General features: G+C 64.4%; 50 protein-coding genes (1 of these 50 cut by a window edge). 24 read left to right on the top strand and 26 right to left on the bottom strand.

Annotated elements, in window-relative coordinates; translation table 11 throughout:
* On the bottom strand, positions 1-270 hold the start of the coding sequence (atzD, locus tag UB31_RS00250; RefSeq protein ID WP_045003535.1) for a cyanuric acid amidohydrolase. Its footprint begins 840 nt before the window's first position; 270 of the gene's 1,110 nt are visible here — the first part of the coding sequence; it begins with the start codon at positions 268-270; its stop codon lies off the left edge, out of view.
* Positions 271-678: 408 nt separating this feature from the next.
* On the opposite strand from atzD, the gene UB31_RS00245 reads away from it, so the two are divergent.
* From UB31_RS00245 to UB31_RS00225, 4 genes are all read left to right on the top strand, one after another.
* On the top strand, positions 679-3,015 hold the full coding sequence (locus tag UB31_RS00245) for a Tex family protein (protein WP_045009376.1): 2,337 nt from the start codon (positions 679-681) through the stop codon (positions 3,013-3,015).
* A gap of 330 nt (positions 3,016-3,345) precedes the next feature.
* On the top strand, positions 3,346-3,882 hold the full coding sequence (locus UB31_RS40130) for a hypothetical protein (protein ID WP_082078359.1): 537 nt from the start codon (positions 3,346-3,348) through the stop codon (positions 3,880-3,882).
* 97 nt (positions 3,883-3,979) lie between these two features.
* Entirely contained in the window at positions 3,980-4,672 is a 693-nt protein-coding gene (locus UB31_RS00230; protein WP_045003530.1) for a response regulator transcription factor, read from the top strand.
* The gene (locus UB31_RS00225; protein WP_045009374.1) at positions 4,659-5,729 is read left to right on the top strand and encodes a sensor histidine kinase; all 1,071 of its coding nucleotides are present in this window, start codon (positions 4,659-4,661) and stop codon (positions 5,727-5,729) included. The genes UB31_RS00230 and UB31_RS00225 overlap by 14 nt, the downstream gene beginning before the upstream one ends.
* Here the strand turns inward: UB31_RS00225 and UB31_RS00220 are convergent.
* Both UB31_RS00220 and UB31_RS00215 read right to left on the bottom strand, forming a co-directional pair.
* Entirely contained in the window at positions 5,724-6,095 is a 372-nt protein-coding gene (locus tag UB31_RS00220) for a response regulator transcription factor (RefSeq protein ID WP_045003526.1), read from the bottom strand. The two genes, UB31_RS00225 and UB31_RS00220, sit on opposite strands and share 6 nt — an antisense overlap.
* Positions 6,092-6,958 (bottom strand): S1C family serine protease, encoded by an 867-nt coding sequence (locus tag UB31_RS00215; RefSeq protein ID WP_045009373.1) that lies wholly within the window; start codon positions 6,956-6,958, stop codon positions 6,092-6,094. Before UB31_RS00215 ends, UB31_RS00220 begins: the two co-directional genes overlap by 4 nt.
* Positions 6,959-7,158: 200 nt before the next feature.
* Here UB31_RS00215 and UB31_RS00210 point away from each other — a divergent pair, with 200 nt between their 5' ends.
* From UB31_RS00210 to UB31_RS00200, 3 genes are all read left to right on the top strand, one after another.
* Positions 7,159-8,124 carry a VOC family protein gene (locus UB31_RS00210; RefSeq protein WP_045003523.1) on the top strand — a complete coding sequence of 322 codons (966 nt, stop codon included), beginning with the start codon at positions 7,159-7,161 and terminating at the stop codon, positions 8,122-8,124.
* Between the two features lie 136 nt (positions 8,125-8,260).
* Complete coding sequence (locus UB31_RS00205; protein ID WP_045003522.1) at positions 8,261-9,136, top strand: dihydrodipicolinate synthase family protein; 876 nt, start codon at positions 8,261-8,263, stop codon at positions 9,134-9,136.
* Positions 9,137-9,384: 248 nt separating this feature from the next.
* Complete coding sequence (locus tag UB31_RS00200; protein ID WP_045003521.1) at positions 9,385-11,709, top strand: xanthine dehydrogenase family protein molybdopterin-binding subunit; 2,325 nt, start codon at positions 9,385-9,387, stop codon at positions 11,707-11,709.
* A gap of 179 nt (positions 11,710-11,888) precedes the next feature.
* Here UB31_RS00200 and UB31_RS00195 read toward each other — a convergent pair whose 3' ends face one another.
* Genes UB31_RS00195 through UB31_RS00185 form a run of 3 tightly spaced genes read right to left on the bottom strand, consistent with a single transcriptional unit; the run spans position 11,889 to position 15,106 of the window.
* Entirely contained in the window at positions 11,889-13,085 is a 1,197-nt protein-coding gene (locus UB31_RS00195; protein ID WP_045009372.1) for an acyl-CoA dehydrogenase family protein, read from the bottom strand.
* 12 nt (positions 13,086-13,097) lie between these two features.
* Positions 13,098-14,246, bottom strand: coding sequence for an acyl-CoA dehydrogenase family protein (locus UB31_RS00190; protein ID WP_045003517.1), 1,149 nt, complete (start codon positions 14,244-14,246; stop codon positions 13,098-13,100).
* 5 nt (positions 14,247-14,251) lie between these two features.
* Positions 14,252-15,106, bottom strand: coding sequence for an enoyl-CoA hydratase (locus UB31_RS00185; RefSeq protein ID WP_045003515.1), 855 nt, complete (start codon positions 15,104-15,106; stop codon positions 14,252-14,254).
* 178 nt (positions 15,107-15,284) lie between these two features.
* On the opposite strand from UB31_RS00185, the gene UB31_RS00180 reads away from it, so the two are divergent.
* The 3 genes from UB31_RS00180 to UB31_RS00170 all read left to right on the top strand — a co-directional run bounded on the left by UB31_RS00180 (position 15,285) and on the right by UB31_RS00170 (position 17,414).
* On the top strand, positions 15,285-15,893 hold the full coding sequence (locus UB31_RS00180) for a LemA family protein (protein ID WP_045003513.1): 609 nt from the start codon (positions 15,285-15,287) through the stop codon (positions 15,891-15,893).
* A 138-nt stretch (positions 15,894-16,031) separates the two neighbouring features.
* Positions 16,032-16,913 (top strand): TPM domain-containing protein, encoded by an 882-nt coding sequence (locus UB31_RS00175; protein WP_045009371.1) that lies wholly within the window; start codon positions 16,032-16,034, stop codon positions 16,911-16,913.
* Positions 16,914-16,916: 3 nt separating this feature from the next.
* On the top strand, positions 16,917-17,414 hold the full coding sequence (locus UB31_RS00170; RefSeq protein ID WP_045003509.1) for a TPM domain-containing protein: 498 nt from the start codon (positions 16,917-16,919) through the stop codon (positions 17,412-17,414).
* A gap of 190 nt (positions 17,415-17,604) precedes the next feature.
* On the opposite strand, the gene UB31_RS00165 is transcribed toward UB31_RS00170, so the two are convergent.
* Together UB31_RS00165 and UB31_RS00160 are read right to left on the bottom strand one after the other, a co-directional pair.
* On the bottom strand, positions 17,605-18,417 hold the full coding sequence (locus UB31_RS00165) for an MBL fold metallo-hydrolase (protein WP_045003507.1): 813 nt from the start codon (positions 18,415-18,417) through the stop codon (positions 17,605-17,607).
* A complete protein-coding gene (locus tag UB31_RS00160) occupies positions 18,414-18,785 on the bottom strand; it encodes a Crp/Fnr family transcriptional regulator (protein WP_045003505.1) in 372 nt (123 codons plus the stop codon). The genes UB31_RS00165 and UB31_RS00160 overlap by 4 nt, the downstream gene beginning before the upstream one ends.
* A gap of 280 nt (positions 18,786-19,065) precedes the next feature.
* Here UB31_RS00160 and UB31_RS00155 point away from each other — a divergent pair, with 280 nt between their 5' ends.
* The 3 genes from UB31_RS00155 to UB31_RS41970 all read left to right on the top strand — a co-directional run bounded on the left by UB31_RS00155 (position 19,066) and on the right by UB31_RS41970 (position 21,915).
* Complete coding sequence (locus UB31_RS00155) at positions 19,066-20,037, top strand: hypothetical protein (protein WP_045003503.1); 972 nt, start codon at positions 19,066-19,068, stop codon at positions 20,035-20,037.
* A gap of 93 nt (positions 20,038-20,130) precedes the next feature.
* The gene (locus UB31_RS00150) at positions 20,131-21,669 is read left to right on the top strand and encodes a hypothetical protein (RefSeq protein ID WP_045009370.1); all 1,539 of its coding nucleotides are present in this window, start codon (positions 20,131-20,133) and stop codon (positions 21,667-21,669) included.
* 81 nt (positions 21,670-21,750) lie between these two features.
* Positions 21,751-21,915 carry a hypothetical protein gene (locus UB31_RS41970; protein WP_197087259.1) on the top strand — a complete coding sequence of 55 codons (165 nt, stop codon included), beginning with the start codon at positions 21,751-21,753 and terminating at the stop codon, positions 21,913-21,915.
* A gap of 9 nt (positions 21,916-21,924) precedes the next feature.
* Here the strand turns inward: UB31_RS41970 and UB31_RS00145 are convergent, their stop codons facing one another.
* Positions 21,925-22,572 carry a glutathione S-transferase family protein gene (locus UB31_RS00145; RefSeq protein WP_045003500.1) on the bottom strand — a complete coding sequence of 216 codons (648 nt, stop codon included), beginning with the start codon at positions 22,570-22,572 and terminating at the stop codon, positions 21,925-21,927.
* Between the two features lie 258 nt (positions 22,573-22,830).
* Positions 22,831-24,036: a CaiB/BaiF CoA transferase family protein gene (locus UB31_RS00140; RefSeq protein WP_045003498.1), complete on the bottom strand. Its 1,206-nt coding sequence runs from the start codon at positions 24,034-24,036 to the stop codon at positions 22,831-22,833.
* 230 nt (positions 24,037-24,266) lie between these two features.
* Between UB31_RS00140 and UB31_RS00135 the strand changes: the two genes are divergently transcribed.
* Positions 24,267-26,360 (top strand): tetratricopeptide repeat protein, encoded by a 2,094-nt coding sequence (locus UB31_RS00135; protein WP_197090752.1) that lies wholly within the window; start codon positions 24,267-24,269, stop codon positions 26,358-26,360.
* A gap of 36 nt (positions 26,361-26,396) precedes the next feature.
* On the opposite strand, the gene UB31_RS00130 is transcribed toward UB31_RS00135, so the two are convergent.
* Positions 26,397-26,759, bottom strand: a complete 363-nt coding sequence (locus UB31_RS00130; RefSeq protein ID WP_045003496.1) for a winged helix-turn-helix transcriptional regulator — start codon at positions 26,757-26,759, stop codon at positions 26,397-26,399.
* Positions 26,760-26,931: 172 nt separating this feature from the next.
* Here UB31_RS00130 and UB31_RS00125 point away from each other — a divergent pair, with 172 nt between their 5' ends.
* A complete protein-coding gene (locus UB31_RS00125; protein ID WP_063775617.1) occupies positions 26,932-28,059 on the top strand; it encodes an L-dopachrome tautomerase-related protein in 1,128 nt (375 codons plus the stop codon).
* An 8-nt stretch (positions 28,060-28,067) separates the two neighbouring features.
* Here UB31_RS00125 and putA read toward each other — a convergent pair whose 3' ends face one another.
* On the bottom strand, positions 28,068-31,067 hold the full coding sequence (putA, locus tag UB31_RS00120) for a bifunctional proline dehydrogenase/L-glutamate gamma-semialdehyde dehydrogenase PutA (RefSeq protein WP_045009369.1): 3,000 nt from the start codon (positions 31,065-31,067) through the stop codon (positions 28,068-28,070).
* A 114-nt stretch (positions 31,068-31,181) separates the two neighbouring features.
* On the opposite strand from putA, the gene UB31_RS00115 reads away from it, so the two are divergent.
* Positions 31,182-31,643: an Lrp/AsnC ligand binding domain-containing protein gene (locus tag UB31_RS00115; RefSeq protein WP_045003493.1), complete on the top strand. Its 462-nt coding sequence runs from the start codon at positions 31,182-31,184 to the stop codon at positions 31,641-31,643.
* 169 nt (positions 31,644-31,812) lie between these two features.
* Here the strand turns inward: UB31_RS00115 and UB31_RS00110 are convergent, their stop codons facing one another.
* The 4 genes from UB31_RS00110 to UB31_RS00095 form a co-directional block, all read right to left on the bottom strand.
* On the bottom strand, positions 31,813-32,013 hold the full coding sequence (locus UB31_RS00110; protein WP_008134691.1) for a cold-shock protein: 201 nt from the start codon (positions 32,011-32,013) through the stop codon (positions 31,813-31,815).
* A 208-nt stretch (positions 32,014-32,221) separates the two neighbouring features.
* On the bottom strand, positions 32,222-32,530 hold the full coding sequence (gene sorB, locus UB31_RS00105; RefSeq protein ID WP_045003491.1) for a SorB family sulfite dehydrogenase c-type cytochrome subunit: 309 nt from the start codon (positions 32,528-32,530) through the stop codon (positions 32,222-32,224).
* An 11-nt stretch (positions 32,531-32,541) separates the two neighbouring features.
* Entirely contained in the window at positions 32,542-33,741 is a 1,200-nt protein-coding gene (sorA, locus tag UB31_RS00100) for a SorA family sulfite dehydrogenase catalytic subunit (RefSeq protein WP_045009368.1), read from the bottom strand.
* Between the two features lie 135 nt (positions 33,742-33,876).
* Positions 33,877-35,610 (bottom strand): adenylate/guanylate cyclase domain-containing protein, encoded by a 1,734-nt coding sequence (locus tag UB31_RS00095; protein ID WP_045009367.1) that lies wholly within the window; start codon positions 35,608-35,610, stop codon positions 33,877-33,879.
* 321 nt (positions 35,611-35,931) lie between these two features.
* Between UB31_RS00095 and UB31_RS00090 the strand changes: the two genes are divergently transcribed.
* Entirely contained in the window at positions 35,932-37,464 is a 1,533-nt protein-coding gene (locus tag UB31_RS00090) for a glycosyltransferase family 39 protein (protein WP_045009491.1), read from the top strand.
* A 183-nt stretch (positions 37,465-37,647) separates the two neighbouring features.
* On the opposite strand, the gene UB31_RS00085 is transcribed toward UB31_RS00090, so the two are convergent.
* The gene (locus UB31_RS00085) at positions 37,648-38,676 is read right to left on the bottom strand and encodes a YcjF family protein (protein ID WP_045009366.1); all 1,029 of its coding nucleotides are present in this window, start codon (positions 38,674-38,676) and stop codon (positions 37,648-37,650) included.
* Entirely contained in the window at positions 38,673-40,142 is a 1,470-nt protein-coding gene (locus UB31_RS00080; RefSeq protein WP_045003484.1) for a YcjX family GTP-binding protein, read from the bottom strand. Before UB31_RS00080 ends, UB31_RS00085 begins: the two co-directional genes overlap by 4 nt.
* Positions 40,143-40,329: 187 nt before the next feature.
* On the opposite strand from UB31_RS00080, the gene trhA reads away from it, so the two are divergent.
* On the top strand, positions 40,330-41,025 hold the full coding sequence (gene trhA / locus UB31_RS00075; RefSeq protein ID WP_045004187.1) for a PAQR family membrane homeostasis protein TrhA: 696 nt from the start codon (positions 40,330-40,332) through the stop codon (positions 41,023-41,025).
* A 61-nt stretch (positions 41,026-41,086) separates the two neighbouring features.
* Positions 41,087-41,881: an SDR family oxidoreductase gene (locus tag UB31_RS00070; RefSeq protein ID WP_045003482.1), complete on the top strand. Its 795-nt coding sequence runs from the start codon at positions 41,087-41,089 to the stop codon at positions 41,879-41,881.
* A gap of 99 nt (positions 41,882-41,980) precedes the next feature.
* Here UB31_RS00070 and UB31_RS00065 read toward each other — a convergent pair whose 3' ends face one another.
* The gene (locus tag UB31_RS00065) at positions 41,981-42,442 is read right to left on the bottom strand and encodes a MarR family winged helix-turn-helix transcriptional regulator (RefSeq protein ID WP_045009490.1); all 462 of its coding nucleotides are present in this window, start codon (positions 42,440-42,442) and stop codon (positions 41,981-41,983) included.
* A 75-nt stretch (positions 42,443-42,517) separates the two neighbouring features.
* Between UB31_RS00065 and UB31_RS00060 the strand changes: the two genes are divergently transcribed.
* Positions 42,518-43,294: an SDR family NAD(P)-dependent oxidoreductase gene (locus tag UB31_RS00060; RefSeq protein WP_045009365.1), complete on the top strand. Its 777-nt coding sequence runs from the start codon at positions 42,518-42,520 to the stop codon at positions 43,292-43,294.
* A 159-nt stretch (positions 43,295-43,453) separates the two neighbouring features.
* Here UB31_RS00060 and mdlC read toward each other — a convergent pair whose 3' ends face one another.
* The 4 genes from mdlC to UB31_RS00040 form a co-directional block, all read right to left on the bottom strand.
* Positions 43,454-45,076: a benzoylformate decarboxylase gene (gene mdlC / locus UB31_RS00055; RefSeq protein ID WP_045003478.1), complete on the bottom strand. Its 1,623-nt coding sequence runs from the start codon at positions 45,074-45,076 to the stop codon at positions 43,454-43,456.
* A gap of 125 nt (positions 45,077-45,201) precedes the next feature.
* Positions 45,202-46,053 (bottom strand): HTD2 family dehydratase, encoded by an 852-nt coding sequence (locus tag UB31_RS00050; RefSeq protein ID WP_045003477.1) that lies wholly within the window; start codon positions 46,051-46,053, stop codon positions 45,202-45,204.
* A gap of 14 nt (positions 46,054-46,067) precedes the next feature.
* Positions 46,068-47,171 carry a CaiB/BaiF CoA transferase family protein gene (locus tag UB31_RS00045; protein ID WP_045009364.1) on the bottom strand — a complete coding sequence of 368 codons (1,104 nt, stop codon included), beginning with the start codon at positions 47,169-47,171 and terminating at the stop codon, positions 46,068-46,070.
* A gap of 9 nt (positions 47,172-47,180) precedes the next feature.
* Entirely contained in the window at positions 47,181-48,350 is a 1,170-nt protein-coding gene (locus UB31_RS00040) for an acyl-CoA dehydrogenase family protein (RefSeq protein WP_045003475.1), read from the bottom strand.
* Positions 48,351-48,474: 124 nt separating this feature from the next.
* On the opposite strand from UB31_RS00040, the gene UB31_RS00035 reads away from it, so the two are divergent.
* Positions 48,475-49,395 carry a LysR family transcriptional regulator gene (locus UB31_RS00035; protein ID WP_045003473.1) on the top strand — a complete coding sequence of 307 codons (921 nt, stop codon included), beginning with the start codon at positions 48,475-48,477 and terminating at the stop codon, positions 49,393-49,395.
* Positions 49,396-49,625: 230 nt separating this feature from the next.
* Here UB31_RS00035 and UB31_RS00030 read toward each other — a convergent pair whose 3' ends face one another.
* Positions 49,626-50,900, bottom strand: coding sequence for a cytochrome P450 (locus UB31_RS00030; protein ID WP_045009363.1), 1,275 nt, complete (start codon positions 50,898-50,900; stop codon positions 49,626-49,628).
* Between the two features lie 62 nt (positions 50,901-50,962).
* Positions 50,963-52,228, bottom strand: coding sequence for a cytochrome P450 (locus UB31_RS00025; protein WP_045003469.1), 1,266 nt, complete (start codon positions 52,226-52,228; stop codon positions 50,963-50,965).
* A gap of 359 nt (positions 52,229-52,587) precedes the next feature.
* Between UB31_RS00025 and UB31_RS00020 the strand changes: the two genes are divergently transcribed.
* Both UB31_RS00020 and UB31_RS00015 read left to right on the top strand, forming a co-directional pair.
* On the top strand, positions 52,588-53,742 hold the full coding sequence (locus UB31_RS00020; RefSeq protein ID WP_045004184.1) for a YjgN family protein: 1,155 nt from the start codon (positions 52,588-52,590) through the stop codon (positions 53,740-53,742).
* Between the two features lie 3 nt (positions 53,743-53,745).
* A complete protein-coding gene (locus UB31_RS00015; protein WP_045003467.1) occupies positions 53,746-54,855 on the top strand; it encodes a M48 family metallopeptidase in 1,110 nt (369 codons plus the stop codon).
* 73 nt (positions 54,856-54,928) lie between these two features.
* Here the strand turns inward: UB31_RS00015 and upp are convergent, their stop codons facing one another.
* Positions 54,929-55,558 carry a uracil phosphoribosyltransferase gene (gene upp / locus UB31_RS00010; protein WP_045003465.1) on the bottom strand — a complete coding sequence of 210 codons (630 nt, stop codon included), beginning with the start codon at positions 55,556-55,558 and terminating at the stop codon, positions 54,929-54,931.
* Positions 55,559-55,775: 217 nt separating this feature from the next.
* On the opposite strand from upp, the gene UB31_RS00005 reads away from it, so the two are divergent.
* Positions 55,776-56,335, top strand: a 560-nt coding sequence (locus UB31_RS00005; protein ID WP_045009489.1) for an IS5/IS1182 family transposase, incomplete at its 3' end; no start/stop codon positions are given.

Below are 56,335 nucleotides of genomic sequence, written 5' to 3'. Positions count from 1 at the left end.
GCCCTCGGTGCCGCCGGACATCACGAAGGCGATGCGCTGCTCGACCTCCTCCGGAGACAGGCCGAGCCTCGGCGCCAGCGCCGTGCACAGCGCGGCGACGGCATATTCCCGGGTGAAGTCGTTGACGCCGCCATTGCCCTCGGTCTTGCCGAGGACGGCGAGGATGGATTTCGGGTCGATCACGCCGGAGCCGATCAAGTCCATGAGGCCGGAGACGTCGCCGGGGCCCTTGGTGGCGATCCTGATGACGCCGACCGATGTCGTCCGCATTCTAGTCCTCGTGTGGGCTTTAGGGGCCCGGCACGTAAACCAGCCGTGGAACCGGGGTGCATGTCAAGCCACAAGCCGTGCTCTCACACCGTCACCCTGAGGTGCGCGCTCTTGCGCGTCTCGAAGGGCGACGGCCCGGCTCTTGGCCGTTCATCCTTCGAGGCTCACCATGTGGCGCGTTGCGCCCCATGGCTCGCACCTCAGGATGACGGGCTAATATCTTGATCGACGCAACACAGCGCTGGGCCGCCGCCCCCACGATTGTGGCGAGATCGCATCGGGTCAACAAAAAAATCCTCTGTCGACGGTTGCGCGCCGCACCTTGATGAATCAACCTTGGTTGGTCCATAAGCGGCGTCCCGCGGCCGGTTTCGGTTCGCGTTGCGTGCTTGGAAGAGGGATTCTCGCGTGGCGAATATCAACCAGAAAATTGCGCAGGAGCTTGGGGTTCGCCCCGAGCAGGTCGAGGCGACGGTGACGTTGCTTGACGGCGGCGCCACGGTCCCTTTCATCGCCCGTTACCGGAAGGAAGCGACCGGTGCGCTCGACGACGCGCAATTACGCACCCTGGAGGAGCGCCTGGTCTACCTGCGTGAGCTCGAAGATCGCCGCAAGTCAATCCTCGAGTCGGTCCGCGAGCAGGGCAAGCTCGATGCCGCGTTAGAGGCCAGTATTCTCGCCGCCGACAGCAAGGCGCGCCTCGAAGACATCTATCTGCCGTTCAAGCCCAAGCGCCGCACCAAGGCCGAGGTCGCCAAGGAAGCCGGCCTCGAGCCGCTCGCCAATCAGCTGATGGCGGAGCCCACGAACGATCCCAAGCTGGTTGCGGAGACCTTCGTCAACGCCGAGAAGGGCGTTGCGGACGCTGCCGCAGCACTCGACGGTGCCCGCGCCATTCTGGTCGAACGTTTTGACGAGGACGCCGACCTGATCGGCGCGCTGCGCGAGGACGTCTGGACCAATGCGCGCATGGCCTCCAAGGTGCGCGACGGCAAGAAGACCGAGGGCGAAAAGTTCGCCGACTATTTCGAGTTCTCCGAGCCGCTGACAAAGCTGCCCTCGCACCGCATCCTCGCGATGTTCCGCGGCGAAAAGGAAGAGATCCTCGATCTTCAGATCCAGGCCGAGCCCGAAGCGCCGCCGGCAGGCGCGCCGGGAATCTACGAGCTGAAGATCATGAAGCGGTTCGGCATCGCCGATCTCAAGCGCGCCGGCGACCGCTGGATGATCGACACCGTGCGCTGGGCCTGGCGCACCAAGATCCAGGTGCATCTCAATATCGACCTGCGCATGCGGCTGTGGAATGCGGCCGAGACCGAGGCCGTGCGCGTGTTCGCCTCCAATTTGCGCGACCTGTTGCTGGCCGCGCCCGCCGGCACCCGCGTCACCTTGGGACTCGATCCCGGCTACCGCACCGGCGTCAAGGTCGCCGTCACCGACGCGACCGGCAAGGTTGTCGATACCGCTGTGATCTATCCGCACGAGCCGCAGCGGCAGTGGAACGAGTCGCTTGCCATCCTCGGCAAGCTCGCGCTGAAGCACCGCGTCGAGCTGATTGCGATCGGTAACGGCACCGCCTCGCGCGAAACCGACAAGCTTGCAGCCGACCTCGTCAAGGGCCTGGCCGAACTGAAGATGACCAAGATCGTGGTGTCGGAAGCCGGCGCGTCGGTCTATTCGGCGTCTGCCTTCGCGTCGCAGGAATTGCCCGAGCTGGACGTCACCCTGCGCGGCGCGGTTTCGATCGCGCGTCGGCTCCAGGATCCGCTCGCCGAGCTGGTCAAGATCGAGCCCAAGGCGATCGGCGTCGGCCAGTATCAGCACGACCTCGGTCAGGCCAAGCTCGCCAAGTCGCTCGATGCCGTGGTCGAAGATTGCGTGAACGCCGTCGGCGTCGATGTCAACACGGCGTCCGCGCCGCTGCTCGCCCGCGTGTCGGGCGTCGGCTCGGGCCTGGCGCAAAGCATCGTGCAGCACCGCGATGCTAACGGCCCCTTCAAGTCGCGCAAGGCGCTGAAGGAGGTACCGCGGCTCGGGCCCAAGGCGTTCGAGCAGTGCGCGGGCTTCCTGCGCATCCTCGGCGGCGAAGACCCGCTCGATGCCTCCGGCGTGCATCCGGAAGCCTATCCGGTGGTGCGGCGTATCCTTTCCGCCACCAAGAGCGACATCAAGGCACTGATCGGCAGCAGCGAGATCGTGCGCACGCTGAAGCCGAAGGATTTCGTCGACGAGACCTTCGGTCTGCCGACCGTCACCGACATCCTGCGCGAACTTGAAAAGCCCGGCCGCGATCCGCGTCCGGCATTCAAGGCCGCGGTGTTCATGGAGGGCGTCGAGGAGATCAAGCATCTCAAGAAGGGCATGATCCTCGAGGGCACCGTGACCAATGTCGCCGCCTTCGGCGCCTTCGTCGACATTGGCGTGCACCAGGACGGCCTCGTGCACATCTCGGCGATGTCAAAAACCTTCATCAAGGATCCGCGCGAGGTGGTGAAGCCCGGCGACATCGTCAAGGTGAAGGTGCTGGACTTCGAGGTCGCGCGCAAACGCATCTCGCTGACCTTGCGGCTCGACGACGAGGTCGGTGACAAGAAGGATGCGCCCGGCATGCAGCGCGACAACAGCTCGCGCAATGCCGCCCGCATGACCTCGTCGGCGCCGCGCAAGCAGGAATCCTCCGGCGGTGGCGCGCTCGCGGAAGCATTGCGACGTGCGGCCGAGAAGAACGGTGGCAAACGAGCGTAGCGCCGCGTCTCTCTTAACCGCTCCCCGCCCTGCTGCGGGGAGAGGTCGGATCGCGCCAGCGATCCGGGTGAGGGGCAGGGCACTGCGTCGCCGAGATGTAGGTCCATCCGACTCGTTGAGTGAGTGTCGTGAATCAGCTCGCATCACACTCGCGGAAATAGCCCCTCACCTCACCCTCTCCCCGTAAGAACGGGGCGAGGGTGAGAGAGCTTGCCTCCCTAACTTCCGCGTCAGAATCTGGCGCATTTGTAAGTTGAAGGTGAGGGCGCATTCTCCTCATCTGGTCCTCTGGAGCGGCGAGACTGTCGCCGTGACAAGGAGGATCTTCTGATGAACAACAGGCTTCTCACCGGCATCGTCGCGGCGGCCATGGCTGCGACATTGGCGGTCGCTTCGCCCGTTCTTGCCCGAGGTGGAGGCGGCGGCGGTGGCCATGGTGGTGGTGGTTTTGGCGGCGGAGGGCATGGTGGTGGCGGCTTCGGCGGCGGCGGGCATTTCGGCGGTGGAGGGATGCACGTCGGCGGCATGGGCGGCGGCATGCACTTCGGCGGCATGGGCCGTGCTCACTTCGGCGGCGCCCGCTTTGCCGGCTCGCCGATGGCCGCCCGTGCTGCCTTTGGGCCACGCTTTGCCGGTGCGCCACTGGCGACCCGCGCTGCCTTCGGGCCGCGCTTCGCCGGTGCCGGCTTGCACGGCCGGCCTTTCATCGGCCGCCATGCCTTCTTCTTTCACCACCATCATTTCCGCCGTTTCGCCGTCTTCGGCGCGCCCTACTACGCCAACTATTACGACGATGGCTGTTGGCGCAGGAGCTTGACGCCCTATGGATGGCAATGGGTCAATGTGTGCGGGGATAATTGGTATTAGCACCGCCGTACCGCACCATTGTCGCGATCGCCACCGGGCAGTTCCGCTCAGCCCCGGAACGGGATAGTCTGGTGGCGATCGTCGCGCGGAGTTTGTCATGACCGGAGGCCACCGTCGCATCCTGGTCGTCGAGGACGATCCGGAAACCGCAGGCCAGCTCGTCGAGGAGCTGACGACCTCCGGTTACGATGTCGATCTCGCCGCCACGGGGCGCGAAGCCCTGAGCCACGGCGCCGCGCGCGACTATGCTGTGATCACCATCGACCGCATGCTGCCCGACATCGACGGCATCACCGTGATGCGGCAAATGCGCGATGATGGCGTTGCTGCTCCCTTCCTGATCATCTCCGCGCTCGGCGAGGTCGACGACCGCGTGCGCGGCTTGCGCGCCGGCGGCGATGACTATCTCGTCAAGCCATTTTCCTTTGTCGAACTGCTCGCCCGCCTGGAAGCGCTCGGCCGCCGCAGTGAGACCATCGCCAAGGAAACCATTTTGCGGGTCGGCGATCTCGCCATCGACCTGATTGCACGCAATGCCAGTCGCCGCGGCCGCAAAATTCCGCTGCTGCCGCGCGAGTTTCAGTTGCTCGAATATCTCGTCCGCAATGAGGGCCGCGTCGTCTCCCGCGCGATGCTGCTCCAGCATGTCTGGGATCTGCATTTCGATCCCTCCACCAACATCATCGACGTCTATGTCGGGCGCGTCCGCCGCAAGGTCGACGATGCCCAGGCCTATCCGCTGATCCATACCATCCGCGGCATCGGATATTGCATCCGTGCTCCTGGTTAAAACGCTTCTTTCGTCAACCTTCCGGCTGGCGCTGATCGCGATCGCCGCATTCGGGCTGATCGTCGCGGCGATCATGGCTTATGTCTATTACGGCACGCTCGCCTATGTGGAGAGCCGGGTCGGCGACGCTGGCGATCACAGCGGCTTCACCGCGATGATCGAGCTTGCGATGATCGCGGTCGCGGTGCTGCTTGCAGTGCTGGCCGGCCTTGCGGCCGTGCTGGTGACACGGCGCACGGTGGGACGGATCGAAGAGATCAATGCCACCAGCCGCGCCATCATGCTTGCCGGTCTCGACCAGCGCATCCCCTTGCGCGGCAGCCACGACGAATGGGACCGCGTCGCCGAAAACCTCAACCAGATGCTCGACCGCATCGAGACGCTGGTGGGCGAGGTCAAGCAAGTCAGCGACAACGTCGCCCACGATTTGCGCACGCCGCTGACCCGCATGCGCGGCCGGCTGGAAAAGGCCTATCACGCCCCGCGCGACGGTGAGTCCGATGCGGCTCTGATCGGCGACACCATCGCCGACCTCGACGCCGTGCTCGGCATGTTCGCCTCGATCACGCGGATCTCGGAAATCGAGACCCGCGCGCGCAGGAGTGCATTTCGCGCGCTCGATCTTGCCGAGATCGCGGGCGAGGTGGTCGAGCTCTACGACGCTGCTGCCGAACAGGTTGTCACCCGTCTCAGCCTCGGCGGCGACCGCGAGGTGCCAGTGACCGGCGACCGCGATCTGCTGTTCGATGCGATCGCCAATCTCGTCGATAACGCGATCAAGCACGGCCGTGCGGGCGGACAGGTGACTGTGACCTGCCGCAGCGCCGGCGACGGCGCGATGATCGCAATCGCCGATGATGGTCCGGGCATTCCCACTGAGGCGCGTGATCACGTGTTCAAGCGCTTCTACCGTCTCGAGCAGAGCCGCTACACCCCGGGCAACGGACTGGGCTTGAGCCTGGTCGCCGCCGTTGCCGGCCTCCATGGCGCAGAGGTCGCACTACATGACAATGCGCCGGGCCTGACGGTTCAGCTCAGCTTCCCGGTGGCGCTATAGCTCGATCACGCCGCGGCGCGCCGCATGCGCCACTGCATCGGTGCGGCCGGTGGCATCCAGCTTGTCGAGCAGCGAGCCGACATGAAACTTCACGGTATGCACGGAGATGTTGAGCTGACGCGCGATCATCTTGTTGGAGGAACCTTCAGCCATCAGCGCCAGCACGTCGAGCTCGCGCTGCGTCAATGCGATGTCTTCGGGCATGCTACGGGGATCGCGGGCGACCACCGTTGCCGCAGCGTGCTCGCCGGGCGCGGCAAGGCGAAGCCCCGCGACGCCGCTGAGCAGCGCCGCCAGGCGATCGGCGAGGGCGGGATCGTCGATCTCGAGCGACAGCACGATCTCCGGCGTTTTGTCCTCGCTCACGCCTCTGGCCTCTCGCCGATCGTGACCTTGAAGCTGGCCGGCTCGTCGCCGCGGCGCACCGCGACATCGACCACCGAACCGACGCTCGCGGGTCCCAGCGTTCGTAACAGTGCGCGCACACCGGAGAGTTTTTGGCCGTCGACGGCCACGATCACGTCGCCCTGGCGGATGCCGGCGGCGGCCGAGGGGCCAGTCTTGTCGACATTCATCACCATCGCGCCGACACCGTCGTCGAGCCGCACCGGCTGGAGCCCGAGCCCGAGATATCCGCGAGCAATGCGGCCGCGCGTATCGAGCTGCGTCGCGACACGCTCGATCGTGGCCGTCGGAATCACCAGCACGCGCCGAGGCCCAAGCACGGCCATACCGAAGGCCTCGCCCGAGGCATCGAGCGCAAGGCCTCCCTCCTGGCTGGGACGCAGGCGAACGTCGAGCTCAATCCGCGCATCGATGTCGCCGCCGCGCAAGGAGCGCCAGCTCTTGCCGGACAGCGACACCATCCCCAGCGCCGCACTCGGTGCGTCGCGGTTGGTCGCGACGACGACCGCCAACGTGCCGAGGGCTGGGACGATGGCGGCCATCTTGACAGGGGCGATGCCGGTGTCAGCGCGCAATAGCGCGATATCGGTCGTATGGTCGCGGCCCGCGATCGTGGCGGCGACCGTGCTGCCGTCGGAGAGGCCGATCTCGACCTTACCCTCCTCGGCCAGCGCCTCATCAGCGGTGACGATCAGGCCGGGCTTCCAGACGAAGCCGGTCGCGCGGGAGCGATGCGAGTGCACGGAGACGATGGACGGCGCGGCGCGCGCCACGACATCCGCGAGCGCGGACGATAGCGAGGACAGAGGGGTGGAGGCGGTCATGGCGGGCTCCTGTAAGCTGTCCTCAATCTGGGATGTTGCGGGCGATTGCGAAACTGGCCGGGTGGCCAGGACAGGCCAAAGGGATCGGACTCCGTAGGACCACGGCCGACGAACATGTGATTGGGAGCCGCTCACGGGAACGTGTAGCAATCGCAAAATTGCGCCGCCCGGCTTTGAACGTTTTCAGCGAGCCCTGACTGATGACCATCGATCTCACCCGCCGCACCCTGCTTCATCTCGCCGGCGCCACCTCGCTTGCGGCCGCCGCCGCGGCCGCGGCGCGGGCCGAGGGCACGCCGCAAGGTAGCGGGCCGACCTACGCCAGCCGAACGCCGATGCGGGTCGGCATGGTGACGCTCCGGGTGAAGAATCTCGACACGGTTGCCGACTACTACCGCGACGTGATCGGGCTCACCGTGATGGAGCGCTCAGGCACTGCCGCAAAGCTCGGCACCGCCGGGATCGCACTGCTTGCGCTCGAAGCCCGTCCCGACGCCGCGATCGAGCCGCGCAACGCCGCCGGACTGTACCACACCGCCTTCCTGATGCCGACGCGCAAGGATCTGGCGCGCTGGCTGGTGCATGCCGCCTCGCATCGCGTGTCGCTGTCGGGTTTCGCCGATCATCTGGTCAGCGAGTCCGTCTATCTCGACGATCCCGAAGGCAACGGCATCGAGGTCTATGCTGATCGCGATCCCTCGCAATGGCAGTGGAGCGAGGGCAGCGTGAAGATGGCCGCCGACGAGCTCAACATCCCCGACCTGTTGTCGCTGACCAATACGCGCGTTGCCGACTATGCCAGGGCGCCGGATGGTCTGCGCGTCGGCCACATGCATCTGCGTGTCGGCGATCTCGCAGAGGCCGAGCGCTTCTATCACGGCACAGTCGGCCTCGATCTGACCCGCAAGCGCAACGGCGCCGCGTTCCTGTCGTCGGGCCGCTATCACCATCACCTCGGCATGAATGTCTGGCAGAGCCAGAGCGCAGGCCAACGCGACGATGCCACGACGGGGCTTGCCTGGTTTTCGCTGGTGACGGAGAAGCCGGAGCTGCTCGCCGCGCAGGAAGAGCGTTTGCGTAAGGGCGGCGCGCAGGTCACGGCGTTGCCGAACGGCGTGGAGGCGGTCGATCCCTGGGGCACGCGGGTGCGGCTGCTCAAGGTGTGAGCGAGCGCTCAGAGACGCGCTTAACGTGACCCGTCGGTTCATCCCGAGGCTTGCTTGCCGGCCAATTGGAGCCATGTTAGCACCGAACAGGTGGCGTGGGCCGAGCTGCCCCCGATATACCGGATCATTCCTCGACATGTCCGATTTTCATGGCGTCTTCCCCTATCTCGTCTCGCCCGTCGATGCCGATGGCGCGGTGCGCACGAACGTCCTCGCAAAGCTCTGCGACGATCTGATTGGCGCGGGTGTGCACGGGCTGACGCCGCTCGGTTCGACCGGCGAGTTTGCCTATCTCAATGCCGCGCAGCGTATGTCGATCGTGCAGACCACGATCGAGGCTGCGAAGGGCCGCGTGCCGGTCGTGGCCGGCGTCGCCTCGACCTCGACGGCGGACGCGGTGGCGCAGGCCAAGGCGTACCAGAAGCTCGGCGCCGACGGCATCCTGGCGATCCTGGAGGCTTACTTCCCGCTCGCCGACGCCCAGGTCGAATCCTATTTCCGCGCCATTGCGGATGCCGTGGACATTCCGGTCGTCATCTACACCAATCCGCAGTTCCAGCGCTCCGATCTCACCCTCGAAATCATCGCGCGTCTCGCCGAGCATCCGCGCATCGGCTGCATCAAGGATGCCTCGACCAATACCGGCCGGCTGCTCTCGATCATGAATCGCTGCGGCGATAGCTTGCGCGTGTTCTCGGCCTCTGCCCATATCCCGGCTGCGGTGATGCTGATCGGCGGCCGCGGCTGGATGGCGGGCCCGGCCTGCATCATCCCGCGCCAGAGCGTTGCGCTCTACGAGCTCTGCAAGGCCGGCCGCTGGGACGAGGCGGTCGCGCTCCAGCGCCGGCTGTGGCGCATCAACGAGGCCTTCGCCCGCTTCAACCTCGCAGCCTGTATCAAGGCCGGCCTCGCCATCCAGGGCTACGATGTCGGCGATCCCGTCCCGCCGCAGGCCCCGCTGACGGCTGAGCAGCGCAAAGTCGTGGAAGCGGCATTGCGGGAGCTTGATTAGCGAGCCGTCGTTCCCGACACGACCGGTGCCGTAGGGTGGGCAAAGCGTAGCGTGCCCACCATCTGATCACGTCCGTCGAGCGATGGTGGGCACGGCGCAAGTGCGCCTTTGCCCACCCTACGGAATCGCAGATTTACGGGACGGCATGCCGGAATCGTGGATATCCCGCCCAAAACCGCGGCTGGTCTCGCCTGCCTCGATCCGCTAAAAGGCAGCCCGATTTCAAGAGACTTCGAGGACCCAGCGGAATGAACATTCTTCCCGGCAATCTGCGTTTCGGAGCGGGCCAGCCCGTCAAGCGTTTGGAAGACCAGCGGCTGCTCACCGGGAAGGGGCAGTTCATCGACGACAAGCCGGAGGACGGCGCGCTGTGGTTGCATGTGCTGCGTTCGCCGCATGCGCACGCGAACATCGTCTCGATCGATACCAGTGCGGCGACGGAGATGCCCGGCGTCACCGCGGTCTACACCGGCGCCGACCTGATCAAGGACGACGTCGGTACCATTCCGACCCTGAGCATCTTCAAGCGCCCCGACGGCAAGCCGATGACGGTGCCGCCGCGCCGGCTGCTCGCCCATGAGGTCGTGCGCTATACCGGCGAGGCGGTGGCCGCGGTGGTGGCTTCGTCGCGCGCAGCCGCCCAAAGCGCCGCCGAAGCGATCGTGATCGAGTATGACGTGCAGCCCGCGGTGGTCGATCCGGTCGCGGCCGTGAAGCCCGGCGCGCCGGTGGTGTGGCCGGATGCGCCCGACAACATCGTCGGCGCGATGAGCTATGGCGACGCCGCCAAGGTCGACGAAGCCTTCGCCAAGGCCGCGCACACCGTCGAGCTCGATCTCGTCAGTCAGCGCCTGGTGCCCTCCGCCATGGAGCCGCGGTCGACGATTGCCGAGATCGACAAGACGTCCGGCCGGCTCCTGCTTCATGTGCAGTCGCAGACGCCGGCCTCGACCCGCGATGTGCTGGCGGAGGCCGTGCTGAAGCGGCCGAAGGACAGCGTGCGCGTGCTGGTCGGCGATATCGGCGGCGGTTTTGGCCAGAAGACCAATCTCTATCCCGAAGACGGCATCGTCGCCTATGTCGCGACCAAGCTGAACAGGAAAATCCGCTGGCGCGGCGACCGCACCGACGAATTCGTCGGCGGCACTCATGGCCGCGATCTCACCTCGACCGCCTCCTTTGCGCTCGACGAGAAGGGCAAGGTGCTGGCCTATCGCGTCACGTCAATCGGCTGTACCGGCGCGTATTCCTCAGGCGCGGCGAACATCATTCCGCTGGTGCTTGGTCCCTTCGTGCAGACCGGCGTCTACGATTTGCCGCTGGTGCATTTCGAGATCAAGTCGGTGATGACCCACACCGCGCCGGTCGGCGCCTATCGCGGCGCGGGCCGGCCCGAGGCCGTCTTCATCGTGGAGCGCCTGTTCGACGCCGCCGCACGGAAGATCGGCATGGATCCGCGCGCGATCCGCAAAGTGAACTACATCAAGCCGGCGCAGCTGCCTTATACGAACGCCGCAGGCCAGGTCTATGACTCCGGTGCCTTCGCGCACATGCTCGATCGCGCCGTAAAGCTCGCCGACTGGGACGGCTTTGCTGCGCGCAAGAAGGCGGCGAAGAAGAAGGGCCTGCTCTACGGCCGCGGGCTCACCTCCTATATCGAATGGACCGGCGGCCGCGCGCACACCGAAAAAGTCAGCTTGCACGCGACTTCGCAGGGCCGCGTCATCCTGCATTCGGGCACCATGGCGATGGGGCAGGGGCTTGCGACAACCTACACCCAGATGATCGCTGACACGCTCGGCGTCTCCATGGACAAGATCGATGTCGTCCAGGGCGATACCGATCTGGCGACAGGCTTCGGCAGCGTCGGCTCGCGCTCGCTGTTCGTCGGCGGTACGGCTGTGGCAGTCTCCTCCAATGATTTGATCCAGAAGGCGCGCGAGAAGGCGGCGAACGTGCTCGAGACCTCGGTCGAGGACATCGAATATCAGGGCGGCATGCTCACCGTGGTCGGTACCGACCGTCGCATCAGCCTGTTCGATCTCGCCGAGAAAGAGAACGGTGCGAAGCTGAGCGTCGATTCCGAAGGCGAGGTCGACGGTCCGAGCTGGCCGAACGGCACGCATATCTGCGAGGTCGAGATCGATCCGGAGACCGGCGTGTCCAAGGTCGTGCGCTACACGACCGTCGACGACGTCGGTGTTGCCGTGAACCCGATGCTGGTGACGGGTCAGATCCACGGCGGCGTGGCGCAGGGCATCGGTCAGGCCTTGTACGAGGGCGTATCATACGATTCCGACGGCCAGCTCCTCACTGCGAGCTACCAGGACTACTGCATCCCGCGCGCTGATGACGTGCCGCCGATTGTGGTGACGCTGGATGATTCCGCGCCCTGCCGCACCAATCCGCTCGGCGCCAAGGGCTGCGGCGAATCCGGCGCCATCGGCGGCCCGCCCTGCGTCACCAACGGCGTGATGGATGCGCTGGCCGAGCTCGGCATCACCCAGCTCAACACGCCGCTGACGCCGCAGAAGATCTGGAAGGCGATCCGGGAGGCGAAGGCGGCGGGTTAACTCCCCCTCGTCGTCCCGGGGCGCGCGAAGCGCGAGCCCGGGACCCATAACCACAGGAAGTGGTTTGGCGAAGACTCGTGGTGACCAGCTCATGCCATAACCTCTCCCTGTGGTTATGGGTCCCGGATCTGCGCTTCGCTTGTCCGGGACGACGGCGGAAAATGCCGCGCCAACGTAGGCTAAATTCCCAACATCATCTTCGCAATAATATCGCGCTGGATCTCCGACGTGCCGCCGAAGATCGTATAGGCCCGGCCATTGAGATATTCCGGCACCACCGTCAGCATCTCCTCAGGTATCGCCGGCTCGTGGTTGAGCTTGTAGAGCGGGCGCATCGGCTCGATGGCGAGGGCGTCGTGGCCGATCACGTCGGCGCCCAGCCGCGTCACGGCCTGGCGGATTTCGCTGTTGCGCAGCTTCAGGATTGAGGACACCGCGCCGGGATTTTGTCCGGTCTGGAGCGCCGAGAGCACGCGCAGCTCGGTCATCTCCAGCGCGTCGATATCGACCTCGACCTCGGAGATGCGCGTGGCGATATCGGGACTGTCGATCGCGCGGCCGGTCAGGTCGGACTCAGCAAGGTCAGAGATCGCCTTCAACCCCTCGCGCAGCTTTGCTGACGCGATGCCAGAGCCGCGTTCGAACTCGAGCAGATATTTGCCGTAGGTCCAGCCCTTGCCTTCCTCGCCGACGCGGTTGGCGACGGGCACGCGCACGTCGTCGAAGAACACCTGGTTGACCTCGTGGTCGCCGCCGATGGTGAGGATCGGTCGGGTGGTGATGCCCGGCGTTGTCATGTCGATCAGGACAAAGCTGATGCCGTCCTGCTGCCGCGGCCCGTCGCTGGTGCGCACCAGCGCAAACATGCGGTTGGCGTGATGCGCATGCGTGGTCCAGATCTTGGTGCCGTTGATGATGTAGTCATCGCCGTCGCGCACCGCGCGCGTCTTCAGCGAGGAGAGATCGGAGCCGGAGCCCGGCTCCGAATAGCCCTGGCACCAATAATCCTCGCCGGAGAGAATCCGCGGCAGATAGAAATTCTTCTGCTCAGGCGAGCCGAAGCCGATGATGACGGGCCCGACCATCTTCACACCCATCACGTTGACGTTTGGCACGCCGGCCCGCGCGGATTCTGTCTCGAAAATCCAGCGCTGCGCCGAGGTCCAGTCCGGCCCGCCATGGTCCACCGGCCAGCCCGGCGCGCCCCAGCCCTGGCGGTTCAGCGCGCGCTGCCAGGCCATGCCGATATCGGGATCGGAGAACACCGACGGCGTCAGCGCGGTCGCGCGCTTCATCTCCTCGGTGAGATTCTTGGCGATGAAGCCGCGTACCTCGTCCTGGAAGGTGCGCTCCTCGGCATTGAACGACAGGTCCATGATGCGCTCCCTTCAGGCCTGCACGGCGGTGCGGCCAAGCTCGGCATGGCGGCGATAATGATGCGCGCTGCCGCCGAACAGCGTGTCGAAAGCAACAAGGCGCTTGAAATAGGCGCCGACCTCGAGCTCCTCGGTCACGCCCATGCCGCCATGCAGCTGGATCGACTGCTCGCCGACGAAGCGCGCGCATTTGCCGATCTTTGCTTTCGCGCCCGATGCGGCTCGCGCGCGCTCGACCGGCTCGGCGTCGACCTTGAGCGCGGCGCGCAGCGCCATCGAACGCGCCTCGTCGACCTGCATCGCCATGTCGGCGAGGCGGTGGCGGATCACCTGGTTGGCGGACAGCGGCCGGCCGAACTGTTTTCGGATCTTGGTGTATTCGAGCGTGGTGTCGACAAGCGTCTGCATGATGCCGACGGCCTCCGCGCCGAGCGCGGCCATGGCGCGGTCGACGGCCCATTCGATCGCGGGCAGCGCGTCGTGGCCGTCGCCGAGCAGGGCTTCTTCAGGAAGCTGCACGTCGGACAACTCGATGTTGCAGGCGCGGCCGCCGCCGAGGCGCTCGTAGTCAGAGATCGCGAGGCTCGGCGTCTGCGTCGGCACAACGAACAGGCCGATCCGCCCGGATGGTCCCTGATGATCGTGGATGTGCGCGGAGACAATAATCTCGTCGGCGGCGTGGCCGTCGAGCACGGCGATCTTGCTGCCGGAGAGCCGCCAGCCCTGTGCCGTCTTGTTGGCGATGGTCGCAACTTTTGTCAGATCGAACCGCGCTGCGCGCTCGGAATGAGCAAGAGCCAGCTTCAGCGTGCCCTCGGCGATCCTCGGCAGCCGCTCCTGCTTCTGCGCGGCATTGCCACATTTATCGATCAATGCAGCCCCGAGCACGACGGTTGCGACATAAGGCTCGGACACCAGCCCGCGACCAAACGCCTCCATCAAAATGCCAATCTCGACCGCGCCGCCGCCGAGTCCGCCAAAGTCCTCCACGATTGGGAGCGCCAGCCAGCCGAGCTCGGCAAACTGCGTCCACACCGCCGGGCTGAAGCCGCGCGGATCATTCGCCATCTTGCGGCGGTGATCGGCATCGTAGCTTCCGGCCACGAAACGTTCGGCGCTCTCGCGCAGCAGCCGTTGCTCGTCACTGAGGTTGAGATCCATCGTGTCTACTCCGCGGCTGCTGGCGGCTTGCGCACGGAGGGATGCAGGCCGGCCGGATCGACCACCATGCCGAATTCCTGGAGATTGTGGGCGTGACAGAGCTGATGCAGCGCAAAGGCCTGGTCGATCGCGGCCGGCTGGCCCATCAGATCGACCGAGCGATTCACCGCCTCCTTGGTTAGCTTCAGCGCGAACGAGGGTTTTGCTGCGATCCGGCGTGCCAGCTCCAGCACGCGCGATGATAGCTCCGGGCGCGGCACGACCTGATTGACCATGCCCAGCTGATGCGCCTCCTGCGCGCTCCATGCGTCGGCAGTGAACAAAAATTCCTTCGCCTTGCGCGGCCCGAGTTCCCAGGGATGCACGAACCATTCGACGCCGCAGACGCCCATCGTGACGACGGGATCGCAGAACTGCGCATCATCGCTGGCGACGATGAGGTCGCAGGCCCAGGCCAGCATCAAGCCGCCGGCGATACACTTGCCGTGCACCTCCGCGATGGTCGGCTTGGCCAGGTTGCGCCAGCGCCGCGTGATCTGGAGATAGATTTCCTGCTCGCGCGCAAAGCGGCCATGGGCATTGGATTCGGCAAAGCCGCCCCAATTTCCGATCGGTGGAAAATCGACGCCCGCGGCATTTTTGCCGCCCGGGCGTAGGTCGTGACCAGAGGAGAAGTGCGGACCATTGCCGGCGAGGATGATGACCTTGACCGCGTCATCCTGCACCGCCGCATCGAAGGCGGCGTTGAGGTCGTAGGTCATTTGCAGGTTCTGCGCATTGCGCGCATCGGGCCGGTTCATCACGATCCGGGTAATCGCCGGCTCCGGCCTCTCCACGAGGATGGTCTCGAACGAGGACATCGTGTTCCCCCTGGCGTTTCCAGCTTGATCTTGTTGTTTCGCCAAGTTGACTATGTCGGCCAGTGATAGGCAAGAGGCTTGCGTCAATCGGCTGCTTTTCGCGCTTCCGGCACAAGATGTCTGGCATCACTCGCGCTCAATCTGGTAGTTTGCGCCAGATTTCACCAGGAGAAATTTAATGCGCAAGATCCTGACCGTGCTGGCGGCGCTGGCCTCGCTCAGCCTCACCAATTGCGGCTACAACGCGATCCAGAGCCAGGACGAGCAGATCAAGGCCAACTGGTCCGAGGTCGTGAACCAGTATCAGCGCCGCGCCGATCTCGTGCCGAACCTGGTCAACTCGGTGAAGGGTTTCGCGCAGCAGGAGAAGGACGTGCTGCTCGGCGTCACCAACGCCCGCGCCAAGGTCGGCAGCGTGCAAGCGACGCCGGAGGTGCTGAATGATCCGGCCGCGCTCCAGAAATTCCAGGCCGCCCAGGGCGAGCTCTCCAGCGCGTTGTCGCGGCTCCTTGTGGTCACCGAGAATTACCCGCAGCTCAAGTCGGACGCGCTGTTCAAGGACCTGATGTCCCAGCTCGAAGGCACCGAGAACCGCATCACGGTGGCGCGCAACCGCTACATCAAGGCGGTGCAGGACTATAACGTCACCATCCGCTCGTTCCCGAGCAACCTCACTGCGATGGTGTTCGGTTACAAGGAGAAACCGAACTTCTCGGTCGAGAACGAGAAGGAAATCTCGACCGCGCCGAAGGTCGATTTCAATCCTGCGCCCGCGCCGTCGAAGTAAGTGCGCGCCATTTTGCGAATGCGTTTGGGCCGACCCATCGCTGTCATTCCCCGCGAAGGCGGGGAATCCAGTACGCCGCGACCTCTCCGTACCTCGCTGGCCTCTCTGGAATACTGGATCGCCCGGTCAAGCCGGGCGATGACACTGAGTGTGTGGCGCGCAGCCATCGTGTTCGCACTCCTGCTCACCTTCGCCCTTCCCGTCGCAGCGGACGTCGCGGTGCCGCAGCTCACAGGGCGCGTGGTCGACCGGACCGGCACGCTGTCGAGCGGCGACATCGCCGCGCTGTCGCAGAAGCTCAGCGACTTCGAAACCCGAAAAGGCAGCCAGATCGTCGTGCTGATTGTGCCGACGACGGACCCGGAGACGATCGATCAGTTCTCGATCCGCGTTGCTGAGGCCTGGAAGATCGGCCGCAAGAAGGTCGATGACGGTGCGATCCTCGTCGTCGCCAAGAACGACCATCATATGCGCATCGAGGTCGGCTACGGCCTCGAAGGCGCGCTCACCGACGTGACTTCGCGGCGGATCATCGACGAGGTCATGACGCCGAAGTTCAGGGAGGGAGATCTCGCCGGCGGCATCTCCGCCGGCATCGACCGGATGATGCGCGTTGTCGATGGCGAGCCGCTGCCGGTTCCCTCACGCAGCGTGAATTTTGGCAATCTGGACGACATCGGGCCGCTTGTCCCGGTCGCGCTGTTTGCCTCGCTTGTCGTCGGCGGCTTCCTGCGCTCGCTGTTGGGGCGATTGCTGGGCTCGGTCGCGACCGGCAGCGTGGTCGGCATCCTGGCGCTGCTCATCCTCGGATCGGCCGGGCTTGCCTTGCTCGCCGGAATTATCGGCTTTGTTCTGGCGTTTATCGCCGATCTGTTCCCAACATCGACGGGCCCATCGCGTGGCGGCTCCTGGTCGAGTGGCTCCTCATCCGGCGGCTGGAGCGGCGGATCGTCGTCCAGCGGTGGATTCAGCGGCGGTGGCGGCAGCTTTGGTGGCGGTGGCGCCTCGGGGAGCTGGTAGGTCATGAGCATCAAGCGCATTGCCAAACATCTCGCGCAGCATCATTGGCGGGCGAAGCAGATCTTCCCGCAAAACGTGCTCGATCGCATCGAGCAGGCGATCAAGCAGAACGAAACAACGCATTCCGGCCAGGTCCGTTTCGTCGTCGAAGGCGCGCTCGACGGCGGCCCGCTGTTCCGCAACCAGTCCGCACGCGAGCGCGCGCTCGATGTGTTCGCGCATTTGCGGATATGGGACACCGCGCACAACAACGGCGTGCTGATCTACTTGTTGTTGGCCGACCGCGACGTCGAGATCATCGCCGATCGCGGCATCGATGCGAAGGTCGGCGCGGCTGGCTGGGAGACGATCTGCCGCGCGATGGAGACCGAGTTCAGGTCGGGCCAGTTCGAGCGCGGCGTGATCGGCGGCATCGCGGCGGTGTCGCGGGAGCTGGCAAAGCACTATCCGCCGAGTGGGCCGCATCCGAATGAGCTGCCGGATGCGCCGGTGGTGATGTGAGCCTCCACGTCGTCCTGGCGAAAGCCAGGACCCATTACCCCAGGGAAAAGTTTGGCGAAGACCCATTGTCTGGTACTCATACCGCGGATCATCGATAGACCTCGCGGTATGGGTCCTGGCTTTCGCCAGGACGACATTGTGGGCGCATTGTGCCAAGGCTTCGCGGTGAGTCTCCTTGGCACAAGCCCCCTCAATCATCCAGCTTGTTCAAATCCCGCACCGACTGCATGATCGGCTCGAAATTCGAGCGGGCGTCGAGTGCGTCGAACAGTTGCGCGGTGTCCGCCAGCAGCCCATGCGACCTCGCAATCGCGATGCGCACGTCGTCCTGCGGCGTATCCGACAGCCGCCCGTGCCCTGACAGCAGGAGCTTCGTATCCAGCCCCTTGATGCGCTCCAGCGACTGGATGTAGTCGGAGATGCTGCCGGAGCCGAACACGCCGCCCATCACGCCGCCGGGCATCAGCGTGTCGGCGGCGAACAGCAGGCCCTTGTCCTGGTCGAACAGCGTGATGCAGGCCGAGGTGTGGCCCGGCGTGTACATCACGTTGAGGCGGAAATTGCCGAGGTCGATCACATTGCCTTCCTCGAGCCAGATGTCGATGTTAACAGGCACGTTCGGCTCGTTGAACATCTTGCGCAGCATCGAGAAATCGTCGCGCAGCATGATCTTGTTGGCGGCAAGCCGATGGGCGACGACCAAGGTGCGACGCTCGTTGAAGTGCCAGGCGGCGCCGATGTGATCAAGATGCTCGTGGCTCAGCACGACCATGTCGATCTTTTCCGGCGGGCAGCCGACGAAGCTCAGGCACTCGACCATCGCCGGGTAGTTCGAGGACAGCCCGACATCGATCAGGATGGTGCGCGCCGAGCCGCGGACGAGATAGGCGTTGGCGGCGCGGTTGGAGAAGCGGATCTGGTAGACGTCGTCCGCTGCCTGGATCAGCGAGCAGGTCTCGTTCTTCATCAGGATCGGGAATGAATTGGGCTTGCGATCGCTCATGATTGCGCTTCCCGGTAAGTCACCGCATTGGAAGCACGCAGCCGCTTGGAGAGCGCGTCCATCACCATCAGCGCAAACGCCGGCTGCTGGCTGACGAGATAGACGAAGCGGGCGTGATTGATCCGCATCACCTTTGTGTTCGGCGCAGAAGCAATCGCGGTTGCCGAGCGCGCGGAGCCGTCGATCACGGCCATCTCGCCGAAGAACTCGCCCTTGCCGAGTTTGATGATGGTGGTCTTGCTCGCGCCGCTGACCTTGGCGATCTCGACCTCGCCGCCGAGCACGACGAAGAGCTCGCGGCCCGTCGAACCCTCCTCGAAGATGACGTCATCGACAGCAAACTCGTTGATGCACTTCTCGATCGTCATGGCACCCCCAAACGCCTTCTGGCTGACGGGACAAGCCATGTTAGCCGGGGAACAGTGACGGGCAAACAGCCCTTCGGCTAAGGCGAGCCGCCTGCCGCAGGGCAGCATGGGCTGACAATTTGTTGCACGTCGCCACGCCGGTTCCACTTTCCCGACCCAATTCGGCCTCGGACGAGTTCCTAAAATTTCGGTAAGCGGGTCCCAAGGTAAGGAATTCGCAAGCAATGAAAGTTACCAAAAAGTCAACCTAGACTGGAGTATTTGAGCCGTGAGCGAACCAATGCCCGAACTGGCCGCCCAGGAGACTGGCGCCGTTGACGCCGCCGCACCCGCGCCGCAGGCCGTCGAGGCTGCCGCCGCGATCGATGCCCCCTCGATCGCCCCCGACCACGAGGCGCCGCCCAAAGCGGACGCTCCAAAGGTCGAGCCGCCACGGGTCGAGATCCCGAAGTTTGAAGCCAAAGCTGAAACCAAGCCGGAGCCCAAATCCGAGACGAAGCCTGGCAAGCTCATCGTAATGGCGCCCTCGGAGCGGGCCTGGGACCGTGAAGAGTTCGCCCCGCATGTGACAGCCGATGAAGTACGCGAGACCGGCAGCAAGCGCCGCCTGTCGGCGATGGCCGCGGTGGTAGCGATCGCGGCCTGCGTCGGCGCCATCAGCGGTGCGCTCGCGACCGCCGGCATGATGCGTTTCGCCGGCCCGGCGCCGGTGCAGGTGGCCGATACCGGCGCGCTGGATGCCTCCGTCTCCCGGATCGATGCCGACATCGTCGCGCTCAAGGCGAATGTCGAGCACAGCTCGAAGACGGGCCTCAGCCAGATCAACCGGACCAACGACCGCCTCGACAAGCTCGAGAAGGCGCAGGCCGAGCCGATGGCCAAGCTCGCAAAGCTGTCCGAGACCGTCGACAAGCTCCGCGCCACGCCGCCTGCTGCCCCCGCACAGGCCGCCGCCGCGGCGCCCGCGAAGGAGACCACCGGCTCGATCGCGCCGACCCAGGTTGCGACCGCTGCCGCCGCGCCGGCTCCCGCGCCCGCCGCGCCGAAGACCGAAGTCGGCCGTCTGCCGACGGTCGATGGCTGGGTCTTGCGCGACGTCTCCAATGGCGGCGCGTTGATCGAGGGCAGGGGCGGGCTCTACGAGGTCTATGCCGGCGATCCCATCCCCGGGGTCGGTCGCGTCGATGCGATCCGCCGCCAGGACGGCCGCTGGGTGGTTGTCACCAGCAAGGGCCTGATCGTCGCGCGCTAAGCGGTCAATATAAGACTTTCCAAGAGGCGCTTCACCACCATGTGAAGCGCCTTTTTGCTTGAATAGGCGGACCGGCGCGGTGTTATTGAAGGCATGAGCCGTGCGTTGCGAATTCTCGTTGCTGTCGTCGTGTTGTTCGGCGGCGACATGTCGTCAATGGCTGCGGAGAACGCGTCGCTCACGCGCGGCACCGCGATCACCGATCCCGATCTCCTGCGCAAGTTCGATCAAAGCGATGCGCTTACGATCTCGCGCCTGTTGCAGCCTGAGCGCAAAGCAGATGTCGCGCTGACGAGCGATTTGCTGTTCTCGTCACTACCGGAGCTCAAGGACATTCCGCCGGCGATCGATGCGGAATTCGACCGCTATATCGCGCAACGCAAGGCGGCCTCGCCAAGCGAGACCATCGGCGTCGGCGAAGGTTTTGACGTCCAGCTGTTCGACCGGGCCGTGCTGAAATCCGCCGATACGCGCTTCGTGCTGGCCGGCATCGTCAACCGCATGGACCGCGCCTATGTGTCGGAAGAGTCCTGCGGCGAGATCCGGTTGATCTATCGTCTGGCTCGCTTCGAGACCAATCCAGACGGCAGCAAGTCGGCAACGCGCCTGCCGATGACCTTCAATCTGGTGATGAAGGCGCGCGACGCCCGCCAGACCGACTCGAGCGGCAAACCGGTCACCTGCGCCGAGGTCGCGCGGCGCTGGCTCGGCAATGGCGATTGGCAGGGGCTGATCGGCAGCCGTTCAGCTCCTTACGACGCGATGATCGACCGCATCGAGACCAACATCCAGATATCGATCTCGGCAAAGTCCGCGCTGCACGATTTCCGCTCCGACTATCTGCTCAAGGTCTTCAAATACGACGCGGCGACGAAGACGTTCGTGGAATCGACCCTGGAGAACCAGATCGACCGCGACCGCATCCTTGCCGATGACGCGCTCCGGCGCGACTTCAAGGCTTGGCTGCTTACGCCTGCGAATTTTCGCGAGTTTGATCGCGGGACGGTGCTGATCCCGGAGCAGTATCTCGCCAAGGCCGCGATCGCGCCGACGCCAGCAGGCTTCGATGCATCGGACATGCAGCCGGAGTTCGGGATGATGCAAGGGGAAGGCAAAGGTGATCCCGTCTTCACCGACAACGATGTCGTCGGTGCGCTGAAGCAGGCGGCCGCGCGCGGCATCACCATGGAAAATATCCGCTCGGTCGCCGGCTTCCAGCGCCGCCTCAACGACGTCACCTGCTCGGGCTGCCACCAGACCCGCGGCATCGGCGGCTTCCATTTCCCGGGGGTAGATTGGCTGGCGGAAAAGGCCTCCAATTCCACCATCGTGCCGGCCTCGCCGCATTTCGTCGGCGATCAGCTCCGCCGCCGCGACATCCTGACCGCGTTCGCCGCGGGTAAACGTCCTGATTTCTCACGCGGATTTGCCAGCCGGCCGCAGGCCCGCGGTGCCCAAGAGCTGGCCGGGACCGAGTACCAGGACGGCTGGGGCGCGCATTGTTATTTGCCAAATCAGGGATCGGGAACGCCCGACAGGAGTTTTACGTCATGGACCTGTGCTAAAGGTCTCACCTGTCAGGCTGCTTCGGCATCGAGCCGCATCGGCATGTGTTTCATCAAGACGCGTTAGCGCATGATCCGGAAAAGTGTGTAGCGGTTTTCCGATAAGATCATGCGCAAGACAAAATCTGCATAACGATTTGGATGACCCATGACGGACACCAGCGACGCCAACAAGGAGCGCAATCGCGAGATCGCGCGCAATGAAGAAGCCAAACAGGTCACCGGCAGCATCCGCGTCAGCACCTGGGCGATCGCGGTGGTGGTCATCGTCGGCGGCATCCTGTTCACGCTCGGCTGGCTGGCGCTGCGCTAGCGGGATGTCTCACGTCGCGTAATTTGTCATCCGCTTGCCGGGCAGGAGATCATACGCAGATTTCCAGCCGGGCAGGGCGGCCATGCGGCCGAGCCAGGCGTCGATGGCGGGATGGCTCGCTGCGAAATCAAACCCGTGCTCGTCGCTCGGATAGTGCAGATAGGCCATCATCGAAATATCGGCGACCGTCGGCTTGGTGCCGATCGCGAAGGCGTTGTGCTGGAGATGTCCGTCGAGAATGCCGAGGAAATCCTCAAGCCGCCGCCGAAAGTGTTTTAGCACCTGCGGATCGTTTTTCTCAGTGAAGGCCCGCATGAAGCGGTAGGTCGCCATATAGCCGGTGAGCTTGTGGTTGTCCCAGAACAGCCAGCGCAGCAGCTCGAACTTTTCCTCTTCCGTGTCGGCGCCGAAACGCCCGTATTGATCTGCAAGCTTGAGCAGGAGAGGCGCGGTCTGCGTCATTTTCACGCCGTCGACCTCGAGCACGGGAATCTCGCCCATCTCGTTCACGGCCTTGCGCCATTCCGCCGTGCGCGTGACGCCGCCGCCGAAATCGGTCCAGACCGGCTCGAACGTCTCGCCGCAAAGCGTCAGCATCAGCGCCAGCTTGTAGCTGTTGCCGGATTCAGGGAAGTAGTGCAGGCGGTAGCTGGGCATGGGACCTCACGACGCGGGATGTTGTCGTGAGGTTATAGCGAGATCGTGCCACGTCGTCATTGTGAGCGCAGCGAAGCAATCCAGCAATGCATCCGTGCTCTTACTGTCGTCCCGGCGAAGGCCGGGACCCATACCGCGTGATTTATCGATTGTGATCGGTAGGAGTACCGAACGACGAGTCTTCGCCAAATATCTCCCTGGGGTTATGGGTCCCGGCCTTCGCCGGGACGACACTGGAGTATGTGGCGCGCGCAGCGCCTACCCCACAGCCCCCGACCCTCGCAGCTGCTTGATCGCGGCCTCATCGTATCCCGCGCCACGCAAAATCTCGTCACTGTGCTCGCCGACGCCGGGCGGCTTGCGCGGCTGCACCTTTTTGGTGCCGTCGATCCAGATCGGACTGGAGATAGTGAGCATGGTGTCGTTCTCGAACGGCACCAGCACCTCGTTGTCGAGCATCTGCTTGTCGTTCGGGATATCGTCCAGAATGCCGACGATGCCGAACACCAGCCCATTGCCGTCGAGGATCTTGCGCCATTCGGCGAGATCCTTGGTGGCGAACGTCTCGTCAAAGATCTTGATCAGCTCGACCGAGCGGGCGTGGCGGTCGGGCTTGGTGGCGAAGCGCGGATCGGCGATCAGGTCGTCGCGGCCGAGGCAGCGGGCGAGCGTCGGCCACTGCTTATCCTCGCTGAGCAACGACAGGATCAGCCAGCGGCCGTCCTTGCACTGATAGTGGTTGCCTACCGCATTCGGCGCGCGCTCACGCGGCCGCCTTTCGCCGAACTTGGCGCCGCAGAGCTTTGCCTGCGCCAGCACGCTCGCGGCCCACACGCCATTCGCCATCAGGTTGGAGGCGACATGCGAACCCTTGCCGGTCTTTTCGCGCTGATAGAGCGCGGTGACGATCGCGCTGTACAACGCCATGGCGCAGGGATGGTCACCCATGCCGGCGACCGAGCGAGCCGGCGTGGTGTTGGTGTCGGCGCGGACAAGGTCCATCAGGCCGGAGCGCGCCCAATAGGCGTTGCTGTCAAAGCCTGGCTTGTTGGCTTCCTCGCCCTTCTCGCCGTAGCCGGTAAAGGAGGCGTAGATCAGCCGGTCGTTGAGATGGGCGAGATGGTCATAGGTGATGCCGAGCTTGGCGCGGACGGGCGGCGGCATGTTGGTGATGAAGACGTCGGTCTCTTCGACGAGCTTGTAGAGCACGGCCTGCGCCTCGGGCTTGGAGAGGTCGAGCGCGAGGCTCTTCTTGTTGCGGGCCTCCAAGAGCCAGGCGAAATTGTGCTCGCTGGTCGGATAGCCCGGCAGGTTCGGCAGATTGCGGTAGGGGTCGCCGGCGCCGGGCGGCTCGATCTTGATGACGTCGGCGCCGAAATCCGACAGCACGGTCGCAGCCGCGGGCGCTGCGATGAAGCTCGCGCAATCCAGAACCTTCAGGCCTGTAAAAATGCCTTTTTCCATCGCGGCGTTGCTCCCTTGCTCTTGTCGTTTCCCGCTGGCTGGAATTCACAAACCCTGACAGCACAACCATTTGACCGATGTTTCGGTGGGATGCAACGCCCCTCCGGGGCGCGCATTCGCCGGGCTGAAATGCGAGAGGGCTGTGGCAATCAGCTCGCCCCGGTTGTACAGCTTTGTCGACCTGCGCTGCTTCACGCAGGCTGATGTTCGTCTCGAAGGATCAGCCGGTCATGTCGATCCCGTTCGTCCGCCTGGTGGTTCCCGCCGCGTTCATGATTTGGTGCGGCATGCACGGTTCGGCCCGAGCGGGTGACCTCGAAGATTGCAACGGCCCGCCGTCTGAGAAGGTCGAGGCTGGCTGTACCGCCATCATCAACGATCAATCGCGCGCCGCCGAGGAGCGGTTACGCGCCTATGTGAACAGGTCGCGCCTGTTCATGGGCCGCGCGAACCTCGATGCGGGGCTGGCCGACGCGGATGCGGCGGTCCAGCTCAACCCGAAATCCGTGCCCGCGTTGCTGTCGCGCGGCTTCGCCCGGCAGCGCAAAGGCAGTCTTGACGGAGCGCTGGCCGACATCAACCAGGCCATCGAACTCGATCCCAAAAGCCCGAATGCGTTCGCATCGCGCGGCGGAGTGAAAATCGACCAGAAGCAGTGGACCGACGCCGCCGCCGATTTCAGCCAGGCCATCACGCTGAGGCAGGACTTTGCCCTCGCCTATGTCGGGCGTGCGCGGGTCTATGTCGAGAGCTCGCAGCTCGATCAGGCCATGAGCGACCTCAACACCGCGATCTCGATGAATGCAAGCTTGCCCAACGCCTTCTTCTGGCGCGGCCAGGTCTATCGCCGCAAGGGCGACATCGATCACGCGATCGAGGATTTCTCGCGCGCGATCGCGCAGACGCCGCAGCCCGATCGTGCCTCCTATTTCGCGCGGGGGCAGCTGTTCAGCTCCAAGGGCGATTATGCGCGCGCGATCGCAGACTTCGACAAGGTGCTGTCGGTCGCCCCGAACGACCCCGCCGCGCAGCAGCAAAAGCAGTCCGCTATCGCCATGCAGGCCGAGCTTGCGAAGGTCAGTGGTGGGCCGCCAACGCCCGCGGCACCCAAGGCTGTAGCCGTCGCCCCGCCGCCTGCGGCACCGCAATCAACGGCCCCGCTGGCAACAATCCCGCAAGGCACGATCCCGGCGTTGACGCCGGGCCTGAGCGAGGCGGCGCAGTTGATGGCGCAGAAGAAATACGCCGAAGCTCTCCCGCGCCTCAACACGGTGCTCGCGGCCGATCCCCGCAACCTGGCCGCGCTCAGATACCGAGTTGTGGCGAACCTGTCATTGTCCCGCTTCGCGGAGGCGCGGACCGACATCGATGCCCTGCTGAGGATGAAGCCGAACGACGGACCCTTGCTGGTGTCCCACGCGGTGGCCTCGATCGGAATGAAGCAATTCGATCAGGCTACGGCTGATGCCAATCAGGCGCTCAGTGTCAATCCGAACGATGCCGCTGCCTATATCTGCCGCGGCATGGCGAACCGCTTGACTGGAAAATTCCAGGACGCACTCGCCGATTTCGACCGTTCGATCTCGCTCAACGACAAGGACTACATGGCCTTCTCCGAGCGCGGCCAGACCTATATGGGCCTCAACCAGATGGACAAGGCCGTGGTCGATTTCGACCATTCGCTGGTGCTCAATCCCGTCAACGACACCGCGCGTGCCGCCCGCGGGCTCGTCTTGCTGCTGAAGGGGAACAACGCCGAGGGCCTCGTCGACGTCAAGAACGCGCTCGATCGCAATCCCAACAACCAGGTCGCCGAGCTCGGCCAGGGACTGGCGATGCTGATCTCCGGACAATATGACCGCGCGATCGTGGCGCTCGACCAGATCGTCGGCAAGCAGACCGCCTTCGACGCGTTCGTGCGCACGCTCCGCGCGCGCGCCTATCTCGGCAAGAAGGATGCCGCCGGCGCCATGACCGATCTCAATCTGGTGCTGGGGACGCGGCCGAACGATCCGGATGCGCTCAGCCTGCGCGGGATCGCCTTCACGTCGTTGAAGCAATACGACAAGGCGCTGGACGATCTCGGCAAGGCGATCGCGCAGAAGCCGACGATCGAGCGCTATTTTGCGCGTGCGGGCGCCTACGAGGCCAAGAGCGATCTGGACAAGGCAACGGACGATTATCGCAGCGCCACCCAGATGACGCCGGCGAACGTGTTCGACGTCGCGGCCCAGGCTCAATCCAAGCTGAAGATCCAGCAGCTTTCGAAGCGCACCCCCTGCGGCAGTTCCGGGCGCGGCAGCAAGGACGATACCTGTCTGTAGCCGACAAAACGAGATCGGGTGAGATGGCGTCGCTTGTCAGGCCGCGACGGACTCGCGGTTGCCGAATCGACCGATGTTGGAGTCTCCCCAGGCTTTCAACGCCGTCAGGACAGGCGTCATGCTTCTCCCCAATTCTGAAAGACTGTATTCGACCTTCGGAGGCACCTGCGGATAGACCTTTCGTACAATCAACCCGTCGATTTCGAGTTCGCGGAGTTGATTTGTAAGCGTCCGATGCGTGACGGCAGGAATTCGCCGCTTGATTTCGTTGAAGCGAACCGTCCCTTCCAGAAGGTGGAAGAGGATGACGCATTTCCATTTCCCATCGATGAGGCTGATGGCGGCTTCCACCGTGCAGCCCGGGGCGCAATCGAAGCGCGAGTGCCGAGGTTTGGCCATGACGGTATCCTTTTCGATACTAGTGGCAATTCTTGTGCGTATCGCAAGATCTGAGGCTACCGGCTAATTGTGGGCCGGACAAGTCGGCGACTGCCGCATGCGAGCTGAAGCTGCGGTCCTCGACACATCCAAGCCTTCATAAACAAAAATGACAACCAGGGGAGTGAGACACATGAGGACCGCGAGGCGAAATCTGATTCTAGTTTCGATAGCCGCTGCATTTCTGGGTGGAGCGGCGCAGGCCCAGGATCGGGGAGGCAAGGCCGAGATATTCGCCAGACTGCCTCAGTCTGTCGGCAATATTGCGTTCACACCGGACAATCAGCTGATCTTCAGTCACCATCCATTCTATGATCCCGAACTGAGAGTAGCCAGGCTCACATCGTCGACAACTTTCGAGCCCTTTCCGAATGCCGAATGGAACGTTCCAAGGAAGGGAACGGATCAGTATCTCGACAACGTGCTGGGGTTGCGATCCGACGAAAGTGGAGTCGTATGGATTATCGATATGGGTTTTCGAACCCGGATCACGCCGAAGCTCGTCGGTTGGAATACGCGGGCGAACAAGCTCGAGCGAATATACTATATGCCGGAGCCGATCACGGTGGCGGGGTCTCAACCGCAGGACATCGTGATCGATCAAAAGAATCGAAAGTTCTACATTGCCGACGAAAACATCGGGCCGGGAGGCGATGGTTCTCACGCGGCGATCATTGTGATCGACATGGACACCGGCGCCGCGCGGCGAGTGCTGGATGGCGATCGATCAACCGTTCCGGAAAATATCCCAATCACGGTGGACGGCAACGATCTGACCGTGCCGGGCAAGGACGGCAAGCCATCCATCATCAAGGTTGGTTGCGACGGCATTACGATGGACGTCAACTCCGAGTGGGTCTACTTCGCTCCGCTCAGCGGCCGATCTCTCTATCGGATCAAAGCGGCCGACCTCAGTAACGAGAAGCTCGGCTCCGAAGAATTGAGCAAGAGGGTAGAACGCTACTCCGACAAGCCTAACAACGGCGGTCTATCAATCGACTACGCGGGCAATATCTATCTGACCGCCGTTGAAACCAAGTCGATCGGCATCATCGGGTCGGACCGGAAATATCGTACTTATCTCAATGATCCTGACATGGTGTGGCCGGACGGCATTACGGCGTCTCCGGACGGGTACATGTACGTTTCTGCGTCCCAAGTCTCTGCAGCCGCAATGTTTCACAACGGAAAAGCAGAGAACAAGACGCCTTATCTGATCTATCGGTTCAAGCCGGAGGCCGCGGGCTACATCTCCCGGTAAGATGTAAGCTACTCCTCACCCGCCAGCAGCGCGGCGTTGCCGCCGGCCGCGGCCGTGTTGATCGTCACGGTCTGCTCGGTGGCAAAGCGCGTGAGGTAGTGTGGGCCGCCGGCCTTGGGGCCGGTTCCGGACAGCCCGTTGCCGCCGAACGGCTGCACGCCGACCACGGCGCCAATCATGTTGCGGTTGACGTAGATATTGCCGACCTGGACCCGGTCGATGATCGCCTCGACCGTGTCATCGATGCGGGAATGGACGCCGAGCGTCAGCCCATAGCCGGTGTGCTCGATCGCTTGCAGGACGCGTTCGAGGCTCTCGGCACGATACCGCACGACATGGAGGATCGGCCCAAACACCTCCTCGGTGAGCTGGCCGGCTTCCTTGATCTCGAAGATGTGCGGCGCGACGAAGCAGCCCTCCGGCGCGGAACCTGCAAAGTGCAGCCGCGCCGCCGTCTTCATCCGCGCGATATGCGCGTCCAGCCGCTGTTTGGCCTCCTGATCGATCACCGGGCCGACATGGGTCGCGACATCGCTGGCGTCGCCGATCTTCAGTTCGCGCGCTGCGCCCGCGATCATCTCGATCATGCGGTCGGCGACGTCCTCCTGCACGAACAGCAGCCGTAGCGCCGAGCAGCGCTGGCCGGCGGAACGGAATGCCGAGGTCACGACGTCATCGGCGACCTGCTCGGGCAGTGCGGTCGCGTCCGCAATCATGGCGTTGATGCCGCCGGTCTCCGCGATCAGCGGCACGATCGGTCCGTCCTTGGCGGCGAGCGTCCGGTTGATCAGGCGCGCAACCTCGGTCGAGCCGGTGAAGACGACGCCAGCAATGTCAGGGTGCGCGGTCAGCACCGCGCCGATACGGCCGTCGCCGGTGACGAGATGCAGTGCACTTCCCGGGATGCCGGCCTCGTGCAGCAGGGCTACGGCCTCGCGCGCGATGCGGGGCGTTTGCTCCGCCGGCTTTGCGACCACGCTGTTGCCGGCCATCAGCGCTGCCGTGACTTGTCCGAGGAAGATCGCGAGCGGAAAGTTCCAGGGTGAGATCGCCACGAAGACGCCGCGTCCGCGCATGGTGAGCGCATTGCTCTCGCCGGTCGGGCCCGGCATCGCCGCCTCGCTGCCGAATTGCTTGCGGCCCTGCGCGGCGTAGTAACGGCAGAAGTCGGCGGCTTCGCGCAGCTCCGACAGCGCGTCGTCAAGCGTCTTGCCGCCCTCGCGCTGCAACAGTGCAATGAAATGCGCGCTGCGGCTCTCCAGCAGATGTGCAGCCTGCTCCAGCGCCGCTGCGCGCGCCGCCGCGGGCGTCCGGTTCCAGGCCGCGAAGCCAGCGCGTGCCGCGGTGACAGCCGCATTGGCCCGCTCGGGCGTTGCGTCGGTGACCGGCTTGAGATCGGTCGTCTCGGCCTTGACGTCGGCCAGCAACCGATCGAGCGCGGCACGCTCGCCGAATTCGATACCGCTGGAGTTACGCCGCTCCGGCGCGAACAGGTTGCCCGGAAGCGGAATCTTGGGATGGGCCGCCTGTTGCGGACGTTCGATCGCGTCGGCGGGCCGCTTCAGCAGCGCCGGGACCGGCACGCGATAATCGGCCGCCTGCGCCACGAAGGAGGAATTGGCGCCGTTCTCGAGCAGCCGACGCACCAGATAAGCGAGCAGGTCGCGATGGCTGCCGACCGGCGCGTAGGTGCGGTAGGCGATGTCGGGATGGTCCTTGGCGAGCTGCTCGTAGAGCGCCTCGCCCATGCCGTGCAGGCGCTGGAACTCGAAGCCGCCGCCATCACCGGCAAGCTCCAGCACCGTCGCGACGGTCAGCGCGTTGTGGGTGGCGAATTGCGGGAAGATGCGGGGCCGCAAGGCGAGGAGTTTTTGCGCGCAGGCGACGTAATTCAGGTCCGTCATCGTCTTGCGCGTGAATACGGGATAGCCGTCGAGCCCGCGCTCCTGCGCGCGCTTGATCTCGGTGTCCCAATAGGCGCCCTTGACCAGCCGCACCATCAGCTTGCGGTCATGTGCGCGGGCCAGCTCGTGGACGTAGTCGATCACCGCGCCCGCGCGCTTCTGATAGGCCTGGATCGCCAGCCCAAATCCGTCCCAGCCGGCGAGTGAGGGATCGGCGAGGGTCGCAGCGATCACGTCGAGCGACAGCTCCAGCCGGTCGGCCTCTTCGGCATCGACGGTAAAGTTGAGATCATGGGCCTTGGCGTGTTGCGCCAGATCCAGCAGTTGCGGCACCAGTTCGCGCATCACGCGCGCGTGGCTGATCGCCTCGAAGCGCGGATGCAACGCCGAGAGCTTGACGGAGATGCCGGGTCGGTCGGGCAGGGGATGGTTGCCGGCGGCCTTGCCGATGGTTTCGATCGCACTGGCATAGGCGTCAAAATAGCGCTTCGCGTCCGCGGCCGTGCGCGCACCTTCGCCGAGCATATCGAAGGAATAGCGCGGCTTCTGGCCCGAGCGCGGCCGGCCCCGCTCCAGCGCCTGCTCGATCGTCTCACCGAGCACGAAATGATTACCCATCAGCCGCATCGCCTGGCGCGTGGCGGTGCGCACCGCCGGCGCGCCAAGACGCTTCACCAGCCGGCCGATGGTGCCGTCGGGCGTCTCGCCGGGCTGGATCACCCGCGCCGACAGGCCGAGCGCCCAGGCCGAGGCGTTGACCAGGAAGGCCGTGGACTTGGTCTCGTGGTGGATGAAATCGCCTTCGCCGAGCTTGTCCTCGATGAACTGGTCGGCGGTGCGCGCGTCCGGCACGCGCAGCAGTGCTTCCGCCAGCACCATCAGTGCCAGCCCCTCCTTGGTGGAGAGGGCGAACTCCCGCAACATGTCCTCGACCCCGCCGAAGCGGTCGTCACGCTTGCGGATCGCCTCGATCAGCCGCGTCGCGGTGCGGTCGATCCGCGCCTCCTGCGGCGGACTGAGATGTGACGCCGGCAAGAGGCGCGCGGCGATCTCGGCATCATCGGGTGCGTAGGGGGCGACGAAGGGAGGCGGGATGTTCGGCATGGCGTGTCCTGTGGCTCAAATCCAGGATAAGGCCCGCATTACCGTAGTTCGATAGACAAGTTAGCCATTTCACCTTAGAAAATGAAGGTGAATATCGCTGTAGCCGGATAAAATATGGAACTTGATCGAATCGACAGGAAGATCCTCGCGATTCTGCAAGAGGATGGGCGAATCGCCAATGTCGAGCTCGCCGAGCGCATCGGGCTGTCGCCGACGTCGATTGGCGAGCGGCTGAAGCGATTGCAGCGCGAGGGCTTTATCGAGGGCTATGGTGCCAGGCTCAATCCGCACCGGCTCGGCCTGGGGCTTCTGGTGTTCGTCGAGGTGCTGCTCGACAAGACCACGCCGGACAATTTCGAGCGTTTTGCACGCGCGGTAAAACTCGCGCCTGAAGTGCTGGAGTGTCACATGGTTGCCGGCGGCTTCGACTATCTAGTGAAGGCGCGGTTGGCCGATATGACCGCGTATCGGCGCTTCCTCGGCGAGACCTTGCTGTCGATGCCGGGCGTGCGCGAGACGCGCACCTATGCGGTGATGGAGGAGGTCAAGCGCGACGCACCGTTGCCGGTCGGCTAGCGAAGTGCGGTCGCGATTGTCATTGCTGTGGAGTTCATCAGCGATCTCTGCGGGCAAATAGTTTTCCGTGTGCAATCGCAACGCCTGTCGTCGAATGCACGGATCGTCTTCTAAAATTTTCTTGGCCCCACTCCCGGATTAATCCGGGAGGCAGCAAAGGCTGGCGGGCTTATACTTTGAGGTTCTCTGCGGACGTCTTGCCCCGGTTTGCGATTTCTTCGTACTCAACCGTCTGTCCCTCGTTCAGGGAGGACAAACCGGCCTTCTGGACTGCCGAGATATGCACGAACACATCCTTGCCGCCCGACGCAGGCTGGATAAATCCATAACCCTTCGTCGGGTTGAACCACTTGACCGTACCTTTAGCCATCACGTCTTCTCCGCGGGTCTTCCTCCGAGATCTCGAACCGCCAGTCCCCGCCAACCGGCCGGTTCGGTCCTAACAGGATACGCGGAATGTGGCGGGCTTGGTAGATCAAACCATATCGGCAATCTGCGGAAAATCGCTCAACTTCGCGGCGTTTTTACCGGTTTTGCCCGTTTCGCGGTCAATCGGCCCGTGCGTATCACTCCATCAGTCAATAAGTCGCGGCCAGATAGTCGACGATCTTGCCGACATCGGCATCGTCGATCGGTGCGCCATAGACCTTGATCATCTTGGTCACCTCGGCCTGCCAGAAGCCCTTCTTGTCCTTCATCAGCGGCTGCGTGTTGATGTAATCGGCCGAGTGGCAGGCGCTGCAATTGCCCTGCACAACCTCGAGATTGGGGCCGGGCTTGAACGCGGCGACCTCGTCCGGGAGCTGGTAGTTGACGGGTGCTGCGGTCACGGCGCCGACGCCGGCGGCGAGGCTAAACAAGATGGCGAGGAGAACGGTGCGCTGCATGATAATTCTCCTCAGGCCACGCTGACGTGGACGGTTTCGACGACGTTGCGCAAATAACCCGCCGGATTCCAGCGCGGCTGATCCGGTTGCGTCTCGCCCGAATTGCTGGTGGCACGCACCTTAAGCTCGTGGCTGCCTGCCGCGAGCTTCACCGGCAGCTTCCATTCGCGGAAGGAGTAGTTGCCAAGATCCTTGCCGAGCTTGGCATTGGTCCAGGTCTTGCCGCCGTCAGTGGAGACCACAACCTCCTTGATGCCCTTGCCGCCGTCGAAGGCGATGCCGCGCAGTGTCGTGCCGCCCGTTTTTAGCTTGGTGCCATCGGGAATGCTGGTGATGAAAGAGCGGATAGTGAAGCGGTTGATCGGGATGGTCGCCTTCGGCGCGGTGCCTGGCTCGATCGCATTGTTCGGTGTGTCCGGAATGCGATAGGCCGACTTCATCCAGAAGCCGTCGAAGACGTTGTCGACGACGCTGATCTCGTTGAGGTGCTTGACCCAGTAGGTGCCGTAATAGCCGGGCACGATCAGGCGCAGCGGAAAGCCGTTGAGGAACGGCAGGTCTTCGCCGTTCATGCCGTAGGCCAGCATCACCTCGCCGTCGGTGGCGTGATCGAGATCGAGCGCCTTGGCGAAGTCCGGCGTCTTGTCGCTGACCGGGCCATCCATGCCGCCGAACACGACCTGCTTGGCGCCAGCCTGCACGCCCGCCATCTCCAGCACCGCCTTCAGCGGCACGCCGCGCCAGCGCGCATTGCCCATCGCGCCGTTGGCGAGCTGACCGCCGGCAACGCGCGGCTCGACGAAGCCGCGGCTGTTGCCGGAGCACTGGTTGACGGCGACGATCTCCGTCGCCTTCATTTTCCGGATGTCCTTCAGCGACAGTTTGAGCGGCTTGTCGACCTTGCCCTTGACCTCGAGCGTGAATTTGTCGGGATCGAGATTGTAGGGGATGTCAGCGAGGTGATAGCGCACGAAGAACGCGTTGTTCGGTGTGAGCGGGCCATCGTTGAATACCGCAAACGGCGTTTCGAGCTGCGGCGGCCGGCTGGTCAGGCCGATCATCGGCCGCTTCTGCGGATATTTCACCAGCGGCCGTTCGCCATTGGCAAATGGCAGCGTGACGGTGTCGAGTGCCAGTGCTTTGGTTGAGTTCAGTGCGGCCGCAAGTGTGGCAAGCCCCGCTCCTTTGAGCAGGTCGCGTCGATCAAACATGGTGTCTCCTCCCGGAGCTTTTCGTTGGCCAGCGGTCATCACCGCAGACCCGCGCCCATCTGCCGCATCGACTCAGGTGAAGTCAATTCGTGCTTTCGCAGCAAGCCCATGCCGTTGCGTTGCAACAACGCGGTGTTACGCCGCGACGAGTTCGTCGCCCGCGAGGAGAGCTGACAATGTCCTGGTATCCGCAACGACCCGCACGACCATCGGCTCGTCGCGGCCGCGGATCGCGACCTCCTGCTGCGGCAGCGCATCGTCGCGAAGGCCGGCGGTGCGGCGGACTTCTTCCGAGATGATGGCCTCGCAGGCAAGCGTCTTGGTCATGTCCTGGAGACGCGCCGCGACATTGACGGCATCGCCGAGCGCGGTGAACACGATGTGGTCGCGATAGCCGATGTCGCCGATGATGACCTCGCCGCCGTGGACGCCGATGCCGAAGCGGATCGGCTGGCGCAGATCCTGGCTCAGGAGCTCATTCAACTCGTCAACATGCGTGGCGATGGCGGCGACGGCCTTCAGCGCCTGCCGGCAGGCGGTCTGCGGATCGCTCGTGAGTCCGAACAGCGCGAGCATGCCGTCGCCGACAAATTGATTCGGCTGGCCGCCGTTCTCGATCACGGCTTGCGACACCGCGCCGAGGAAGCGGTTAACGATGAAAACGGTGTCGAACGGCAGCCGCTTCTCGGCGAGTTGGGTCGAGCCGCGCATGTCCACGAACAGGCTGACGAGATAGCGCTCCTGGCCGATTCTAGCCGGCGACGACGCAGCGTTCGCCGACAGCGTCTGCGGCATGAAGAGCTGGAAGAAGGAGAGGTCGGTGGTCGGCCGCAACTGGCAGGCAAGGCGAATGGAGGGATCGGCAGTACCGACGCGGGCGAGCACGAAGGCTTCGCGCTGCGACGGCTCGGGCAGTCCGCCATGGTCGCCGATAATGCGGATGCGGCAGGTCGAGCAGCGGGCGCGGCCGCCGCAGACGCTGGCATGCGGCACGCTATGGCGCAGGCTCGCCTCCAGCACGGAGAGACCCTTGGGCACGCGCACGGTCTTGCCGTTGCCGTAAGACAGCGCGATCATGCCGCCGCGCCGCTCGCGCCAGCCGCGCACGCCGCGCGCGAGCAGCACCAGCCCGAGCAGGCCGAAGTAACCGATTGTGAGTCCGCCGGTGATGCGGTCGAGCGTAGCAGCCTGTGCGAACGTGCCGACCTCGCGCTGCGTGTAATTTTGCCGGCGCCATTCTCCGTCCTCGCTATCGGCGGCAACGCTGCGGCCACCCTGGTAGATCCCGAGCAGCGCCAGCGTCGGGATCAGCACGGCGGCCGCGAGCAGATAAGGCGCCGCGCGGACGAAGAACGGCTTGAGCCGAAGCCAGAAATAGATGCCGATGCAGCCGTGCATCCAGGCGATGATGAGCAGAACCGTCATGCCCCAGAGCCGGCCGGATGACACGACGAAGAACAGATAGAGCTCCTGTGGATAGAGCTTTTCATGTCCGTAGAGCGTCTGGCCAAGCCGTACGCCGATGACATGCGCCATGATCAGGGCCGGAATGCTCAGACCCAGCACGAGTTGCAGCGGCTCGATCGTCCGCCAACGGAACTGCCGGCGCTGATACAGCGCATAGACGCCAAGCCCCATATGGATGAGAGCGGCGCCATAGAACACGATCGCGACGGGGAGGAACTGCCAGAATGTCGTGTGGTAATAGACCCCGACCTGCATGGCATCGACCGAGATGTTGCCGAGCGCATGGTTCAGGAAGTGGCTGACCACATAGGCGAACAGGATGACGCCGCAGACCAGCCGCACCTGCCGCGCGCTGGTCGAGCGGACGAGTTCGGACAATCGTGAAAGGGCGATGGCGGCCATGATTCGGTTGTATCAGTTCATCAAGGAGAACAGCCAGCGGAGAGTTAAATTCCGCCTGTGGACGGTGGGTCCGATCACATACGCGGCAAGGTTACGAAATCGTAGGGTGGGCAAAGGCGCCTTGGCGCCGTGCCCACCATTTTGCCGTCGTTCGCGATGGTGGGCACGCTACGCTTTGCCCACCCTACGATTCGTGCCCCGACACACGCGGTAACGACCCCCACATTGACTCCCCCTCCCAAGTCGGGGAAAAGCGCGGCCGTGACGATCGCTCCCGACATCACCGTGAAGTCCGACGGCGCCGAGCGCCGGCTCCTCGTGATGGCTGCGCTCGTCATCGCCGCGATGACGGTGCTGCGCCTCGTCTACGCCTCCGCGATCGAGCTGCGTACCGACGAGGCCTATTACTGGACCTGGTCGAAAGAGACGGCGCTGAGCTTCCTAGACCATCCGCCGATGATCGCCTGGCTCATTCGTTTCGGTACCGCGATCTTCGGCGACACCACGCTCGGCGTTCGCTTCGGCGGCATCGTCGCGATGCTGGTGACGCAGTGTCTACTCGCCGACATCGTCCGCCGTCTCACCCACGACGCGCGCGCAGTCGCGCTCGCGGTGCTGATGCCGGAGGCCGCGCTTTATTACGGCCTGCTGATGGCCAAGGTCGCGCCCGACGTTGCCCTGGTCCCGTTTGCGGTGGCAATGATGTGGTCGCTGGTGCGGCTCGCGCAGAGCGGCGACGGTCGCTGGTGGCTCGCGGCGGGGCTGTTCGCCGGTCTGTCGCTGCTGTCGAAATTCACCGCGATCATGTTCGCGCCGGCGGTTGCCGCCTTTCTGCTGGTGCCGGATTGGCGCGGGCGCTGGCTGCGCAGCCCTTATCCCTATCTCGCCGTGGTGGTTGCGATCGTCGTGTTCTCTCCGGTCCTGATCTGGAACGCGCAGCACGACTGGGCCTCGTTCCGTTTCCAGGGCGTGCGCGCCACGACCAATTACGGCATCTCGCTCCGCACCATCGGTGATTATATCGGCCTGCAATTCGGCCTGGTCGGCTTTGTCATGCTGCCGGTGGTGCTGTTGGGGCTGGCGATGACGGCGTGGCGCGGCTATCGCACGCGCGAGCCGGTCGCGATCCTGTTGTCGACCGCGGTGTTGGTGCCGTTCCTCTATTTCTTCGCCAAGTCGCTGACGCTCAGGGTCGGCGACACCTGGCCCATGTTCATGTGGCCTGTTGGTTTCGCCGCCGCGGCGGTCAACCTCGCGATGCTGCCTGGAGAAGGCTGGTCGGCGCGGATGATCCGGTCGGGCATCTTCTGGGTCAACATTGCGGTCGTCTCGGGCATCGCTTTCGTGGTGATCGTGTTCCTCTACTACGTCGCCGCGCCCTGGAATCTTCTCGGCAAGATGGATCCGATCGGCGCAGAGGCCGGCTACGAGCAGGTCGCCGCGCGTGCGCAGGCCGCACTCGATGAGACCGGCGCGACCTGGATCGCGACCACGGACTATCGCACCTACGCCATGATGCGCTGGCTGTTCAGGGACCGCGGCGTGCCCGTCATCGAGATCAACGAGCGCGGCCGCTTCCAGGATTTTCGCGATCCCGGCATGGACGGGATCAAGGGACACGCCGGAATCTATGTCGGTCGCGAGCCCGACAATCACGGTCCGGTGTGGGATTCGATCCCCGCCAAACGCGAGCCGCTCGCGCAGGTCGAGCGCCGCTGGCGCAGTGTCCTGATCGACACCTACGCGCTGGACAAGCTCACCGGCTGGACGCCGGAGCTGTCGCCGCCGAAAGACTCGCCGCTGTTCCAGTGGCGCGTGCTGGCGGGGGAATTCGCGAAGCGTGAGCTCAGCTAGCGAGGCCCTTCTTCCTTCTCCCCTTGCGGGAGAAGGTGGCGCGAAGCGCCGGATGAGGGGTTGTTTCCGCGAACTCTACTGCGAGGGATGTCTGCGGAGACAGACCCCTCACCCGTCTCGCCGCTTTGCGGCGAGCCACCCTCTCCCACAGGGGGAGAGGGGAAGTGAGCACGGCGCGAGCCGCTACGCCTCGTCCTCTTTCTTCCGCAGCAAATCCGTCGCGAGATCCGACAGTTTCGGCGGCGGCAGCGCAGCGAATGGCAGTGGGCGCGTGACGTCGATTGCGGCCAGGCCGAGCCGCGCCGTCAACAGTCCGTTGAGCATGCCCTCGCCGAGCCGCTGCGAGAGTTTGGCCGCGATGCCGTGGCCGAGCATCTGCTGCACCAGGCTGTCGCTCGCGGCCATGCCGCCGGTGATGGCGAGGTGGGCGATGACGTGGCGGAGCAGGCGGATCATGCCGAGTGCGCCAGGCCGGCCGCCATAGAGCCGAGCAAGCTGGCGGATCAGGCGGAGCGAGACGATGAATACGAACATCACGTCGATCGCCGCGCGCGGCGACACCGCGGTCACGATCGAGACGCGCTGCGCGGCCGACGACACCAGCCGCCGCGCTTCGTTATCGAGCGGTGACATCAGTTCGCGTTCGGCGAGCCGGATCATGTCGGCGCCGTCGATGATTTCGCCGGCATGGCTCTCCAGCGCGGCACGGGCGCGCGCGAGCTGCGGGTTCTGATGCGCGATCTTCAGCAGTTCCTGCACGATGGTGCGGCTTTCCTTGCGATCGTCGCTGGCAAGCACTGCGGCTGCGCGCTGATGCAATTTTTCGATTGTCGCGAGGCGCGCCAGGCCGAACGCTTCGCGCCCGATGACGACAGCGAGCGCAAGCGTGGTGACGAACGCGAGAGCCAGCCCGACAAAGCCGAGGCTTTCGCTGCGCGCAAACAGATCCTCGATCAGATGGGCGACGCCGAGCCCGACGCCAAGCAGCGTCAGGCCAGCGACGCCTGACCAGAACAGCGCGCCCCAGGGAAAGCCGCGCCGCGCCGGAAGCGCGCGCTCAATTGGCACGGGCAGCGTCGACGGATCGGACTCCGGCGTGATTTGGATCGTGCCGCGGCTGATCCGGCCGGTCTCGTCGGCCTCGGTGACGACAACGCCGGGATCGTCGAGCCGGAACGTCGCCGGCCGCCGCGGCTGGGATCGGTCGTTCATGACAGTCTGTCTCCGATCAGGAACTGCAAGGCACGGTCGAGGCGGATATGAGGCAGCGTCGGCTCTTCCTTACCCTCGCCTTCGAGTTTTGGCGGGCGGAAGCGCAGAAAGCGGAAATCGCTCTTCTCGGCCGCTTCCGTCGATAGCCCACGGAATGCGTCGGTGCCGTTGAACAGCGACTCCGGATCCAGCGGCAGGTCGCCCGGAAAGGTCGCGACCTCCGTGTTGCCGTCAAAGAACGCGCCGCCCGCGCTTTCGCCGGCCGCGGGTGTTCCCAGGAGCGACGGCAATTTGTCGCGGCCATGCGCGACCTGCGCCTCGCGCGTCGCGCGCACGGCGGCGAGCGCCACCACGTCGATCTGCGCGCCGGTATCTTCCGCCCTCACCACGGCGCGCGAGACCGCGCGGCGCAGCACGGCCTCGAGCCGGTCGTGACTGGAATGATGCAGATGGTCCGCCTTGGTTGCCGCAAACAGGATGCGATCGATGCGTGGCCGGAACAGGCTGGAGAGGAACGTGCTTCGCCCCATGCGGAAGCAATCGAGAATGCCGGCAAGGGCTGCTTCGAGATCGTGCAGCGCCTCGGGCCCGGAGTTGAACGCGGCGAGCGCATCGGCCAGTACGATCTGGCGATCGAGCCGCGCGAAATGGTCGCGGAAGAACGGGCGCACCACGACATCCTTGTAGGCTTCGTAGCGGCGCACCATCATCGCCCACAGCGATCCCTCCGGCGCCTGGCCGTCGATGGGCACATCGAGCGGCGCAAAGGTCAGCGCCGGCGTGTCGGCGAGATTGCCCGGCATCAGGAAGCGGCCCGGTGGCAGCAGGCTCATGGCAAAGCGCTCGTCGCGGCAGGCGCGAAGGTAACCGGTGAACAGTTTTGCCGCCGTCAGTGTGGCCTGCTCGTCCTCGCGCGCCTCAGGCTTGAGCGTTGCAAGATGCGCGTGCCACTCGGCGGCAAGATGCACGCGCGGCGCCTCGCGCGACAACGCCAGGCTCTCCGCCGACCACTGCTCGTAACTCTTTTGCAGCAGCGGCAGGTCGAGCAACCACTCGCCGGGATAGTCGACGATGTCGAGCGTCAGGGTGCGATCGGCGCCGTTGTGACGCTGGTAGTCGATGACGAGGCGGAGCTCGCTGATGTCGACCGTCGAGCTCGGCCAGAGCCGCTCCTCGATCAGCGCGCGCAGATGGTTTTCATAGGCAAAGCGCGGTATCGCGTCGTCCGGTTGGGGCGCCAAATGCGCCCGTGCGATCCGGCCGGAGGCATAGGCCTCGAACACCGGAAACCGGCCGCCGCGCGTCAGCCCATGGATGAGCGCGGTGATGAACACGGTCTTGCCGGCCCGCGACAAGCCGGTGACGCCGAGCCGTACCGTCGGGTTGAAGAAGTGCTCGCCATAGTCGATCAGCGCCCGGGCCGACAGGCGCGCCTCCTCGACCATATCCTGGAAACTGAATGCCATGTGAATGAGAGGGTCTCGGGCGAGGGTGGCGGCCAAATAGGCAAAACGGACTAGTCACAAAAGTGGCAACTGCCTGAGGAAAATCAAGCTTCATACTTCCACCGCCTTCTTGGGCGAAGCCGCCTTTGAACGCCGCGTTAACTGCGAAAGACCAATATTGGACACCTATCGACGCCTCCGGACCGCCATGCCTGTCTTCACGCTGAAACAGTTCGCCTCCAACTCCGTCCACGCCGCCGCCGACGCGGTCGGCTGGAACTACGATCGCGCCGAGATCATTGCCGACGGCATCATCCATGCCATCGGTGTGCTGTCCGGCATCATCGCTGCGACCGTCCTGGTGGTGCTTGCGGTGGTCTATGCCGACGCAACCGACATCGTCGGCGTCTCGATCTATGTCGCCGGCCTGCTGTCGATGCTGGTGCTGTCGGCGACCTATAATCTCTGGCCGGTCTCGCCGGTCAAATGGCTGCTGCGGCGGTTCGACCATTCCGCGATCTATTTGCTGATCGCTGCGACCTACACGCCGTTCATCCTGGAGCTGAAGGACAGCGTGTTCGCGCTGGCGCTGCTCGTCTGTGTCTGGTGCGTCGCGATCGTCGGCATCGTGCTGAAGCTTCGCTATCCCGGCCGGTTCGACCGCGTGGCCGTCGGCATCTATCTCGCGATGGGCTGGAGCGGCATGATGCTCTATGATTCCGTGGTCAAGGCGCTGCCTGCGGTGGCGCTGGGCTTCGTGCTTGCGGGCGGGGTGCTCTACAGCCTCGGCGTGATCTTCCACGCCTGGCGCCGACTGCGTTTCCAGAATGCGATCTGGCACGGCTTTGTCTTGGCCGGCGCGGCGTGCCATTATACCGCGGTGCTCGACCTCGTGTTGAGCTGAGCAAGACCCAGGCCCGCGAAGCGGTATAATATAAGCGATAATAAAAAAGAGGAGACGTCGCATGCAGGTGACCGGCAAGGTCGTGGTCGTCACGGGCGGCGCCAACGGTATCGGCAAGGCGCTGTGCGAAGCCTTCCACAAGGCGGGCGCAGCCAAGGTCGTGGTCGCTGACATGGACGCCGCCAACGCAAGAGCCGTCGCTGCCACGGTGGATGGTGCTGCCTTCAGATGCGACGTCGCGCAGGAAAAAGAGATCACCCACGTCATCGAGGAGACCGAGCGCCAGTTCGGGCCGATCGAGCTGTTCTGCTCCAATGCCGGCATCGGCGGCGGCTTCGATCCGATGTCGGTGAATGCCGGCGGCGCCTCGGACGAGCCCTGGCAGCGCAGCTGGGCGATCCACGTCATGGCCCATGTCTATGCGGCGCGGCATCTTGTGCCGCGCATGAAGGCGCGCGGCGGCGGCTATTTCCTCAACACGATCTCGGCCGCGGGCCTGTTGTCGCAGGTCGGCAGCCCGGCTTATTCGACGACCAAGCACGCGGCGGTCGGCTTTGCCGAAAATCTCGCGATCTCGCACAAGGCCCACAACATCCGCGTCTCGATCCTCTGCCCGCAGGGCGTCGACACCAACATGCTGCGCTCGATCCCGAAGGGCCCGCAATCCGGCGACGGCGACCTCACGCCCGAGCAGGTGGCGAAAGACGTGCTCGCCGGCCTCGATCAGGAGTCGTTCCTGATCCTCCCGCACCCCCAGGTGCTCGGCTACATGCGCAAGAAGACCGAGAATTACGACCGCTGGATCGGCGGCATGGCCAAGATCCAGGCGAAGATGCGGGACGAGTTCGGGAAGTAGAATCCGTAGCCCGGATGGAGCGTAGCGAAATCCGGGACGGTCTTTCCGCGACGTGCGCAGGCCCCGGATTGCGCTTCGCTCCATCCGGGCTACGCGTCCTTACGCCGCCGACTGCGCCTCATCCTCATCGCGGCTCTGCCGCAACGCCCGCGCATAGAGCATCATGCCCTCGCGCACCGTGCGCTGCTCCGCTTCCGTCAAAGCCTCCAGCGCGCCGCCCACCTGCTGCCGTCCGAACGCATGCAGCGCCGCCAGCGTTCGCTGGCCCTTCGCCGTCAGCGACAACAGCTTGCTGCGTGCATCGTCCGCGTCCGGCGTTTCCCGCAACTCGCCGCAATCGATCAGCTTGCGCACCATGCGGCTGACGCTGGATTTTTCCAGGCGCAGGAAATCGCCAAGCTCGCCCGAATTCATCGGGCCGCGGATGCCGATCTCCAGAATGGTGTGGACGGCCGACGCTGGATAGTTCGTCGCCGCCACCGTCGCGTCCATGAAGCCGAGCTCGCGCACCATCAGGCGCGAGGCGGCGCGGATGTCGTCGATCAGCGCAAGCTCGGCCATCTTGACTCCCAGCATATAGTTGTATCATACAACTATATGCGCGCAAGGACGCACGCAAGCGTTTTGGAGTGGACCATGAGCGGAACTTTGCCGGCCGGCGAGCGGATGAAGGGCAAGGTCTGTCTGGTGACGGGCGGCGGCAGCGGCATCGGCCGCGCCACCGCGTTGCGGATGGCGTCAGAGGGCGCGGAAGCCATTGTTGTTGCCGGCCGGCGCGAGGCCGAGATTGAAGCGACCGCTGCGGCGTGCCGGGAGCTCGGAACCGACGCGATCGCAGTCAGGACGGATATCACGCGAGAGGAGGAGGTCGAACGTCTGGTCGGCACAGCCGTGGAGCGTTGCGGCCGGCTTGACGTTGCCTTCAACAATGCCGGCTTTCAGGAGCGCCGTGCGTCGCTGGAAGAGCAGGGCATGGACGTCTACGACAGCGTGTTCGACACCAATGTGCGCGCGCTGTTCCTGTGCCTGCGCCATCAATTGCCGGCAATGCTGGCGCAGGGGCGCGGCAGTATCGTCGTCAACGCCTCCGTCAGCGGCGTGCGCAATCCCAATCCCGGCTTCTCGCTCTACTCGGCCTCGAAGGCGGCCGCGATCTCGCTCACCCGCTCGGCCGCCATGGAAAACGCCCCGCGCGGCATCCGCATCAACGCGATCGCCCCCGGTCGCGTCGTCACCGACATGATGCTGCGCGCCGGCGTCGGCGATGTCGCGACCGTAGCCGCAGGCCTGCCGCTGCGGCGGATGGGGAGCCCGGAGGAGGTGGCGGAAGCGGTGGTGTGGCTGTCGTCCGACGCGTCGTCCTATGTTGTAGGGCACGTGCTCGCGGCGGACGGGGGATTTCTGGCGTCGTAGTTCAGGGCGCTCGCGTCAAAAACTCAGTGTCGTCCCGGCGAAGGCCGGGACCCATAACCCCAGGGAGAAATTTGGCGAAGATTGGTTGTTCGGGATTAGCGCTGGGTACAATCGATAGATCACGCGGTATGGGTCCCGGCCTTCGCCGGGACGACCTTATTAATGCTTCTGCCCGTACAACACCGGCACCGCCGAATCCACGACGACCTCGACGAGGCTGGTGCCTTCATGCGCCATCCCGCGCTTGAGCGCGTCGCCCAGCTCCGCCGCCTTGCTCACGCGCACCGCATGGCAGCCCATGCCCTCGGCGAGCCGCACGAAATCGATCCCCGGCAGCTCCAGCCCGGGCACGTTGCGCACCTGCATCACCTGGCTGAACGAGCGCATCGCGCCGTAGCCGGAATTGTTGATGACGACGATGGTGAGCGGCAGTTTGCGTTGTGCGGCGGTCCACAGCGCCTGGATCGAATACATCGCCGAGCCGTCGCCGATCAGGCAGACCGTGCGGCTCTTCGGCTTGCCCAACGCCATGCCGACGGCGGCCGGAAGGGAGTAGCCGAGGCCGCCGCTCGCCATGGTGTAAAAGCTGTCCTGGCCGCGCATCGGCATGAATTTCTGCATCGCCGGCCGGTGTGAGGGGATTTCTTCGACGAGTGACGAGTCCTCCGGCATCGCTTGCGACAGCGAGTGCAGCAGGAACTCCACCGGGAGCGGATCGCCAGCTTGCGGTGCCGGCGGCAATGTGCGGCCCTTTGGCGTCGCGCGTTTGCTCTCCGGCAACAGGTCGAGCAGCGCGCTAAGCGCCGGCTTCATCGTCGCGATGATGCTGGTGCCGACCGGGGTCACCGCCGCCGCATCCGGATCATCCGTGATCTGGAAGATCGTCGCGCCGCCATCGAAGATCGACGCGTGACCCTCGACATGAAAGGTGAAGACCGGCGCGCCAACCACGACCACGACGTCGTGCTCGCGCAACGCGTCGGATAGCTGTGCAGGCGAGGCGTGGAGGAAGCCCGCAAATTGCGGATGCCGCTCCGGGAAGGAGCAGCGCGCCGAGAATGGGCTGACCCAGACGCTCGCCTTGGCCTTCTCGGCGACGCGCACCATCAGATCGACTGCGCCGGCGCGATCGACGCCGGGGCCGACGACGAGCGCGGGGCTTTTGCTAGCGCCGAGCGCCTTCGCCAGCGCCTTCATCGCCTCCGGTTCGGGGCCGATCTCGCGGCTGACCTTGCGTGCCTCGACCGGCGCCGTCGCGTGCGTCCAATCGTCGATCGGGATCGACACGAAGGTCGGCCCGCAGGGCGGCTGCATCGCAGTGTAATAGGCGCGCGCGATCGCGGCCGGCACGTCCTCGGGCCGCGCCGGCTCGACGCTGTATTTGACGTAAGGTCGCGGGAATTCCGACGCGCGCTCGGCATAAAGAAACGCCTGGAGCGGCAAGATCGAGCGCGCCTGCTGGCCCGCGGTGATGACAAGCGGGGTCTGGTTGCGATGCGCGGTGTAGATGTTGCCGAGCGCGTTGCCGACGCCGGCCGCCGAATGCAGATTGACGAAGCCGGCATTGCGCGTCGCCTGTGCGTAGCCGTCCGCCATGCCGACGGCGGAGGCCTCCTGAAGTGCCAGCACGTAGTCGATGTCGTCGGGCCAGTCGCTGAGGAACGGCAGCTCGGTCGAGCCGGGATTGCCGAACACGCGCCTGATGCCGAACGAGCGCAGCAGGTCGAGGGTCGCCTGCTTGACGGTGACGGATTTGGCGCTTGCTTTGCCGTTCTTCGACATGGTTTCCGTCCCGTATTGTTATAGACGCTGTCAACCCCACCCGTCATTGCGAGCGCAGCGAAGCAATCCAGTCTGTCACCGCGGAAAGACTTCGGATTGCTTCGCTGCGCTCGCAATGACGAACATCACCACACCGCCGTCCCCTTCATCGTCGGCTGCCCCTCCGCGTTCGCAGTCCACAGCTCCATGCTCTCGCCGCTGTCGTTGGCGTTGATGGAAAACTCCGTGCCCTCGAACAGCGGTTGCAGTCCGCGATAGGTGAACTTCTTCGGCGCCTTGCCGCTGCGCAGCTTGGCCGCCATCTCGACGATGAACGCCGCCTGCAACGGGCCGTGGAAGATCAGGCCCGGATAGCCCTCGACCTTGGTCACGTAGTCGCGGTCGTAATGGATGCGGTGGCCGTTGAAGGTCAGTGCGGAATAACGAAACAGCAGCACGGGATCGGAGACATGGGTCTCGCGGTGCTGCGCCTTCGGCGGCGGAGGCGGAGCCTTTGCCGTCGCGGGCGCGCTGGTCGTCATCTCACGATAGACGATGTCCTGCCGCTCGCGGATGGCTGTGCCGCGCGGCGAGGAGATGCTGTGCTCGACCGAGACGAAGCACAGCGTGCCGGTCGAGCCCGTCTTCATCTGCACATCGGCAATGTGCGAAGTGCGCGTGGATTCATCGCCGACGCGCAAGGGTTCGAGGAATTCGATCTCGCCGCCGGCCCACATCCGGCGCGGCAGCGGCACCGGCGGCAGGAAGCCGCCGCGGGTCGGGTGGCCGTCGGGGCCGAGCATCGACATCGGAAATACCGGCTGCGCCAGGCACCAATGCGTCGTGAACGGCGAGGCGTCGCCCTTTTTGGGTTCGCCGACCTCCTGGAACAGCGTCGCGCGCAGGCCCTTGACGAGCTGCGCGGTGACGATGTCGGTGGCCTCCGTGCTGCGGCCGATCCATTGCCGCAAATGATCGATGTCGAGCTTCTCGGTCATGACGCCTCGCTCTGTTACTTTTTTGATTGGGAACGTTCGCCGATGCCGGGGACGGCGCCGTAAGCGCGGGACTCACCGACGATGATCGGTGCCGGCGCGGGATAGCTGACGCGGCCGTTCGGGGTGTCGACCTCGATGCGGCGCAGATGCGGATGCTTGGTGAGGTCGGCCATGGTGTTGACCTCGGCAAACGCAATATCGGCATCGGACAGCCGCTTCAGCAGCTCGTTGCGCGTCATCGTGCCAAAGCTGTCTGCGACCGTCTTGTCGGTGAAATCGCGGTTGCGCACGCGTTCCACCATATTGGCGACGCGCGGATCGGCGGGCAGGTTCGGCTGGTCCAGCACTCCGGCGCAGAGCGTCTTCCACTCGCGCTCGCTCTGGATCGAGATCAGAATGTCCTTGCCGTCCTTCGACGTGAATACGCCGTAGGGTGCGATCGAGGGATGGCGCAGCCCCATGCGCTTCGGCGGATTGCCGGCCTCCGAGTTGAGCAGCGGCACGGTGCACCAGTCGGCCATCACGTCGAACATGGAGATGCGGATGTCACAGCCCTTGCCGGTCCGCCCGCGTGCAATCAGCGCTTCCAGGATCGCCGCATGTGCGGTCGCGCCGGTCGCGACGTCGACGATGGACATGCCGACGCGCGAGGCGCCGTCGGGATTGCCGGTGATCGAGGCAAGGCCGCTTTCGGCCTGGATCAGCAAATCATAGGCCTTGCGATGCGCGTAGGGGCCCTCGTCACCATAGCCGGTAATCGTGCAGGAGATCAGCTTCGGATAGTCCTTCAGCAATCGTTCGCGGGAGAAGCCAAGCTTGTCCATCGAGCCCGGCTTGAGGTTCTGCACCAGCACGTCCGCGCTCGCGATCAGCTTTTCCAGCTCGGCACGGCCCTCCTTGGTCGCGAGATCGACCACCGCCGATTGCTTGCCGCGGTTGAGCCAGACGAAATAGCTGCTTTGGCCCTTGGCCGCCGCGTCATAGCCGCGGGCGAAATCGCCCTCGGGCCGCTCGATCTTGATCACTTCCGCGCCGGCGTCCGCCAGCCGCGACGAGCAGAATGGCGCCGCCACGGCCTGCTCGACCGCAATCACCCTGATCCCGTCCAATGCTCCCATGGCGCGACCTCAGTACGAGCGGGGCATGCCGAGCACGTGCTCGGCGATGAAGGACAGCACCAGGTTGGTCGAGATCGGCGCCACCTGGTAGAGTCGTGTCTCGCGGAATTTGCGCTCGACGTCATATTCCTCGGCGAAGCCGAAACCGCCATGGGTCTGGACGCAGGCATTCGCCGCTTCCCACGAAGCATCCGCCGCCAGCATCTTGGCCATGTTGGCCTCCGCACCGCAGTCGAGCCCGGCCTCGTATTTGCGCGTGGCTTCCTTCACCATCAGCTCGGCGGCGCGCATCGCGGCGTAGGCCTTCGCGATCGGGAACTGGATGCCTTGATTTTGGCCGATCGGCCGGCCGAACACCGCGCGCTCCTTGGCATAGTTCGTGGCCTTGGCGATGAACCATTTGGCATCGCCGACGCACTCGGCCGCGATCAGGATGCGCTCGGCATTCATGCCGGAGAGGATGTAGCGAAAACCCTTACCTTCCTCGCCGATCAGATTTTCCGCCGGCACCTTCATGTCGGTGAAGAACACCTCGGTGGTGGCGTGATTCATCATGGTGCGAATGGGGCGGATCTCCAGCCCCTTGTTCTTCGCCTCGCGCATGTCGACGATGAACACCGAGAGGCCGTCGGTGCGCTTCTTGACCTCATCCTTCGGCGTGGTCCGCGCCAGCAGGAGCATCAGGTCGGAATGCTCGGCCCGGCTGGTCCAGATCTTCTGGCCGTTGACGATGTAGCCGGCATTGCCGTCCTTGCGCGCGAAGGTCTTCAGCGAGGTCGTGTCGGTGCCGCTGGTCGGCTCGGTGACGCCGAAGGCTTGCAGCCGCAATTCGCCGCTCGCCACTTTCGGCAGATACTTTGCTTTTTGCTCGTCGCTGCCGTGCCGCAGCACCGTGCCCATCGTATACATCTGGGCGTGGCAGCCGCCGCCATTGCAGCCGGCGCGCTGGATCTCCTCGAGGATCGCCGCAGCGGCCGAGAGCTTCAGGCCCGCGCCGCCATATTCCTCGGGGATCAGCACAGAGAGATAGCCGGCCTCCGTCAGCGCATCGACGAAGGCCTTGGGGTAGGCCATCTCGCGATCGAGCTTGCGCCAATATTCGCCGGGAAACTGCGCGCAAAGCTTTGCGACGGCTTCGCGGATGTCGGCGTGATCTTCGCTGTGGTGTTCTTCACTCATGGCGTTTCCCGTATGTGCGGCAGTTAAGATAACGCCGGCCAATCCGTTGGCGTTGTGAAAACAACGCCAGCCCCCTATGCTCATTTGTTATAGCGTATGAAGTAGCCTTCCAGGATTGGCAAGCATGGATTTCCGTCAGCTCAGGACCTTCAGTTGCGTGGCGGAGCTTGGCAGCCTGAGCAAGGCGTCGGATACGCTGCGCGTGGCGCAGCCGGCGCTCAGCCGGCAGATCAAGCTGCTGGAACATGAGCTGCGCGTCGAATTGTTCACGCGCAACGGCCGCGGCATGGTGCTGACCGAGGCCGGCCGGCTTCTGCTCGCGCGCACCTCCGGCATCGTCCGCCAGATCGACCAGATCCGCGACGACATCCAGTCCGCCAAGGGGCCGCCGTCCGGCCAGGTCGTGCTCGGCCTGGTTCCGACGGTAAGCTGTGTGTTGTCGGCGCGCTTCGCGCGGCGCTGTGTCGAAAAATTTCCTGCCATTTCGTTGCGCATCGTCGAAAGCTACAGCGGCCATATCGTCGAATGGCTGCATCGCGGCGAGATGGATCTCGCCATCCTCTACGGCCGTTCGGCCGATCTGCATCTCAATGTGCAGAGCCTCGGCCGCGACAACATCGTCGCGGTCGGTCCTCGCGGCTGCGGTCTGGCACGCAAGAAGAGCGTCGACATCGGCTGGCTGCTGCGGCAGCGGCTGGTGCTGCCCAGTCATTCCCATGGTCTCCGCGCGCTGATCGAGCACGCGGCCGCGCAGCGCAAGATCAAGCTCAACGTCCAGCTCGAAGCGGATTCGTTCCGCGTGCTGACGAGCCTGGTCGAGGAGGGCCTCGGCTTTGCGCTGCTGCCGCCCTCGTCGGTCCATGGCGAGGTCGCGGACGGCAGGCTGGAAACGGCAACGGTGTCCAAGCCGATGACGCGCGAGCTCATTTTCGCTTCTCCGATCGACCGCCCGGCCTCGACGGCGTCGCTGGCCGTCACCGCGCTCCTGCGCGACGAGGTCGCGGCCTGCCGCAAGGAGGGGGTGTGGGACATCAAGCTGAGCTAGATGCACCCGTGTCGTAGACCAGCGGCGCGCCGTCTTGCCTTCGCATCTGGCGCGACCTGTCATGCCGAAATTTTATAGCTGGGCTGGATGAGGCGCGTGCGCGCCCAGCCTCACCCTCGATGTCATTGCCCGCGAAGGCGGGCAATCCAGTATTCCAGAGGCGGCAGTGCTTGAGCCGAGAAGCCGCGGCGTACTGGATGCCCCGCCTGCGCGGGGCATGACAGCGAGCCCTACCCCGGAATCCGCACCGGCAGCGACTCGTACCCCTTGATGAAGCTGGAATAGATCCGCTTCGGCTCGCCCACCACCTCGATGCGGTCGAACCGCTTCAGCATTTCCTCCCAGACGATCTTGAGCTGGAGCTCGGCGAGCCGCATGCCGACGCAGCGGTGGATGCCGAAGCCGAAGGAGAGATGCGTGCGCGGACGCGGGCGGTCGATGATGAACTCCTCGGGACGGTCGATCACCTCTTCGTCGCGGTTGCCGGAGACGTACCACATCACGACGCGGTCGCCCTTCTTGATGTGCTTGCCGCCGACCTCGGTATCCTCAAGCGCGGTGCGCCGCATATGCGCAAGTGGGGTCTGCCAGCGGATCACCTCGGGCACCATGGTGTCGATCAGCTCCGGATTTGTCCGCAGCTTCTCGTATTGGTCCGGGTTCTCGTTCAGCGCCAGCACCGAGCCGGTCATGGTGTTGCGCGTGGTATCGTTGCCGCCGACGATGAGCAGGATGATGTTGCCCATGAGGTTGTCGGGGTCCATGAAGCGCGTGGCGTCGCTATGCGCCATCAGCGACAGCAGATCGTTGCGCGGTGCGGAATTGACGCGCTCGTTCCACAGCTTCGACATGTAGGCGTAGCACTCGTCCATTTCCTGCCGGCGCTGCTCGGCGGATTCGACGATGCCGCTCTTGGGCAGCGCGGTCGCGACATCCGACCAGCGCGTCAGCTTGCGCCGCTCTTCCCAGGGGAAGTCGAACAGCGTTGCCAACATCTGCGTCGTCAGCTCGATCGAGACGCGCTCGACGAAATTAAAGGTCTCGTTGCGCGGCAGATTGTCCAGCACGGTCTGCGAGCGCTGCCGGATCAGCTTGGCGAGCTCGTCCAGATGCGTCGGCGTGAACATCGGCGACACCGTCTTGCGCTGCGACGAATGCCTGGGCTGGTCCATGGCGATGAAGCTCGGCCAGTCATAGCCCTCCGGCACGTCGCGGATCCCGATGCCGCCGAGCGTCGAGTCGGAGGAGAAGACGCCGTGATTGGTGTCGACATGCATGATGTCGTTGTATTTCACCACCGACCAATAGGGCTCGATCGGCGCGTTGGTGCAGTAATGCACCGGCTCTTCCTTGCGCAGCCGCTCGAACCACGGCCACAGCGTGTCGTCCTGGAACAGCCTGGGCGCGCCGGGGTGGAATTGCGCCAGCGGCGTCGCGTAAGCCTCCTCGCGCGCTTTGCGCATGCGTTCTGCTTTGTCGATCTTGACCGGAGTCTGAATGTTCATGGTGATAGCTCCAGTGTTTCTCGTTCTTCACCTGTCCCCGAAGGCGGGGAGAGGGAGTTGTCTCACGCCGTAATCTTCACCGGCAAGGTTTCAAGACCCTTTACGAAGCTCGAATACACCCGCTTGGGTTCGCCGACCACGTCGATATGGTCGAACCGCTTCAGGATCTCTTCCCAGATAATCTTGAGCTGGAGTTCGGCAAGCCGCAGGCCGACGCAACGGTGGATGCCGAAGCCGAAGGAGAGATGCGTGCGCGGCCGGGCGCGGTCAATGATGAAATCGTAGGGCTTTTCGATCGCCTCCGCGTCGCGGTTGCCCGAGACGTACCACATCACGACCTTGTCACCCTTCTTGATCTGCTTGCCGCGGAACTCGAAGTCGGCGAGTGCGGTGCGGCGCATATGTGCCAGCGGGGTCTGCCAGCGGATCACCTCGGGCACGAAACTGTCGAGCAGTGCGGGGTTTTCGCGCAGCTTGCGGTACTGTTCCGGATGCTGGCTCAGTGCGTAGATCGAGCCCGACATGGTGTTGCGGGTGGTGTCGTTGCCGCCGACGATCAACAAAACGAGATTGCCGAGGAAGTTCCTGGCGTCCATGTCGCGCGTCGCGGCGCCATGCGCCATCATCGAGAGCAGGTCACTCTTTGGCGGCTGCTCGATCCGCTCCTTCCACAGCCGCGCGAAATAGCCTGCGCATTCGGTCAGCTCGGCCTGCCGCTCGTCTTCGGTGGCGACGAGGCCGTCGGGGCCGGGGATGGTGGTGGCGATATCGGACCAGCGCGTCAGCTTGCGGCGGTCCTCCCAGGGGAAATCAAACAGCACCGCGAGCATCTGCGTGGTGAGCTCGATCGAGACCTTGTCGACCCAGTCGAACACCTGGCCCACGGGTAGATTGTCGAGACACTCGGCCGAGCGCTCGCGGATGCTGAGCGCGAGATTGTCCAGATGCGTCGGCGTGAACATCGGCGCCACGGTCTTGCGCTGCGCCGCGTGCCGCGGCGGATCCATCGAGATGAAGCTCTCGCGGCGCAGGTCCGGATCGATGTCGCGGATGGTGATGCCGCCGAGCGCGGAGGCCGAGGAGAACACCGAATGATTGGTCTCGATCTCCATGATGTCGTTGTAGCGCGTCACCGACCAGTACGGCCCGAACATCGAGTCCTTGCAGTAGTGCACGGGATCTTCGCGCCGCAGCCGATCGAAATAGGGCCAGAACGTATCGGTCCTGAACAATTCCGGATCGCCGGGATCGAATTGCTCCAGCGGCAATGACGCGGCGCGCTCGCGCAATGCGTCGAGTTTTGCCGTGCTCTCGATGGTCCCATGCATGACCGCTCTCCCTGACCTGAACCGCGCGATTTTCTTGAATTCTGCTCTGCGGTATTTGGATTGCAATTACAGCCCGTTGTCTGCGTCGGGGCAAGGGAGAGTTTTGCCACAAGGATGGTGTTGTAGCCCGGATGGAGCGCAGCGAAATCCGGGATTCGTGCCGCCGCTGCCGCTGTCCCGGATTGCGCTGCGCTCCATCCGGGCTACGGATCAACGTGACCCGCCGCACGCCGGCCGGCCCGGAATCATGCGAGAAATCGTTCGAAACCGAGGTAAAATCGAACCCGCCTATCTTGGGGATCGACCAACCTTTGATCTATAGTTTGAGCGGATCAGATCCGCATCCCGAGGTTGTTGCCGTGAACGACATGCAATGGGCCCCCAATGGCTCCGAACCCGTCCCGCCGCCACTGCCGCCCGCGCAGGTCGACTTCAGCGGTGATCGCTCCGAATTTCGCAGGCTGGTCACCAAGGGCGCCATGCTGGAGCTCGTCACCTTCGGCTTCTACCGGTTCTGGCTCGTTACCGACGTCCGCCGGCATTTGTGGTCGAACACCTCGATCGACGGCGACGCCGCCGAATATACCGGTCGGGCCAAAGAGCTGTTGATCGGCTTCCTGTTCGCGCTCGCGATCCTGGTGCCGATCTACCTCGCTTATTTCCTGGTCGGCATCGAGTTCGAGCGCTGGCAGGGCTTCGCGTCGACGCCGCTGTTCATCAGCTTCTATGCCTTCGGCCAGTTCGCGATTTTTCGCGCGCGGCGCTATCGGCTGACCCGCACGGTCTGGCGCGGCGTGCGGTTCTGGATGGACGGCTCGGGCTGGGCCTATTCATTCCGCGCCATGCTGTGGGGCTTGCTGGTGTTCCTGACGCTGGGCCTGGCGCTGCCATGGCGCGAGGCCTCGCTCGAGCGCTACAAGATGCGGCACACCCATTTCGGCGATCTGCAAGGCGGTTTCGAGGGCGACGGCTGGACGTTCTTCAAGCGCGGCTGGTGGCTGTGGTTATTGACTCCCGTTGCAATTGTCGTCTTCCCGGCCGCGCCGTTCTTGTATGCCGAGTTCAAGGCGCGCGAATGGCGCTGGTGGCTCGACGGCATCCGCATCGGCGGCGTCAGCCTGTCCTCGGAGTTGCCGCACAACGCGTTCTACGGCCTCTACTGGAAGGTGATCGGCTGGTGGACGCTGCTCTCGACCCTGTTCGGCTTCTATGTCGGTGGCGCCACCATGCTCGTGGTCAAGCTGAGTGGCCTGCCGGCCGAGCAGGCGTTCGGGCCCGGCAATGCATCCAAGAGCATCCCTTTGCTGGCGGCGATGGTGGTCGGCTATTTTGCTCTCGCGTTGGCCGTCAACATCGTCATGCGCGTCTATCTGCAGCGCGATATCTGGGCCAAGGTGCTGGAAACCGTTGAGGTGCACAACATCGCCGCCGCGGCGGACGTGCGCGGCAGCGGTGAGCTTGCCAGTGCGCTTGGCGAAGGCTTTGCCGATGGACTCGATGTTGCGGGATTCTGAGCTGTGAGTGATGTGTCCGCCGAGGCCCCGTCGCAGTCCGCAAGGCCGACGATCTTCTTCGACGGTGTGTCGAGCCGCAGGCGGCAGGTGACGCTGACACTTGGTGATGCGGTCGAGATCCTCGAGGAGGGTGGAACGCCGGTTCGCTGGGCTTATGCCGACATCCGCCGTGCCGACAGTCCGGCCGGGATCTTGCGCCTGGCTTCGAAATCCGCGCCGCCTCTGGCGCGGCTCGAGATCCGCGATGCCGCACTCGCGGCAGACGTGACCGTCCGCTGCACACATCTCGACGAGCACCAGACCACGCGCCGCGGTGTCGCAAAAATCGTCGGCTGGTCGGTTGCGGCTGCTGTCTCCATCGTCTGCGTCGTGCTGTTCGGCGTGCCGCTCGCCGCGGACCGCCTCGCGCCGCTGGTGCCGAAGCCGATCGAGCGGCGGATTGGCGATGCGTCCGAGGTCCAGGTGAAGACCATCTTCGGCCGCTCAACTTGCAGCGACCCGGCCGGTCAGGCGGCCTTTTCCAAGCTGGTCAATCGCCTGCGCGACGCCGCCGGCCTTGACGACGATTCGATGACTGCCGGTGTGCTGCCGACCTCGGTGCCGAACGCCTTCGCGCTGCCCGGCGGCAAGGTTTTCGTGCTGAAGGGCCTGCTCGACAAGGCCGACAATCCCGACGAGCTTGCCGGCATCCTGGCCCACGAGCTCGGCCATCTCAAGCATCACGACAACATGCGCGGCCTCATCTACAACGGCGGCACCTCGTTCCTGATCGGCCTGCTGTTCGGCGACGTCACCGGCTCATCCGCCGTGATCTTCGCCTCGCGCAGCGTGGTTGAGGCCTCCTATTCGCGCGAGGCCGAGACCAACGCCGACACCTTCGCGATCGACATCATGCATGCGCTCGGCCGCTCGCCGAAGCCGGCGGCTGAACTGATGTTCCGGATCACCGGCAAGGAAGGTGGCGGCCTCACGTCGATCCTGGCGAGCCACCCGCTCACCGAGGATCGCCTCGCGCGCATGACGAAAGAAGACCGCCCCGCCAGCGGTCCGCCGCTGCTGACCGATGCGGAGTGGCAGGCACTGAAGGAAATTTGCGGCGGCGGGAAGATCTAGAGCGTTTTCGAGCGAAGTGGATGCCGGTTCGCGTGAAGAAAACGCGTCAAACAAGAATCTGAGCTCTCCGCTCCTATCTCGTCCCGTAAGCGCGGTCGCCGGCATCTCCAAGGCCCGGCAGAATAAAACCGTTCTCGTCGAGCCCCTCGTCGACCGCGGCCGTCCAGATCCGCACGTCGGGATGCAAGCCCCGCAGCCGTTCGAGTCCCTCGGGTGCTGCGATCAGGCAGGCGAGGCGAATATCCTTGGCGCCGCGCTCCTTCAGCCGGTCGATCGCGGCCACGGCCGTGTTGGCGGTGGCGACCACCGGGGTCACGACGATGGCGAGCCGCTCGCCGAGATCGGACGGCGATTTGAAGAAATATTCGACCGCGGCAAAACTCTCCGGCTCACGATAGAGCCCAATATGCGCGACGCGCGCGGTCGGCACCAGATCCATCATGCCGTCGACAAAGGTAGTGCCGGCGCGCAGCATCGGCACGAACACCAGCTTCTTGCCGGCGATCTTGGCCGAGTGCATCCGCGCCAGCGGCGTGTCGATGACGGTGTCAGTGAGCGGCAGGTCGCGCGTCACCTCGTAGCACAAGAGCATGCCGATCTCCTTGATCAGCTCACGGAACGATTTCGTCGAGATGGATTTGTCCCGCACCAAGGTCAGCTTGTGCTGGACCAGCGGATGATCGACGATCGTGACGCCTTCCATGATCGGATGCCTTTCTTCCTTCTCCCCTTGTGGGAGAAGGTGGCGCGAAGCGCCGGATGAGGGGTCGTCTCCACGAACTTCAATGAGAGATGTGCCCGCGGAAGCAACCCCTCACCCGGCTTCGCTCACGCGAAGCCACCCTCTCCCACAAGGAGGGCTTTGCATAATCGGCTGCACGTGATTCTTTGAATCATGGCTGATTCTAGCGAGGGGAGCCATGGTTGAGCGCAATGTCGGTCAGATGAGCTTGGCGGATGGCCTGGTTCGGGCACCGCGAAGCAGCATCCTGGATGAGGTGGAGGCTGTTGTGGATTGGGCGCCGCTGCGCTCGCTGCTTGGCAAGCGGGGCGGCGATGGTGCCGGCAACAGCAGCTATCCGGCGGAAGTCTTGCTTCGCTGCTTGCTCGCCGGGATCTGGCACAATCTGTCTGATCCCGCGCTGGAAGCGGCCATTGCAGACCGGTTGTCGTTCCGCCGCTTTGTTGGTCTGAGCCTGCACGATCAGACCCCGGATCACACGACATTGTGGCGGTTTCGGCAGGAACTCGCCAAGGACGGTCTGATCGAGAAGATCTTCACTGAGATCAATCGGCAGTTGGAGGCCAAGAAGCTGATCCTCAAGCAGGGAACGCTGGTCGACGCCTCGTTAATCGCGGCACGAGCCACTCCGCCCCGCAAGGCACGCAAGGATGGCGAGGATACGCCACCCAAACCATCTGCGGATCGCGATGCTCGCTGGGGCCGGAAAGGCAAAAAGAGCGTGTTCGGCTATAAAAT

The organism is Bradyrhizobium sp. LTSP849 (assembly GCF_000938255.1).
Lineage (GTDB): Bacteria > Pseudomonadota > Alphaproteobacteria > Rhizobiales > Xanthobacteraceae > Bradyrhizobium.
This window is presented reverse-complemented; position numbering and strand designations above follow the sequence as displayed.

What these genes read in the sequence shown, in the direction of transcription:
- UB31_RS40130 (WP_082078359.1), top strand. Translation starts at nt 3,346, where the DNA reads ATGAACAACAGGCTTCTCACCGGCATCGTCGCGGCGGCCATGGCTGCG.
- UB31_RS00230 (WP_045003530.1), top strand. Translation starts at nt 3,980, where the DNA reads ATGACCGGAGGCCACCGTCGCATCCTGGTCGTCGAGGACGATCCGGAA.
- UB31_RS00215 (WP_045009373.1), bottom strand. Translation starts at nt 6,958, where the DNA reads ATGACCGCCTCCACCCCTCTGTCCTCGCTATCGTCCGCGCTCGCGGAT.
- UB31_RS00210 (WP_045003523.1), top strand. Translation starts at nt 7,159, where the DNA reads ATGACCATCGATCTCACCCGCCGCACCCTGCTTCATCTCGCCGGCGCC.
- UB31_RS00205 (WP_045003522.1), top strand. Translation starts at nt 8,261, where the DNA reads ATGTCCGATTTTCATGGCGTCTTCCCCTATCTCGTCTCGCCCGTCGAT.
- UB31_RS00200 (WP_045003521.1), top strand. Translation starts at nt 9,385, where the DNA reads ATGAACATTCTTCCCGGCAATCTGCGTTTCGGAGCGGGCCAGCCCGTC.
- UB31_RS00195 (WP_045009372.1), bottom strand. Translation starts at nt 13,085, where the DNA reads ATGGACCTGTCGTTCAATGCCGAGGAGCGCACCTTCCAGGACGAGGTA.
- UB31_RS00190 (WP_045003517.1), bottom strand. Translation starts at nt 14,246, where the DNA reads ATGGATCTCAACCTCAGTGACGAGCAACGGCTGCTGCGCGAGAGCGCC.
- UB31_RS00185 (WP_045003515.1), bottom strand. Translation starts at nt 15,106, where the DNA reads ATGTCCTCGTTCGAGACCATCCTCGTGGAGAGGCCGGAGCCGGCGATT.
- UB31_RS00180 (WP_045003513.1), top strand. Translation starts at nt 15,285, where the DNA reads ATGCGCAAGATCCTGACCGTGCTGGCGGCGCTGGCCTCGCTCAGCCTC.
- UB31_RS00175 (WP_045009371.1), top strand. Translation starts at nt 16,032, where the DNA reads ATGACACTGAGTGTGTGGCGCGCAGCCATCGTGTTCGCACTCCTGCTC.
- UB31_RS00170 (WP_045003509.1), top strand. Translation starts at nt 16,917, where the DNA reads ATGAGCATCAAGCGCATTGCCAAACATCTCGCGCAGCATCATTGGCGG.
- UB31_RS00165 (WP_045003507.1), bottom strand. Translation starts at nt 18,417, where the DNA reads ATGAGCGATCGCAAGCCCAATTCATTCCCGATCCTGATGAAGAACGAG.
- UB31_RS00160 (WP_045003505.1), bottom strand. Translation starts at nt 18,785, where the DNA reads ATGACGATCGAGAAGTGCATCAACGAGTTTGCTGTCGATGACGTCATC.
- UB31_RS00155 (WP_045003503.1), top strand. Translation starts at nt 19,066, where the DNA reads ATGCCCGAACTGGCCGCCCAGGAGACTGGCGCCGTTGACGCCGCCGCA.
- UB31_RS00150 (WP_045009370.1), top strand. Translation starts at nt 20,131, where the DNA reads ATGAGCCGTGCGTTGCGAATTCTCGTTGCTGTCGTCGTGTTGTTCGGC.
- UB31_RS41970 (WP_197087259.1), top strand. Translation starts at nt 21,751, where the DNA reads ATGACGGACACCAGCGACGCCAACAAGGAGCGCAATCGCGAGATCGCG.
- UB31_RS00145 (WP_045003500.1), bottom strand. Translation starts at nt 22,572, where the DNA reads ATGCCCAGCTACCGCCTGCACTACTTCCCTGAATCCGGCAACAGCTAC.
- UB31_RS00140 (WP_045003498.1), bottom strand. Translation starts at nt 24,036, where the DNA reads ATGGAAAAAGGCATTTTTACAGGCCTGAAGGTTCTGGATTGCGCGAGC.
- UB31_RS00135 (WP_197090752.1), top strand. Translation starts at nt 24,267, where the DNA reads ATGTCGATCCCGTTCGTCCGCCTGGTGGTTCCCGCCGCGTTCATGATT.
- UB31_RS00130 (WP_045003496.1), bottom strand. Translation starts at nt 26,759, where the DNA reads ATGGCCAAACCTCGGCACTCGCGCTTCGATTGCGCCCCGGGCTGCACG.
- UB31_RS00125 (WP_063775617.1), top strand. Translation starts at nt 26,932, where the DNA reads ATGAGGACCGCGAGGCGAAATCTGATTCTAGTTTCGATAGCCGCTGCA.
- putA (WP_045009369.1), bottom strand. Translation starts at nt 31,067, where the DNA reads ATGCCGAACATCCCGCCTCCCTTCGTCGCCCCCTACGCACCCGATGAT.
- UB31_RS00115 (WP_045003493.1), top strand. Translation starts at nt 31,182, where the DNA reads ATGGAACTTGATCGAATCGACAGGAAGATCCTCGCGATTCTGCAAGAG.
- UB31_RS00110 (WP_008134691.1), bottom strand. Translation starts at nt 32,013, where the DNA reads ATGGCTAAAGGTACGGTCAAGTGGTTCAACCCGACGAAGGGTTATGGA.
- sorB (WP_045003491.1), bottom strand. Translation starts at nt 32,530, where the DNA reads ATGCAGCGCACCGTTCTCCTCGCCATCTTGTTTAGCCTCGCCGCCGGC.
- sorA (WP_045009368.1), bottom strand. Translation starts at nt 33,741, where the DNA reads ATGTTTGATCGACGCGACCTGCTCAAAGGAGCGGGGCTTGCCACACTT.
- UB31_RS00095 (WP_045009367.1), bottom strand. Translation starts at nt 35,610, where the DNA reads ATGGCCGCCATCGCCCTTTCACGATTGTCCGAACTCGTCCGCTCGACC.
- UB31_RS00090 (WP_045009491.1), top strand. Translation starts at nt 35,932, where the DNA reads ATGGCTGCGCTCGTCATCGCCGCGATGACGGTGCTGCGCCTCGTCTAC.
- UB31_RS00085 (WP_045009366.1), bottom strand. Translation starts at nt 38,676, where the DNA reads ATGAACGACCGATCCCAGCCGCGGCGGCCGGCGACGTTCCGGCTCGAC.
- UB31_RS00080 (WP_045003484.1), bottom strand. Translation starts at nt 40,142, where the DNA reads ATGGCATTCAGTTTCCAGGATATGGTCGAGGAGGCGCGCCTGTCGGCC.
- trhA (WP_045004187.1), top strand. Translation starts at nt 40,330, where the DNA reads ATGCCTGTCTTCACGCTGAAACAGTTCGCCTCCAACTCCGTCCACGCC.
- UB31_RS00070 (WP_045003482.1), top strand. Translation starts at nt 41,087, where the DNA reads ATGCAGGTGACCGGCAAGGTCGTGGTCGTCACGGGCGGCGCCAACGGT.
- UB31_RS00065 (WP_045009490.1), bottom strand. Translation starts at nt 42,442, where the DNA reads ATGGCCGAGCTTGCGCTGATCGACGACATCCGCGCCGCCTCGCGCCTG.
- UB31_RS00060 (WP_045009365.1), top strand. Translation starts at nt 42,518, where the DNA reads ATGAGCGGAACTTTGCCGGCCGGCGAGCGGATGAAGGGCAAGGTCTGT.
- mdlC (WP_045003478.1), bottom strand. Translation starts at nt 45,076, where the DNA reads ATGTCGAAGAACGGCAAAGCAAGCGCCAAATCCGTCACCGTCAAGCAG.
- UB31_RS00050 (WP_045003477.1), bottom strand. Translation starts at nt 46,053, where the DNA reads ATGACCGAGAAGCTCGACATCGATCATTTGCGGCAATGGATCGGCCGC.
- UB31_RS00045 (WP_045009364.1), bottom strand. Translation starts at nt 47,171, where the DNA reads ATGGGAGCATTGGACGGGATCAGGGTGATTGCGGTCGAGCAGGCCGTG.
- UB31_RS00040 (WP_045003475.1), bottom strand. Translation starts at nt 48,350, where the DNA reads ATGAGTGAAGAACACCACAGCGAAGATCACGCCGACATCCGCGAAGCC.
- UB31_RS00035 (WP_045003473.1), top strand. Translation starts at nt 48,475, where the DNA reads ATGGATTTCCGTCAGCTCAGGACCTTCAGTTGCGTGGCGGAGCTTGGC.
- UB31_RS00030 (WP_045009363.1), bottom strand. Translation starts at nt 50,900, where the DNA reads ATGAACATTCAGACTCCGGTCAAGATCGACAAAGCAGAACGCATGCGC.
- UB31_RS00025 (WP_045003469.1), bottom strand. Translation starts at nt 52,228, where the DNA reads ATGCATGGGACCATCGAGAGCACGGCAAAACTCGACGCATTGCGCGAG.
- upp (WP_045003465.1), bottom strand. Translation starts at nt 55,558, where the DNA reads ATGGAAGGCGTCACGATCGTCGATCATCCGCTGGTCCAGCACAAGCTG.